The sequence below is a fragment of the Nocardia sp. alder85J genome, from assembly GCF_020176955.2.
In the GTDB taxonomy this organism is placed as follows: domain Bacteria; phylum Actinomycetota; class Actinomycetes; order Mycobacteriales; family Mycobacteriaceae; genus Nocardia.
Genome location: NZ_JAIUCZ020000005.1, coordinates 57672 through 114846, shown reverse-complemented (window position 1 = coordinate 114846; position 57175 = coordinate 57672). Strand labels below are relative to the sequence as shown.

Genomic DNA, 57175 nt, shown 5'->3' with positions numbered 1-57175 from the left:
TTGCCGTTGGCGCGATGGTCGGCAACGATCTTCTGGACGTGGGTGTGCAGGTGGCGCAGCAGGACTTCCTGGTCGTTGAGCGGGAACTCCTTGATGGCCCGGGTCTCGAGCATCTTCTGGGTGGCCTCCAGGGTGTTGGCGTCCTGCAACGCGTACTCCTTGAAGGTGACCGCTGCGAGCTCCTGGCCCAGCCGCTGCCGCGCGTTCTTGGCCGGCACGAAGTACAGGCTGGCCTCGAAGGTGTGGCTGCTCACCGAGGTCGGCCAGTAGTGGTAGGTCAGGAACCAGCCCGGCGCCCAGAACAGCAGCGACATGTTCGGGAAGATCTCGAACTCGTCGATGCCCCAGGCCCGGTGGCGGGCCGGGTTGAGGCCCTCGGGCAGCTCGTCCAGGCCGTCGATGTCGGGGCGGTCCCACGGGCCGAACAGGCCCGAGCGCAGCTCCCGCTCGATCGGCTTGACCATGCTGGGATCCTTCGGCGGGGCCATGCCGCCCCAGGAGGACACCATGGAGTGCGGCGCGGCGACCTCGTAGTGCAGCGCCTCGAAACCGGTGCCGATCAGCTTGTCGGCCTCGTCCTTGACCGCCTGCTTCTGGTGCAGCACCGGTGCGTGGTAGAACTCGGCGAACGCGTCGATGAACAGCTTCCAGTTGGCGCCGATCTCGGCCTTGTAGCTGTAGACCTCGGTCATCTCGTGGAAGGGGTAGCCCTCCACACCCTTCAGGAAGGGGCCGAGGTACTCCTCGAGCGGCTTCGCGTTGTCGTCGAGGTTGACGAAGATGAAGCCCTGCCACACCTCGCAGCGCAGGCCCTTGAGGCCGTACTGCCCCTTGTCGAGGTCGAAGAACTCCTTCTCCTGCTGGACGAAGGTCAGCTCACCCTCGAGGCTGTAGCGCCAGGCGTGGTACTTGCAGGTGAACTGGCGGCAGACGCCCTGCACTTCCTCGTTGGGGTAGTCGTTCCACACCAGCTTGTTGCCGCGGTGCCGGCAGATGTTGTAGAACGCCCGCACCTCCTTCTCGGAATCGCGGACGATCACGATCGAGGTGTTGAGGAACGGCAGTTCCTTGGTGAAGTAGCTGCCCACCCGCGGGAGCTTGTTGACCCGGCCGACGTTGAGCCACGACTTGCGGAAGATCGCGGCCTTCTCGTCCTCGTAGAAGGCGGGATCGATCGAGTCGGTGAAATCGACGGGCCCGGTACCCAATTCGGGGTAGTTCGTGGTCCAGCTACCCGTAGCCGGCTTGGTGAAGTGTGCCATTACAGGGGATTCCCTCTCAGTGTTCGCTGGATACGCCGAAGGTGTTCAAGGCGATCGACAGCGTGATGTACCCGCCGACCGTGAAAACCAGGTCCATGCGTTGTTTTTCGTCGAGCCGCTCGCTGAGCGCGGCCCACGTCTCGTCGGAGAGTGTGGACTTCTCGTCGAGTTCGTCGACGGAGTCGAGGATCAGTTGCTCGAACGCGTCGGCGGCCTTGCCGTCGGCGACACCGGCGATGTCCTCCGCGGACAGGCCTGCCTCCGTACCGAACTGGCTGTGGTGGATCCATTCGTATGCGCAGTCGCGCCGGTGCGCGACCCGTAGGATCACCAGCTCCCGGATCCGCGGTGGCAGCGTCGACGTGAACAGCAGATGGACGCTGAAGCCGAGGAACTTCTCGGTCAGGTCCGGGTGCCACGCCAAGGGCGCCATCGCGGGCCCCGCGCCCTCGGGGTTACGGCGCGCTCGGGGCAGCAGGGCCTTGAACGCGTCGCGGGTCCGGTCGTCCCAGCGTTCGGCTGGCAGCGGTGGCAGGCGCATCCTTGTCCTCCTCTCGTGAGAATCGCATTCTCAAAAACTGATCTCTAGATTTCCATGGTCCTGCGTGTTAGTCAACAGAGCACCCCAGCGGGCCCGGATATCAGCGGCGCATCTTGCCGAAATCCCAGCTCACGACCCGGTCCGGGACCAGCCGCAGCCAGGCGTGCCGGCCGTCGTACTGGAAGCCGCGCCCGGGGGCGTACTTCGCCGCGAACAACTGCTCGGGCGTCTCGAGCTGCGGATTCGGCTCGCCGGTCCGTGGCGTCTCGCCGACGATCTCGGCGCTGCCGCGCAGCTCCACCCCGCGCAGCACCAGGAAGTCGGTGCCACCGTCGTCGACGATCGCCGACAGTCGCGGATCCCGGCCGAGATCGGTCCAGCGCTGGCTGCGGACCAGCGAATTCAGCCACAGCGCGGTCCCGTCCCAGACGAACCACAGGGCGCTGGTGTGCGGGTGGCCGCCGGGTCCGAGGGTGGCGATCCGCACCAGCGGCGCCGCGCCGAGGAACTCGTCCCGTTCCTCGGCGGTCATCGCGAGGGCCTGGCCCCGTCGCTGTCCGGTCATTTGATCTCCCGAAAGCCAACATGTTGATTCTCCATTTCTGAGAAGATAGTTTTCTGACAGCGAGAGCACCATGGCTCGCGCTGCTCGAAACAGGGCAGTGGAGACCGGAGACGGTCCCCTTCGAGGAGGAAACTGGTGAAACCGAGTCGCATACTCGTCGCGCTGACGGCGGTGGCATTGCTCGCGGCAGCGGGCTGTAGCCGTAGTGGCAGCAGTGGTGAGGAGAGTTCGGCCAGCGGCGGCGGCAACAGCAGCAGCTCCGCGTCGGCCGACTTCGGTGACCTCGAGAGCGTCTGCCACAGCGGCAAGGCGTCCAGCGCCCCCGCCCAGGGGGTGACCGCAGGAGAGATCAAGGTCGGTGTGTTCACCGATATGGGATTCACCAAGAATCCCGAGCTGGTCGACGCCGCCAAGGTGTTCACCTCGTGGTGCAACGACAACGGCGGTATCAACGGCCGCAAGATCACCTACAACATGCGCGACGCGAAGCTCATGGAGGTCCGGCAGCGCATGCTGGAGTCCTGCCGTGACGATTTCGCCCTCGTCGGCGGCAGCGCCGCTCTCGACGGGCTCGGCGTCAAGGACCGGCTGTCGTGCCTGCTGCCCGATTTCCCGGCGCAGGTCGACCAGATCGCCAACGCCGGATCCGACCTCCAGGTCGGCGGCGGCGTCACCGCGGGCGGCAAGTACGACCCCTACACCGGCTTCCACCAGTGGCTGTTCAAGGACGCCTACCCGGCCTCGGCCGCGGCGATCGGCCTGATCAACGGTGACTCCCCGGTCACCAAGGTGATGGGCACCGCCTACGAGGAGGCGCTGCCCGCGCAGGGCGCCACCATCGTCTACGACGACCTGTACCCGGCCGCCGGCGTGTCCGACTGGACCCCGTACGCGCAGTCCATCAAGAGCAAGGGCGTCAAGGGCCTGATCTTCCTGGGCGACTTCCGCAGCCTGGCCAAGCTCGAGGACGTGCTCACCGGCATGGACTACAAGCTGGACTGGATCGACACCAACTCCAACGCGTACAACTCCCAGTTCATCCAGCTGGCGGGCAGTTCGCTTGCCGCGCAGCACAACTACGCGGACATCAGCGGCACCGCGCCGCTGGAGTCGAACCTGCCCGCGATGAAGCAGCTCAAGGATCTGTTCGCCAAATACGCACCGGGCGAGGACATGACCTACCCCGCGGTGCGCGCCTTCGGCCAGTGGCTGCTGTTCGCCAAGTCCGCCGCGAGCTGTGGAGACTCGCTGACCCGCAAGTGCCTGTACGACGCCGGCAAGGGCGAAACCGCCTGGACCGCGGGCGGTCTGGAGGCCCCGACGAACCTGTCGGACGCCAACTTCATCCAGAAGTGCTTCAACGCCGAGCAGGCCACCCCGCAGGGCTGGACCACCCCGGACTTCAAGCCGGACAACGGGCCGTACCGCTGCAATGTCGATCCGTACGTCTACAAGACGCCCGGCGGCAAGCCGTTGACCCTGGCCGATGCCGGCAAGAGTCTGAGCGATCTGAAATAAATGGACAAGTTCCTCGCCTTCGGGATCGTCGGGCTCAGTACCGCGGCGATCTATGCGGTCATCGGTAGTGGCCTGGTGGTCACCTACACGACGACCGGCGTGTTCAATTTCGCGCACGGGGCGGCGGGCATGATGTCGGCATTCGTGTACTGGCAGCTCACCATCGGGTGGGGCGTGCCGGTACCGGTGGCCGTGGTGCTGGTGCTCGTGGTGTTCGCACCCCTTTTCGGGTTGCTGTTCGCCCGGGCACTGGCGCCGACCCAGGGATTGGGTGACGCGGAGAAATTAGTGATGACGGTGGCCCTGTTGTCGGGGCTCATCATCGTCGCCCGCTGGATCTGGAATCCGAACGTGTCCCGGACGCTGCCGAAGTTCTTCGCCGGCGAGCGTCCGATCCACCTCGGTCCGGTCACCATCACCTGGCATCAGGCCCTCACCATGCTGGTCGCGGTCGCGGTCGCGGCCGGCCTGCGAATCCTGCTGTACCGCACCAGAACCGGTGCGGAGATGCGCGCCACCGTGGACGACCGGGCGCTGGTGGGACTCACCGGCGCCGATCCGCAGCGCGCCAACAAGGTCGCGTGGATCCTCGGCATCGAGCTGGCCTCCCTCGGCGGCATCCTGATCGCGCCCACGGTCGCGCTGGACGCCTCGCAACTGTCGCTGCTGATCGTCAGCGCCTACACCGCGGCGATCTTCGGCCGGTTGTCCAACCTGCCGATGACCTTCCTCGGTGCGATCGTGGTCGGCTGCCTGGAGAGTTACCTCGCCGGCTATCTGCCGCAGAACGAGTATCTGCCCGGACTGCGGCTGGCCGCACCCGCGCTGCTGCTGTTCCTGGCGTTGCTGCTGTTCCCGCACGGCCGCCTGCGCGGCCGGGACCGGAAGCTCAGCCCGGTGCCGTTGCCGACCATCACCGGCTCTACGGTGTTCGGCGTGATCGTCGTGCTGGTCGGCGTCATGCTGGCCACCATGCTCGGCGAAGCGAATCTGATCACCTACGGGCAGATGTTCGCCTTCGCGATCATCGCGCTGTCGTACATCCCACTGGCCGGGTTCGCCGGCCAGATCTCGTTGTGCCAGTTGAGTATCGCGGGTATCGGCGCCATCGCCTACGCACACCTCGCCGGGCACGGGCAGTGGTGGGGTGTGTTCGCGGCGATGGCGGTCTCCGGCATCGTGGGCGCGCTGATCGCGATTCCGGCGCTGCGGCTGTCCGGGGTGTATCTGGCCTTGGCGACAACGGCTTTCGCCGTCGTGCTGGACCGCTGGATCTTCACGCTGCCGGAATTCCACCTGTTCGGGCTGAAGATCACGCTGTTCGATCAGGGCTCGGTGGAACTGGCCGGGCCGCACCTGTTCGGCCTGCATCTGGACAGCACCGCGCAGATCACCGTGTTCGCCTCGATCTGCCTGGCACTGGCCACCTTCGCGGTGGCGATGCTGCGGCGCAGCCGGTTCGGCCGGCGGCTGATCGCGTTGCGCGACAGCGAATCCGCCTACGCCACCCTCGGCGGTAATCTGCTGCTGGCGAAGGTGGCGGTGTTCGCGCTGTCGGCGGCCATCGCCGGGCTCGGCGGCGCGCTGTACGGGATGCAACTGCGGTCGGTGACCGCGGATCAGTTCAATCTCGTTGCGGGACTGCCGATCTTCCTGATCGTGGTGATCGGCGGCCTGGGCGCGGTGGGCAGCGGATTCTTCACCGGCGTCACCTTCGCCGGTCCGCTGAACGTGATCCCGGTGCTGTGGCCGTCGCTGACCAACCTGGCACAGGTGCTGCCCTCGGCCGGTGGCGCCTTCTTCGCCGGCGGCGCCCTCGGCGAGGGCGCGGTGGCCGGCATGCGCCAGAGTTTCGTGCCGGTGCTGCGGGACCGGTTCGCCGGTCCGCTGCTGATCATCGGCCCGATCGTGCTGTGGGTCCTGCGGTTGAACGACATCATCAACGGCTGGCTGTTCACCCTCGGCGCGGTGATCGTCGCCGTGGCCGCCCGGCTCTGGACGCGGGCGCGGCAGCCGAAACCCGAAGCGGAGCCGGAGGTTCCGGTCGAATGGTGGGGTATCCGCCGTCCGTGGCGGGCCGAGGACGAGGAGGTGCTCGACCGTGCCGTCACTGCTCGAAGTTGAGAACGTCACCGTCACCTTCGGTGGTCACAAGGCGCTCGACAGTGCCGGGCTGCGTGCCGAACGCGGCCACGTCACCGGCCTGATCGGTCCCAACGGGGCCGGCAAGAGCACCCTGTTCGACGTGATCTCCGGCCTGCGCCGGCCCACCGCGGGGCGGGTCGCCATCGACGGCCGCGACGTCACCCGGCTGGGACCCGCGCGCCGGGCCCGGCACGGGCTGGCCCGCACCTTCCAGCGACTGGAACTGTTCGGGCGCTTGAGCGTTCGCGACAACCTCCTGGTCGCCGCGGAGCTCGGGCCGCATCGGCGGCACGCGCACCGCACCGTCGGCGAGATCATCGACAAGCTCGGCCTGCATCACGTCGCGGACTCGTCGGCGGACGCGCTGCCGACGGGCACCGGCCGGCTGGTCGAGGTGGCGCGGGCGATGGCCGTGCGGCCGTCGCTGGTGCTGCTGGACGAACCCGCCGCGGGCCAGGACCACACCGAGACCGAGAAGTTCGCGGCGCTGCTGCGGTCACTGGCCGAGGACGGCGCCGCGGTGCTGCTCGTCGAACACGACATGGGACTGGTGATGAACGTCTGCGATCAGGTGTTCGTGCTGGATCTGGGCAAGATCATCGCCTCGGGCCCGCCCGAGGTGATCCGCCGCGATCAAGCCGTGCTGTCGGCCTATCTGGGGGACGCATGACACTGTTCCAAACCAACGGATTCCCCACCGAGCGGTTGCCCGTGGTGACGGCACCGGCCGCACCCGCGCTGCTGGAACTGCACGAGGTACGCGCCGCCTACGACGCGATCACCGTGCTGCACGGCGTCGACCTCTCGGTCGCCGCCGGGCAGGTGGTGGCGTTGCTCGGCCCCAACGGCGCGGGCAAGACCACCACCTTGCAGGTGGCCGCGGGCGTCCATCCGGTGAGCGGCGGCCGGCTGTCGCTGGGCGGCCGGGACATCACCGGCGCCGACCCGAAGGATCTCGCGCGCGCCGGCGTGTGCCTGATCCCCGAGGGCCGCGGGGTGTTCCCGAACCTCAGCGTCCGGGACAACCTGCTGATGATGACCTTCACCGGTCGCTCCAAGGCCGAGATCGAGGACATCGCGTTCACCCGCTTCCCGATCCTCGGCAAACGCGCCCACCAGCTCGCCGGCACCATGTCGGGCGGCGAGCAGCAGATGCTGGCGCTCGCGCGCGGGCTGGCCACCGATCCGGCCGTGCTCATGCTGGACGAACTGTCCATGGGCCTGGCCCCGCTGATCGTGGGTCAGCTCTACGAACAGGTCGCCGAGATCGCCCGCCAGGGCGTCGCGGTGCTGGTCGTGGAGCAGTTCGCCGCCGCGGTGCTCGACATCGCCGACCACGCTGCCGTGCTGGTGCGCGGCCGCATCGAGAAGCAGGGTCACCCCGACAGCCTGCGCCACGAACTCGCCGCCCTCTATCTAGGAAGCTCGAAATGACCGAAGCACGCGCGGACCGTTTCGTCCGTGAACTCGCGGAGCTGAAGATCGCCGACCCCGCCGCGGGCCGGTCGCAGCTGTGGCTGCGGCTGGGCACCGTCCTGCTGGTGCTGGGCCCGGTGCTGGCCGTGGCCGCCTACCTCATGTCGCACAGCACCCGCGATCCGCTGGTGCAGCGCGACGCCATCACCCTGGTCGGCGGCGCGATCGTGCTGGCCGTGGTGGGAGCGGCGCTGTTCCTGCGCTATTCCCTGACCGGATTCCTGCGCTTCTGGCTGGCACGGCAGTCCTTCGATCTCGCGATGTTCGCGGATCATCTCAACCACAAGGAGGTTGACAATGACGGCAGTTTCACTGCGTCCCGGTGAGCAACTGGCGAGCACAGTGTGCACCACCCGCGTGGTGGTCGTGCGCGCGCCCGCCGGCGCCGCGCTCGACATCAGTTGCGGCGGAGCGCCGATGGAGTCCGCGGCCGGAAAGCCCGCGCCCGCCAAGGTCGGTGCGGCCGAGGCGGTCACGCTGGTCGGCAAGCGGTACGTCGACGCCGACGAGACCGTCGAGTTGCTGTGCACCAACTCCGGCACCGGCGAACTCGCCCTCGGCGGAGTGGCGTTGACGCTGAAGGCCGCGAAGGCGTTGCCCGCGTCCGACTGACGGACGGGGCGACACGGGTACCACCGCGGGTGCGGTGCATGCAGATCGCCGGTGCGGGCGTCCGGGACCGCGCCCGCACCGGCGATCGGCCCGACGACAGTGACCGCCGCGAGGGCGGCCGCGAATACAGAGGTTGGTGAATGTGGCCGAAGGCATGAATTTCGAGCTGAGTGAGGATCAGCAGCTCATCCGGAAATCCGTCGCCGAATTGTGCAAGCGGTTCGACGACCAGTACTGGATGGAAAAGGACCTCGCGCACGAGTTCCCGACCGAATTCTACGAGGCGATGGCCAAGGGCGGCTGGCTGGGCATCGCCATTCCGGAGGAATACGGCGGGCACGGGCTGGGCATCACGGAGGCGACGATCCTGGCCGAGGAGGTGGCGCGCTCCGGCGGCGGCATGAACGCCGCGACGGCGATCCACCTGTCGATCTTCGGCCTGCATCCGGTGGTGGTGCACGGTTCCGAGGAGCTCAAGCGGCGGGTGCTGCCGCGGGTGGCCGCCGGTGACCTGCACGTCTGCTTCGGCGTCACCGAACCCGGTGCGGGCCTGGACACCTCGCGGATCAGCACCTTCGCCCGCCGCGAAGGCGACGAGTACGTGGTCAACGGCCGCAAGGTGTGGATCTCCAAGGCGCAGGAGTCGGAGAAGATCCTGCTGCTGACCCGCACCCAGAGCTACGACTCGGTCGAGAAGAAGACCGACGGCATGACCCTGTTCCTCACCGATCTGGATCGCGACAAGGTCGACATCCGCCCGATCAAGAAGATGGGCCGCAACGCCGTCACCTCGAACGAGCTGTTCATCGACGGGTTGCGCATCCCGGTCGAGGACCGCGTCGGCGAGGAGGGCAAGGGCTTCAAATACATTCTCGACGGCCTCAATCCGGAACGGATGATGATCGCCGCGGAAGCGCTCGGCATCGGCCGGGTGGCGCTGGATCGCGCCGTGCGTTACGCGAACGAACGCGTCGTCTTCGACCGTCCGATCGGCATGAATCAGGCTATCCAATTCCCCCTGGCGGATTCGCTGGCGCGATTGGACGCGGCCGAGCTGATTCTGCGGAAGGCGACATGGCTCTACGATAACGGAAAGCCCAGTGGCCGTGAGGCGAATACGGCGAAATATCTGTGCGCGGATGCCGGATTCACCGCCGCCGACCGGGCGCTGCAAACCCACGGCGGTATGGGTTATGCCGAGGAGTACAACGTGGCCCGGTATTTCCGGGAGGTCCGGGTGATGAAGATCGCGCCGGTCAGCCAGGAGATGATCCTGAACTATCTGGGTTCGCACGTACTGGGGATGCCCCGCAGTTACTGAACCCGGCCGGGCGGCGCGCCGCCGCCGCCCGGATGAGCCACGAGGAAGCAGGAGTACAGGTATGGGCCGCAACGACTCTCGCGCCGGTCGGGTGCCACGATGACCGCCGCGTCGCCGCAGGGCGGCGGGCTGCTGGCGGGTATCACCGTGGTGGCGCTGGAACAGGCGGTCTCCGCGCCGATGTGCACCCGGGTGCTGGGCGATTTCGGCGCCCGGGTGATCAAGGTGGAGAACCCGTCCGGTGGTGACTTCGCCCGCTGGTACGACGACGTCGTCGCCGGGCAGGCCGCGCACTTCGTGTGGTGCAACCGCGGCAAGGAGTCGGTCACCCTCGACCTGAAATCGCCTGCGGGCGTGCAACTCCTGCACAAGCTGCTGGACCGGGCCGACGTGCTGGTGTCGAATCTGGCGCCCGGTGCGACGGCCCGGCTCGGCGTGGCCGCGCACCAGCTGGCGGACAGTCATCCCGATCTGATCGCCGTCGAGATCGACGGTTTCGGCGCCGGCGGCCCGCTGTCGCACAAGCGCGCCTACGACCTGCTGGTGCAGGCCGAATCCGGCGTGTGCTCGGTGACCGGTTTCCCGGGCGAGCCCGCCAAACCGGGGCCGCCGATGGCCGACGTCACCACGGGTCTGCATGCGGCGCTGTCGATCCTGGCGCTGCTGACCGCCCGTGAGCGCGGCCGCCCCGGCGGCGCGCAGGTCTCGCTGAGCCTGTTCGACACCATGGCCGACATGATGGGGTACCACCTCACCTACACCCGGCACTCCGGTATCGAGCAGCAGCCGCTGGGCATGAGCTCCCCGGCCGTGGCCCCCTACGGCGCGTACCCCACCGCCGACGGGCAGACGGTGGTGCTCGGCACCACCAACGACCGGGAATGGCAGCGGCTGGCCCGCGAGATCCTGGGCCGCCCCGACCTCGCCGACGACGAGCGCTTCCGGACCAACCCCGACCGTTGCCGGCACCGTGAGGCGCTCGACGCCGAGATCGGATCCTGGTGCGCGCGGCACGATCTCGCGCACATCCAGAAGACCGCCGACGACGCGGGCATCGGCAACTCCCGCTACAACACCCCCGCCGAGGTGATCGCGCACCCGCAGTTGTCCGAGCGCGACCGCTGGCACGAGATCGACAGCCCCGGCGGCGCGATCCCGTCCCTGCTGCCCCCGCCGGTCATCGCGGGCTACACCCCGCCGATGGGCGCGGTCCCCGGGCTGGGCGAGCACACCGATGCCGTTCTCGCCGAATTCGGCCTGGACGCGGCACAAGTGGCCGACCTGCGGGAGCAGGGCGCGATCGGGCGGGAGTACCGGGCGTGACCGGGTCGGCCCTGCTGATCACCGATCGCGACGGCGTGCGGACGCTGACGCTGAACCGACCGGCCCGCAAGAACGCGATCGACCGGCCGCTGTGGCTGACGTTGCGCGACACGCTCACCGAGACCGGCACCGATCCGTCGATCCGCGCGCTGGTGGTCACCGGCGCCGGGGGCGCGTTCTGCTCCGGCTCGGATCTGGCCGCCGGGGACGACACGCACCCGATGTACAAGGTGCGCTTGATGAACGAGGTGGCGCTGCTGCTGCACGAGCTGCCACTGCCGACCGTCGCGAAGGTGACCGGGGTGGCCGTCGGTGCGGGCTGGAATCTGGCGCTCGGCTGCGATCTGGTCGTCGCGACCCCGGAATCCAGCTTCTCCCAGATCTTCGCCAAGCGCGGCCTGTCGCTGGATTTCGGCGGCTCCTGGCTGCTGCCCAAGCTGATCGGCCTGCAACAGGCGAAACGCCTTGCGCTGCTGGCGGAGACGATCGACGCCGCCGAGGCGCACGCGCTGAACCTGGTGACCTGGGTGGTGCCGCAGCCCGAGATCGACGGCTTCGTCGACGATCTCACCGACCGGCTGGCCGCCGGTCCGCCGATCGCGCTGGCGCAGACCAAGGCCCTGCTCAACGAGGGCGGCGACCGCACCCTGCGCGAGGCGCTGGCCGGCGAACAGCGTGCGCAGGCCATGAATTTCGGCACCGCCGACGCGACCGAGGCGTACGCGGCATTCGCCGCGAAGCGCACGCCGACCTACACGGGCCGCTGGGCCGCCCCGCGGCCTTCGGTGAACAAGTGAACCCGGGCAGCCGGTGCACCGCGGCGGGCCGCGAGTGGGGCACCGCGGCGGGCCGCGAGTGGGGCACCGCGGCGGGCCGCGAGTGGAGCACCGCGGCGGGCCGCGAGTGGGGCACCGCGGCGGTACAGACAGTTCCGGTCGCGAGGGCGATCCGGCGAAACACACGGCAGAGTGAGGGAAGTACATGCGGGAAGTAGTGATAGTCGAGGCCGTGCGCACCCCCGTCGGCAAGCGCAACGGCGGCCTGTCCTCGGTGCATCCGGCGGATCTGTCCGCGATCGTGCTGAACGCGCTGGTCGAGCGGACCGGGATCGATCCGGTGATCGTGGACGACGTGATCTGGGGCTGTGTCTCGGGTGTCGGTGACCAGTCCAGCAATATCGGCCGCTACTCGGTGCTGGCCGCGGGCTGGCCGGAGAGCGTGCCCGCCACCACGGTCAACCGCGCCTGCGGATCCAGCCAGCAGGCGCTGGATTTCGCGGTGCAGGCGGTGATGTCCGGCCAGCAGGACGTGGTGGTCGCCGGCGGTGTCGAGTCGATGAGCCGGGTGCCGCTGGGCGCGGCCCGGGGCACCGGCATGCCCTACGGCCCGAAAGCGTTGGCCCGCTACAACACTGTCGAATTCAACCAGGGCATCGGCGCGGAGCTGATCGCGCAGAAGTGGGGCTTCGACCGCGCGGCAGTCGACGAATACTCGGTGCGCTCACACGAACTGGCCGCCGCCGCCCAGGACGCGGGCGCCTTCGAAGCCCAGATCGTCCCGGTACCCACCGAATCCGGCGTGATCACCGCCGACGAGGGCATCCGCCGCGGCACCACCGCCGAGAAGCTCGCCAACCTGAAGCCCTCCTTCCGCGAGGACGGCGTCCTGCACGCGGGCAACTCCTCGCAGATCTCCGACGGCGCGGCCGCCCTGCTGGTCACCACCCCGGAACTCGCCCAGACCCTGGGCCTGGCCCCGATCGTCCGCTACCGCGGCGGCGCGGTGGCCGGTTCCGACCCGGTCATGATGCTCACCGGCCCGATCCCCGCGACCGAGAAGGTGCTGCGCAAGACCGGCCTGTCCATCGACGAGATCGGCGCCTTCGAGGTGAACGAGGCGTTCGCGCCGGTGCCGCTGGCCTGGCTGGCCGAGACCGGCGCCGATCCGGCGCGCACCAACCCGCTCGGCGGCGCCATCGCCCTGGGCCACCCGCTCGGCGGCTCGGGTGCGGTGCTGATGACCCGCCTGATCAACCACCTGCGGGACAACGACATTCGCTACGGCTTGCAGACCATGTGCGAGGGCGGCGGCACCGCCAACGCCACCATCGTCGAACTCGTTGCCTAGGAGGTATTTTCGTGCGCCGCGATATTTTCACCGAAGACCACGACGCCTTCCGCCAACTGGCGCGGGAGTTCATCGAGAAGGAGGTCGTCCCGCACTATCCGGAGTGGGAGAAGGCCGGCCGGATGCCCCGTGAGGTGTTCGAGAAGCTCGGCGCGCTGGGCCTGCTCGGCACCGCCATCCCCGAGCAGTACGGCGGCGCCGGTGACCGGGACTACCGCTACAACATGGTGTTGCAGGAGGAGGCGTACCGCGCTCAGGTCACGCTGAGCACCGTCCGCACCCAGATCGACGTCATCCTGCCGTATTTCCTGGAATACGCGAATGCCGAACAGCGCGACCGCTGGTTCCCCGGCCTGGCCGACGGCACCCTGCTCACCGCGATCGGCATGACCGAACCGGGCACCGGCTCGGATCTGGCCGGGATGCGCACCACCGCGGTCCGCGACGGCGACGAGTACGTCATCAACGGCGGTAAGACCTTCATCACCGGTGGTCTGCTCGCCGATCTGGTGATCGTCGCCGCCCGCACCTCCACCGATCCGGACAACCGCCGCGCGGGCCTCACCCTGATCGTGGTCGAGAGCGGCCGCCCCGGTTTCACCAAGGGCCGCATCCTCGACAAGATGGGCTGCAAGGTCCAGGACACCGTCGAACTGCACTTCGACAACGTCCGGGTCCCGGTCACCAACCGCCTCGGCGAGGAGGGCGCCGCCTTCTCCTACCTCGGCCACAATCTGGCCCAGGAACGCATCACCGTGGCAACGGGTTCGGTCGCGCAGGCGCACGCCGCCATCGCCGCGACCATCGATTACGTCAAGGAACGCAAGGTGTTCGGCCAAGCCGTCGCCGGGTTCCAGAACACGAAGTTCGAACTGGCCGCCATGTCCGCGGAAGTCGAAGCGGCGCAGGCGATGCTGGATCGCGCGGTGCTGGAACTGGTGGAGAACCGGCTGTCGGCCCCCGACGCGGCGCGCACCAAACTGTTCTGCACCGAGGTGCAGGCCCGGGTGGTCGACCGCTGCCTGCAACTGTTCGGCGGCTACGGCTACATGATGGAATACCCCATCGCCCGCCTCTACACCGACGCCCGGGTGGCCCGCATCTACGCCGGGACCAGCGAGGTGATGAAGACCATCATCGCCAAGGATCTCGGCCTGCGCTGACGAGAGGCTGTTTCCCGCTTCGGGAAACAGCCTCCGGTCACGGCCTCGAATCAGGGCTTCCGCCGACACCCTGCAGCCGCAGGCACGAATCCGATTCCACGGTCGACGGCGCCAGGATCAGTTCCTCGAGTTGCCGCACGATGGCTCGCGGAGATACGGGCAACGGCCGGGTGAACACGCTCAGCAGCGTGTCCACCGACTGTCCGACGGTGAATTCCAGCCCGGCGGCACGCCGGAACGCGTCGGGCAGGGGACCGCTGTCGATCGCCGCACGGATACCCCAGGCCAGTGCCTCGGCATTGTCCGGTGCAATGAGAACCACTCCGCCGCAGTCTGTTTCCGGCAGCCCGCCGTCGTCGGAGGCGACCACCCGGCAACCCGAATGCTGGGCCTCGATCGAGACGATGCCGAAGGTTTCGTGCCAGTATTGGCTGTTGGAAGGCATCACCACGATATCGTGCGCGGTCATCAGGCCCGCCATGCTCTCCGCGGTCTTCCGTGTCGGGACGACCGAGATCGCCGGATGCTCGGCCAGCAATCGTTCGATGATCTTTCCCTGCGGCTTGTCCACGCCTGCCGTGGTAGCCGTGAACGTGAGTTCCGGATCCTGCTCGATGATGTCGATGTGCAGGGTCTCCAACAGCGTGTAGACGCCCTTCTCCGGGCTCAGCCTGCCCGCGAACAACACGCGGGTCCTGCCGGTGTCGTTGGTCTCCCGCACCTGCGTCGCGAAACATGGCTCGGCGAACGGGTAGACGACACTGATGGTGGAGATGTCGACGTCCAGATAGGCCGACCACAGCTGCGCGGCGTACCGGCTGGTGACTATCAGCGCCCGATCCCTGGTTCCGTCGACTGCGAACGCTCGGTGCCGTTCCCGGATGGGCGGCGGGTTGTGCAGGATGAGAAAGGCCGGTTGCCTCGTCGCGACATCATGCGGTTCGTTGACGAAAACGACGGTGCCGTCCAGCTCGGCGACTTCGGTGAGCGCCGACAGCGCGCGGAACGGGACATCGGGGAACTCGTGCCTGCCATCCTCGATCCCGAGGCCGACTGTGACCACCTGTGCGGGTTCACCGCGCCGATTCAGTTCCCGGACGTGTCCGACGGTGTAGTTTTCCGAGCCGCCGGTGCCTGCGGGCAGCGGATTCCCCGGAGACCAGATGAACGATATCAAGTTCTGCAGCCTTACTTTTGTCGCGACGATCGGGTCCAGCGGTGGTGATTCGGTGATCGGATGGGCCTGCCCGGAATAGAGGTGGGTTATCACTGTATGCCTACAGTGTAGATCTTCGATGTTGACACTGCGGAGCGGGGCCGGTGAGGCACAAACGTCGTCCCCGGTCCGGGTCCCGCGTCCCGTTCGTCGCAGGTGACGATCCGAACCGGCTTCTCGCGGCGTCGTATGTGCAACACTGCATTCCACTGGCAACAGGTGAGACGACAGCGGCGGGGCGATGGCGGACGACAAGAGTGCACGGGCAGGCGGGCGGGTCATCCCGCTGCGTCGCAGCGGGCGGCCGCCGACCTCGAGGCTGGTCCGGGATGTGAAGGTGGCCTCCGTGCCGGTCGCCTATTCCGCCCGGCGGCTGGCCGGGGTCGGTCGCCGGCTGGCCGGGCGGTCGCGGGAGGAGATCGGCCGGGACATCCGGTTGCGCACGGCCGAGCATCTGGTGGCGGTGCTGGGGGAGTTGAAGGGGTGCGCCGCCAAGGTCGGCCAGCTGGCCGGAATCTATTGCACGGCACTGCCGTTCGGGTGGGGTTCGATCGTCGGCGCGGAGTTCGCGGAACTGGGCGCCGCGATGCTGGCCCGGTTGCAGGATTCGGTGCCGCCGATGCTGCCAGGCCTGGTGCATCAGGTGCTGGCCGCGAACCTGGGGCCGGACTGGCGCGACAGCTTCCGGGACTTCGAGGATCGGCCCGCGGCCGCGGCCTCGCTGGGTCAGGTGCACCGGGCGGTCTGGCACGACGGCCGCCCGGTCGCGGTGAAGATCATGTACCCGGGGATCCGGGCGGCGGTGCACGCGGATCTCCAGCGGCTGCGCAGCCTGTCCGGCGTACTCTCGGCGGTACTGCCCGGCGCCGATGTCGCGGCCGTGATCGAGACCGTATCTACTTGTGTGCGTGAGGAACTGGACTATCGTCAGGAGGCCGCCAATCAGCAGGCCTGCGCCACGGCGTTCGCGGGCGATCCGGATTTCGTGGTGCCCGCGGTGCTGACCTGCACCGACGACGTGATCGTCGGGGACTGGGTGGACGGCACCCCGATCACCCGGTGGCAGGCCACCGTGGATCCGGGCGAGTACGGCCGGGTCGGCTTCCTGGTGCTGCGGTTCGTCACGGCCGCGCATCGCCGAACCGGCTTGCTGTACAGCGATATTCATCCCGGGAACCTGCTGGTCCTGCCGGACGGGCGGCTGGGTGTGGTCGATTTCGGTGCGTGCGGGGCCTTTCCGCCCGGATTCGCGCAACTGCTCGGTGACATCGCCGACGCACTGCTGAACGAGCCGCCCGCAGATCTGGAGACGGTATTGCTGAGGCACGGATTCCTCGCTCCGGCAGCCGATTTCGATGCCGACGGCTTGGCGGCGGTCGCTGCGCCGTTCCTGGAGGTGCTGGGGTACGACGAATTCCGGCTGTCGCCGCACTGGCTGCGCGAGCAGGTGGACGCGATCACCGCCGTGCGGGTCTCGAACGTGTTCCGGCAGATGACATTACCGCCGGACCTGACCGTGGTGGCCCGGGCGGTGCTCACGGCGATGGGCACGATGTGCCGGCTGGGTGCGACCGGTCCGATCCGTGGTGAATTCCTGTCCTGGTGGCCGGATCTGGCACAGGCGGTGCACCGGCACGAACAGCGGCCGCGGGCGGCGGCCGAGCATGCCGACTTGGTGGAGGGGTGAAATCGTAGTGCGAGACGAGACGATCGTGGCTCGGATCGTGGATGTGCTGGCGCGGCGGGTGGTGGCCGGGACCTATTCTCCCGGCCGGCCCATGCCCTCGATCCGGCGGATCGCCGAGGAGTTCGAGGTCAATCGCGCGACCGCGCAACTGGTGCTGGGCCGGCTGGCGGCCGACGGGTTCGCCGACGCGCATCCCCGCCGCGGATTCATCGTGCGCGATGTGCGCGCCGAGGGCGGCATGGAGACCTATCGGCGGCTGTTCCGGCTGTCGATGGACGATCCGGACACGGTGACGGCGATGTTCACCGACCTCGTCGCCGAGGAGCAGGTGATCGTCCAGTACGCCCTGCTGTCCTACACCGACAGTCCCGGCCTGGTCGATGCCGCCGAACTCACCGCCGCGGTCGACGAACTGGAATCGCTGGCCCGCGGGGAGAATCCGGATCCGGTGGCGCTGCTGACCGCCGAACTGGGCCTGGTCCGGCGCTTGCTGACCGCGCTCGGCTACGGCATTCAGCGCGCCGTGCTCAACTCGATCGCGGACATGGTCCTCGGCGTGCCCGCGGCGGTGACGGCTTTCTACGCCGTCTCACCCGATGTGCACGTGCTGATCTGGCGGGCCCTGATCGCCGTGTGGGAGTCCGGATCCCAGCCCGGCGAATCGCAGGTGGCGCTGTTCACCGATCTACTCGGGATGTACCACGAACGGGTCGTTGTCCGGTTTGCCCAACTGCTCGGAACTGACTCAGACAGTTCACTCGGAAAGCGTGGTGCTGACGCGTCATCTGTTGCATGATGGCGCAGCAGGGATTTCGCGCCGGATGTCGAGGGAGTGAAATGGACAACCCAGTCTTCCACCAATGGCCCGGCCATCTGCTGACACCGACCCAGATGCACGCGGAGCTGAACAAGCGCCACGCGGACTGCACCCTCGAGCGGTGCGAGATGAAGCGCTACTGCTGGACGCTGCTGATCGATCTGGGCCACCCCGAGCCCACCTCCCGCGCCGCCGACTGCCTCGCCTGCCGGGCGATAGCGGCGTAATCTCCCGTGCGGCTACGGGTGCGGTCGTAGGCCGTCGACGAACATCCCCAGCAGCCGTTCGCGTTGCTCGCCGGATCCGGCGGTGACGGCGATGCCGCCCGCGACGGTCAGGATATCGGCGGCGTCGATGTCCGGGCGGACCGTGCCGGACTCCTGCGCGCGCCGCAACAGGCGCGCAGCCACCGTCCGGACCGAATCGCGCCACTGCGCGACGAGCGCGGAGGCGCTCCTGCCGTCGTCGCCGTCGAGGGCCTTGCTCAATTCCTGTTTGCTCGCGACATGGTCGGCGTACCGCAGCAGCCACTGCCGCAATCCGGCCAGTGGCGACCGATCCCGGGCCGACTCCTCGCCCGACCGCAGCAACTCGTCGATCTCGTCGGCGAACACCGCGACCAGCAGGTCGGTCCGGGTGGGGAAGTGCCGGTAGAGCGTGGCATTGGCGACGCCGGCGCGGCGCGCTATCCCGTCCAGGGACGCGCCGGGGCCCTGCTCCTCGAAGCTGGTGCGCGCCACGGCCACCAGGCGCTCGTAGGTGCGCCTGCCGTCGGCGCGCGGCCGTCGGCCGGTTCCCCGGCGCGATGCCTCGCGCCCGGGCTCGGGGTGCTGCGGCGGCTCCGGCCGCCTTGATTCCGGGGACATCCCCGCTTACGCTAGCAGAGGCATCAAGCGGGGATATCCCCGGATATTTTTCGGAGGCGCATCATGACGGATACGGACGTGACGACCAGCGATGACCGGGCTGACGAGAGCGCGCTGCGACGACTGGCGATCGGCTACGCGATCGGGGTGGACCAGCGCGATCGCGAGGGCCTGCTCGCGCTGTTCCACCCCGATGCCCGGCTGGAGATCCGGCGCGGATCGGCCGCCGGGGAGGTCGTGTCCGAGTTGCGGGGCCACGGGCAACTCGGCCTGATCCCGGATGCGATGGCGCAGTACCGCAGCACCTTCCATCTCGTCGGGAACACCAGCTACCGGATCACCGGGACGACGGCCGAGGGCGAGGTCTACTGCATCGCCCATCATCTGGTCGACGGGCCGGACGGCACGTCCGATCTCGCGCTCTACCTCCGATATCTCGACCACTACCGCCGGGATGCGGCCGGCGGCTGGCTCATCGAATCCCGGCAGGGCATCGTGCAGTGGTCCGAGCGACGTCCGGCGCAGCCGTGACCCGCACTCGGACCGACGGTCGTCGCCGCGCGGCCGATCACCCGTCGGCTGCGGTCCGGTGCAGGCCGACCTCGTTCAGCACCGCCGCCCAGTAGTCGGCTCGCACGGTGTCCCAGAGGTCGGCGTGCTCGGGATACCGCTCCCGCGCCGTCGCCAGGTCCGTGCCGTTCACCTGGAGGAATTGCGGGGCCGTGACATGCGGGTCGCGCGACGGCGCGATCGCCGCTTCGATGTACGGCTCGTTGCCACGCAGCAGCCACAGCGCGACTTTGCGGGAGCCAGCGGTGCGGCTGAGGCGGATATCGTTGTGCAGCAACGTTTCTATCGTCGCGCTGGTCGCGGGCGACGGCTGTTCGCTGGGCTCCCACTCGCGAAGCGCCCGCAGTACCGCCAGGCACAATTGCGTGGTCGGTGGCTCCGATTCCGGTGTCGTCTTCGTAAGCTGCCGGGAGAGAAAGGATGTCGTCCTGCGCGGCAGAGTCATGCTGCTTCCCAACCTGTTTCGGGCCGATGTGGGTGACGGGCGAAGTGCGGCCGGAGCGCCACGATGCGGTCGGTCCACAGCCGGTTCCGTTGGTGGATGCGGACCGGGCCCGGCGCCGTCGGCTGGCGGCGGGGTCCGATATCCATGGCATGCAGCGGCATTCGTTCCCGGCGGCGGTCGTCCCGAGGTCGGTGGCCGTCGGTGGTACGGCGGCCGCGGACGTCGGTGGCAATCGTGGCCGCAGCGGTGAGCGCGCTCATCTGATCCCCCATCGGTTGTTCGGCATTGTGATTCTTACTCTCGCGCCGCTGTGTTACGAGGGTTAGCGGCGCAGTGTTCACAAATGTTCACCATGGGGAAGGGTGGTTTGTTGGGAAGAATTGTCCTATTCATGGACCGACTGGACGGTATTCGCGCGTGGCGCAGCGATTCTCGCGAGCGCCGATGATCCGCGCCGACGGCCGGCGAGGGATTCCGGAAAGGCGGTGACGAGAACATAATTCGACCCGCATCAGCGCCGATATCGGATGGGGCAACCCGGTGGATATCGGATTGCTACCGAATTACCTTGTCAGGCAGCGGTATCCGGCCGACTCCCGGCGGTCCCGAGCACGACTGCGATGGTGCCGTCCGGTTCCCGGGTCGCGCGGTGGGAGCAGGCGGGCGGCCCGCCGGTGGTGTCGGCCCCGGTGCCGAGGTCGAAGCTGTGCCCGTGCAGGGGGCAGACCACCACGCCGGCGTCGAGCAGCCCGTCGGCCAGCGGCCCGCCGCGGTGCGGGCAGGCGGCGTCCAGCGCGCGCAGGCCGCCGTCCCGCAGCCGGAACACCGCGATCTGCCGTCCCTCGACCACGTAGGCCCGGCCCTCGCCCGGCGGGATGTCGTCGTGACTGCCGATGATGTGCTTGGTCATCGCATCGGCACCCGGGGGAGCGGGATCAGCGGCAGCGCGGGCCGGAACCGGGCCGCGGTGTGCTCGGCGGACGGGTCGCCCGGATGGGTCCACGGGTCGCGGTAGCCGTCCACCGACTTCTGCATCGCCGCATCCAGATCGGCGGCGATACCGTCCCGGTCGTCCACCACGACGGCGCGCACGGTCTCGATGCCGACCCGCGGCACCCAGCTGTAGGTGCGTTCCAGCCAGTTGGCGTTCTCGCGGTAGTACTGGAGGAATCGTCCGGCCAGCGTCACGACCTCGGCGGCGGTGCCGACGGTGGCCAGCAGGTCGCCCTTGCGGATGTGCGCCCCGGCGGCGCCGCCGACGTAGATCTCCCAGCGCCCGCCGTCGATGGCGACCACGCCGAGGTCCTTGCACAACGCCTCCGCGCAGTTGCGCGGGCAGCCGGTGACGGCGAGCTTCATCTTGGCCGGACTCGGGATGCCCTGGAAGCGCTGCTCCAGCGCGATCCCCAGCGCGGTGGAATCGCCGAGCCCGTACCGGCAGAAGTCGCTGCCGACACAGGTTTTCACCGTGCGGAAGCTCTTGCCGTAGGCGTAGCCGGAGGGCATGCCCAGATCCGCCCAGACCGCCGGCAGATCCTCCTTGCGGATGCCGAGCAGGTCGATGCGCTGCCCGCCGGTCAGTTTGATCATCGGGACCTGGTAGCGGTCGGCCACCTCGGCGATCCGGCGCAACTGGTCGGCGGTGGTGACGCCGCCCTGGATCTGCGGGACGACCGAGAAGGTGCCGTCGCGTTGGATATTGGCGTGCACGCGATCGTTGATGAACCGGGCGTCGGGCTCGTCCACGAAGTCCGCGCCCCACATCATGTGCAGCAGCGACGCCAGGCCCATCTTGGAATGCGCGTCCTCCTGCCCGTCCGGGGCCAGCGCGGCGAACACCGACGACACCGCATGCAGCCGCAGTTCCCGGATCAGCCGCATCAGTTCGGGTTTCGGATACGGGATGCCCGGCACGTACCACGACGCGGCCGGATCCTCCTCGACGGCGCCACCGGCGGCCCATTCGACGATCTGGGCGACCAGGGTCTTGCACGAACCACAGCCCTTACCGGCGCGGGTCGCGGCCATCACCCCGGCCACCGACTTCTCGCCGGCCCGCACACAGGCGGTGAGCGCCGCCTTGCTGACGCCGTTGCAATTGCACACCTGCGCGTCGTCGGCCAGCTCCGCGGCGCCGACCGCGGCCGCCGGGGTGCCGAGATCGAACAGCAGCGACATCCGTTCCGGCGGCAGCGGCAGGCCCCGATCGAAGGCCTGCATCAGGAAGGCGACCTTGCTGGTGTCGCCGAGCAGGGTGGCGCCGACGAGTTTGCCGTCCCGGATGACCACGGTCTTGTAGACGCCGTGGCGGGGCTCGCTGAACTGGACGAACTCGTCGTCCTCGCGCTCGGGGGACTTCAGGCCCATCGCGGCGACGTCGACGCCGGCCACCTTCAGCTTGGTGGCCGTCCGCGAACCGTGGTACCGCGCAGCGGTATTCGTGCCGGTGAGATGGTCCGCCAGCACGGTCGCCTGCTCCCACAGCGGGGCCACCAGGCCGTACACCCGGCCGCGGTGCTCCGCGCACTCGCCGACGACGTAGACCGCGTCGTCGTCCACCGACCGCATGTGGTCGTCCACCACGATCGCGCGCTGCACGGTCATCCCCGCACCGCGCGCGAGCCCGACGTTCGGGCGGATGCCGGCCGCGACCACGAGCATGTCGCAGTCCAGGCCGGTGCCGTCGGCGAATCGCACCCCGGCCACGGCGCCGTCGCGGGAGAGTACGGCGCTGGTGGATTTCCCGGTGTGCACCGTGATGCCGAGATCCTCGACGGAGCGGCGCAGAATGGCCCCGGCCGAACCGTCGAGCTGCGCGTTCATCAGGGTCGCCGAGGTGTGCACCAGATCGACGGCCAGTCCCCGATGTTGCAGTCCGCGTGCGGCTTCCAGCCCGAGCAGGCCGCCGCCGATCACCACCGCGCGGGTGCGCCCGGTGGCGCCGTCGATCATCGACAGGCAGTCGTCGAGCGTGCGGAAGCCGAAGATCCCGTCCAGCAGCGTGCGATCGTCGGCCCACATCCCCTCGATCGGGGGGAAGAAGGAGCGGCTGCCGGTGGCGATGATCAACCGGTCGTAGCGGGTGGCGCTGCCGTCGTCGGCGTGCAGCACCCGCGCGTACCGGTCCAGCCGGACCACCCGGACGCCGCGGCGCAGGTCGATATCGTTGTCGGCGTACCAGTTCAGGGGGTTGAGATAGATCTCGCTGGTGTCGTCGGAGCCCGCGAGCACGTTCGACAGCAGGATCCGGTTGTAGTTACCGTAGGGTTCGTCGCCGAACACGGTGATGTCGAACAGATTCGCGCCGCCGCGGGTGAGGATCTCCTCCACCGCCCGCGCGCCGGCCATCCCGTTGCCGACGACCACCAGCCGTTTCTTGTCCATGGCCCGCCCCGCCGTTCAGATCTCGATGAGCCCGAGATCGATGACGACGGTGCCCGCCGCCTCGGCCGGGGCCAGCAGCAGCACCTCCAGGACGGTGTCCCCGAGCAGATCCTCCAGCACGCGCAGGGACACGTGGGTCGCGCCCTTCGCCGCTATCGGGAAGTACCGCATGGGAACTCCGTCGCGATGCAGGACGACGGTGATCATCTCGTCGGTGGAGTTGCCGCCCCGGAAGTACACCGGCTGGGTGGTGGCTCCCGGCGGTACGACATACCGCAGCGCGTCATCGAGAGCGACGGGGTCGCCGAATCCCTTGCCCCGGAACTCGAAGGCTCCCTGGAGGAATCGGGGTGTGCTGCTGTCGGACATCATGCTGCCGTCCTTTCGGCCGACGACCGGGTCACCTCACCGTAGGCAGCACGTGTTTCGGCGACGTTGCCCCGGCGCATCCGGCATGAAGCCGAATGCTCGCGGGGCTACGACGTCCGCTCGCTGGGGTTACGACGTCCGGAACCGGATGGTTCGGCCCCGGGGCGAACCCGGTGCCGACCTGCCCGGCGCCCGGCGCGGGCGATCCGGTTCCGGCGCCGGGCGCGGGACGGGACCGGCCGCGGTGCGGGGCACGGGCGGGGGCCCGAAGGCCGGCGGGGGTCCCGACGGCGGCGGTGATCGGTCCACAGGGGGCGGCGGCGGGTCGTGGTCGTCGCTGAGCCCCACGGTGATGAACAGCAGCATGGTGATGGCACTGACCCCGATCATCAACGGGAGCAGCAGTTGCACCGCGTCGGCGCCCGACGGCGTGGACGGCACCGCCGGCCGCTGGGCATGGATGGCGGCCATGCCGGTGTAGTGCATACCGGTGACCGCGACGCCCATGATGATGGCGGCGCCGAGGGACGCCGCCAGTCCGCGCACGTGCAGGGTGAACCACAGTGCGGCGGTGGAGGCGACCACCGCGATCACCACCGAGATGATCACGATCGTGGTCGAATAGTGCAGCAGTGCATCGGATTTCATCGCGTACATGCCCGAGTAGTGCATGGCCGTGACACCCAGACCGGTCACCGCGCCGCCGGTCGGCAGCGCCCAGGAAGCGTCGTTCCACCGTGTCACGATCGTCAGCCCGAGCCAGACCACGAGGATCGCGATGACGGCACTGGCCAGCGTGAGCGGGATGTTGTACCGGATCTGTGCGGCCGTGATCGAGAATCCGAGCATGGCGACGAAGTGCATGACCCAGATACCCGTGCCGCCGATGGCGACGGAGGCCGCGATGAGCCAGCCCTCCGGGTACTCGACGGATCGGGCCCGGCGGGCGCATTGCAGGCCCAGCAGTGAACCGATCACCGACATGGCGTAGGCGATGACCGGGGTCACCAGCCCGAACGTGAAATGGTGGACTTCCATCTCGGCGTAGTGGTCGTCAGGCGTGGTGCCCGACGGGGCACCCGTGTGCGAGCGGTCCGAGCAGCTTGTTGTTGTCGTAGAAGTGCTCGAGTTCCACGATGCGCAGATCGTCGTCGACCTTGGCGATCGTCATGCCGAACAACTCGACCAGCTCGCCGGTGGGCGCATGGCCCTTGTATTCCCCCTCGTAACGGCCCCAGTGCCGCCACTTGAATGTCACGACCGGCGGGCCGGTCAGCACCTCGAGCACCTCCCAGAAGAAGCCGCCGGGCAGAGCCTGGTGGAAGATGTGGTGCGAGGATTCGAAGGTCTCGGTGGAGGCCTCGTAGTAGGGGTTGTCGCCGATCAGGATGTTGTAGCTCCCGATGCGGGCGAACTCCTCGGCGTCCTGCCAGGGGCCGCCGTTGACCCGGCCGCGGTAACGCTCGGCCACCACCGACACCCAGGTGGCGGGGTCCTTCTTGTGCGAGACCTCCATCTCGAAGACCTGCACCAACTCCTCGACGATCGCCTCCAGCGAGCCGGCCGCGTGACCGGTGGTGCGCTCGCCCGGCATGACGGTCTCGGAGAGGTGGTAGTCCGGCGTTTCCTCACGCCAGTGCGCGGGCGCCGCCGCGGCCACCACCGCGTTCCGCCCTTGCAGATGCAAGGGAACCTCGGCGGGGGCGGAGTCCGTTGTCTCGACAGTCATTCAAAATCTCCTGGTTCCAGTCCAATTGCAGGCCAACGCCTTCGGAGGCGCGTTGAAGGTATCAGCGCGAAGGTTCGATGTCGCGGTGGGCAATTGGTCTGGACCTGAAATATGCTGCTGCGCATGGCTTATACGGGACACCGGGCCGGGTGTACCGAGCTGGGGAAGCTCCGAATTTAGAGGAGTGTGGTTGTGTCCGTTCGGATCATCCGAAGTGACCTGGCGCATTTGAGCAAGCGGCCGGAAGGAGGGTAGACAGGTGAATCTGTGAACCACGTTGCCACGTGGTTCGTTTCGAACCTTGCAGCGGAGCGCCGACGTGATGCCGCGAACGCCGGGCGCACCGTCTCCTTGCGATGCGGCACGGGGTGACGCCGGGACGGATCCGGTCGCCGGCAAGCACTCGGCCAGTGCGACCCGGTCGGCGCCACCCCGGGATTCAGACCAGTTTGGCGTCGATGAGCAGTGTCCAGATCTCGCCCTGGTCGACCACCTCGACACCGAGCTTCTCGGCCTTGGTCAGCTTGCTCGCACCGACGCCCGCACCGGTGATCAGTAGATCGGTGCCGGCCGAGACCGAGGAGGCCGCCGTCGCGCCGGCCTTCTCGCACAGCCGCTGGAAGGCCGGCCGGGCGACCTTCTCGCCGGAGCGCGGATCGGTGAGGGCGCCGGTGATCACCACCGTCTTGCCGGTCAGCGGCGCACCGGCCGCGACCACCGGTGGCAGATCCTCCGCGCGCACGTCCAGGGATACGCCCAACTCGCGCAGCCGCTCCAGCTCCGGCCGCAGCCGGGTGAGGTGCTCGATCAGCGAGGCGGCGACCTTCGCGCCGATGTCGTCCACCGCCACCAGCCGCGCCTCGTCCGCGTCGGCGACCTCCTCCAGAGACGCGAATCCGGAGCGGGCCAGGCGGGCGGCGGTGCCGTCGGAGGCCATCGGGATCGCCAGGCCGATCAGCGCGCGGCGCAGGCCGACCCCGCGGCTGGCGTCGATCGACTCGATCATCCGGGTGGCGGAAACCTCACCGATGCGGTCGAATTCGAGCAGGCGCTCGGTGGTCAGCGTGTAGAAGTCCGACGGCCGCTCCAGGATGCCGGCCTCGGCCAGACGCTCGATCCACACCGGCCCGACGGCATCGATGTCGGCCGCCGCGCGCGAGGCCCAGTGGATCAATCGCCGCACCGTCTGCGCGGGGCAGGAAGCGTTGGTGCAGAACAACTCCCGGCTGTTGCCCTGCTCGGTCACCGGCTGCCCGCAGGAGGGGCAGGCGGTGGGCGGCACGATCTCGCGTTCGGCGCCGGTGCGTTTGGACGCGTCGAGCACGCCCGCCACGAACGGGATCACGTCACCGGCGCGGCGCACCAGCACGGTATCGCCGACCTTGATGTCGCGGGCGCGGATCACCTCCTGATTGGCCAGCGTCGCCTTCGTGACGGTGGTGCCGCCGACGAACACCGGCTCCAGCCACGCCACCGGGACGATCTTGCCCGTCTTGCCGACATCCCAGACCACATCGGCCAGCAGGGTGGTCTTCTCCTCGGCGGCGAACTTGAACGCCAGTGCGCCACGCGGACTGTTCGAGCGAGTTCCCGCCGCCGCGTAGGCATTTCGGTCGGCCAGCCGCAGCACCGCGCCGTCGAGATCGTAGTCCAGTTCGTTGCGGCCCTGCTCGATCGCGGTGATCGCGGCCTGAGCCTGTTCGGCGTCGGCGCAGACCCGCATCGCCGCGCCCGCGACCCCCAGCGTCCGCAACCCCTCGCCGAGATCGACCGCGGCGCCCCCGGCGGAGGTGTCCAGGTCGAAACCGTAGAACTGCAAGCGCCGCTCGGCGACCGTGGCCGGATCCTTCGCCCGCAGGGTGCCCGCCGCGGCATTGCGCGGATTGATCAGTGGTTTGTCCGGGTGCGCGGTGTTGTAGGCGGTGAAGGTCGACCGCAGCATGACCGCCTCGCCGCGCACCTCCACCCGCCCCGGCACGTCGATGCGCTCCGGGACGCCGTCGACCAGGGCGCGGACCAGGATGGTCACGTCGTCACCGGTGGTGCCGTCGCCCCGGGTCACCGCGCGTGCCAGCCGCCCGTCCTCGTAGACCAGGGCCAGCGACAACCCGTCGAGCTTCGGCATCACCACCACCGACTGCCCGGGGAAGCGCTCGAAGAACGCCACGACCTGCTCCGGTGTGGTCGCCTTCTCGAGCGACAGCATCGGCCGGGAGTGCCGGATCGGCGCGTGCAGCACCCCCGGCGCGCCGACCTGCTCCAGCGGATTCGGATCGGGCGCCAGCGCGGGATGCGCCGCGATCAGCGCCCGCAGCTCGTCCTCGGTGGTGTCGTACTCGGCGTCGGCCACCAGCGGCGCGCCCTGATAGTAGGCCTCACGCAGCACCACGATGCGGTCCGCGAGCTCTCGGATTCGTTCCCCAGTTTCCACAGCACAGACGGTAACCGCAGCCACCGACACCGTGACGCACCGCGATCCGCGGCGGTGTCCGCCGATCAGGCGCTCCGGGCGGACCGGTCACCGCCGGACCGCGCGGCGAACACCCAGCGGTTGCTCGCCAGGGCGTCGTGCGGCTCGGGCCACAGCCGGCATCGGTGCCGGGCGGCGAAGTCGAACGGGGTATGGGTCTCGACGGACCAGCCGCGATGGGCCAGATAGCCGGCGGAGTCCGGGCGCGGGTCGTGGTCGAACAGCGCGGGCAGGTCGATGTGCAGCTGCCGCCTGGTCTCCGCGTAGATGGCGCTGTCGCGGACCTCCGGCGGTTCCAGGCCGGGCTTGATCTCGAAGGCGACGTGGCTGCCCTCGGCGCTGAGCCGATCCAGCGTGTCGAACAGGTGCCGCTCGGCCGCCGCGGACAGGTAGAACAGCACCCCCTCGATCAGCCAGGCGGCCGGCGCGATCGGGTCGAAACCGGCCCGCAGCAGCGGTTGCGCCCAGTCCTCGGCGAGATCGGCGGCGATCGGCCGCCTGGCGGTGCCCGGACCGGCGGCGACCGCGCCGAGCACGTCGTGTTTGAAGTCCAGCACCTCGGCCCGGTCGATCTCGTAGACCACCCGGCCCGCGGGCCATTCGAGCCGGTAGGCGCGGGTGTCGAGCCCGGCGCCGAGCAGCACGATCTGCCGTACGCCCGAGGAAGCCTCCTGCATCAGGAAATCGTCGAAAACCCTGGTGCGCAAACCGAAATAGCGAGCGAACCTGCCCCACAGGGGATTCGCGTCGCCATCGGGTACCTGTGCCGGACGGGTCGGCCACGCCGCCGAAACCCGTGCGGCGCGGACGAAGTGCTCGGCGTAGATGTCGCCGGCCAGGCAGTCGGTGCGATGGGTCTCGATCGCCCGGGCGGCGGCGACCAACAGGGCCGTGCGTCCGACGCCGCCGCCGATGCCGGAATCCGGGGTCTGGTGCATGACAGCTCCTTCTGTTCGATCGGGCAGGAAAGCCTTTGTCCGGCTGCGGGTCACCGGCCGGCGTGCGGCGGCAGCAGGACGGGTTTGACCACCCGCCCGGCGAGGCAGTCGCGTTCGGCGTCGTTGATCGCCGCCAGGGGATAGGTGGTGATCAACTGGTCGAAGGGGAACGAACCGCGCTGCCACAGTGCGATCAGGCGCGGAATCAGGATGCGCGGCACGGCGTCTCCCTCGCAGAGGTGCACCAGGCGGCGGCCGCGGTCGAGCAGTCCGGGCGCGAGGGTCAGCGGTGCGCGGTGCCGGCTGATCACCGCCAGCGTGCCCCGGGGCAGCAGGGCCGACAGCGCGTGATTGATCAGCTCGCCGGATCCGGTGGTGTCGAGCGCGAATCGGACCCCGCCGCGGCCGTGCCGCCGCAGTTCGCCGCCGAGGTCGGGGGTGTCCGCGGGAATCGCTGTGGCGCCGAACCTTTCGGCGAGCGCGAGCCGCTCGCGGTGCCGGTCCACGGCCAGTACCGTCGCCGCCGTGGCCCGCGCGGCCATGACGGCGGCCAGCCCCACGGCCCCGGCGCCGAGCACCGCCAGTGTGTCCCCGGCGGACATCCGGAATGCGGACAGCACCGAACCCGCCCCGGTGAGGAAGCCGCAGCCGAGCGGGCCGAGCAGTTCGATCGGCAGCGCGCGATCCACCGCGACGGCGTTGCGGGCCCGCGCCACCGCGTATTGTGCGAAGGCCGACTGCCCGAACCAGCGGGGCGCCAGCTGCCGGCCCTCGCGATCGGTGAATCTGCCCGCGTCGTCCGGGCGCGCGCCGAAAAGATTCAGGGCGGCGAAGGATTCGCAATAGGACGGCGTGCCCCGCAGGCAGTGCTCGCACCGCCCGCACGAATCGAAGCTCAGCAGCACGTGGTCGCCGACCCCGATATCGGTCACACCCGCGCCGACGGCCGTCACGACGCCCGCCCCCTCGTGGCCGAGGATCGCGGGCAGCGGTGACTGCCCGGCCGAGCCGCGCACGGCCAGATCGGTGTGGCACAACCCGCACCCGGCGATCCGGACCAGGATCTCGCCGGTGTCGAGGCGAGCGCGCAGATCGATGTCCTCGAGGGTGAACGGTGTGCCGTGGTCGCGCAATACCGCAGCGGTGACCCGCATGACGAAACCCCTTATCCGTCCGCCGATTCCGGCCGGTGGACGACCATCGGCCGGAGATTGCCGTACATGCCCCACTCCCCGCCGGCGACGCCGACGCCGCTGTCCTTCATACCGGTGAACGGTTGTGCCAGTGACAGTTCCGCGTGATGGTTGATCCAGACCGTGCCGCACTCCAGCCGGTCGGCGACCGCGGCGGCCCGGTCCAGATCGGTGCCCCAGACCGAGCCGCCCAGTCCGAAGCGGGTGGCATTGGCCGCCCGCACGGCGGTGTCGAGATTCGAATAGCGGATCACCGGCAATACCGGGCCGAATTGTTCCTCGGTCACCACCGCGGCGTCACCGGGCACGTCGGCGAGAATTGTCGGGGCGAAGAAATATCCGGGGCGGTCCGGCCGGTGACCGCCCGCCGCGACGCGCGCGCCCGCGGCCCGGCTCGCCGCGACCAGCAGTTCGACCCGCTCCAATTGGGGCACATTGTTGACCGGGCCGATCCGGGTCGCCTCGGCCAGCCCGTCGCCGACGATCGCCCGCCGCGCGCGGAATGCGAGCGCGGCGACCACATCGTCGTACAGGCGATCGGGCGCGTACACCCGTTTGACCGCCATACAGACCTGCCCGCAATTGCGGAACGCCGACCAGAACAATGCGTCGGCGATCTGTGCGACATCCGCGTCGTCGAGAATTATCGCGGCATCGTTACCGCCCAGTTCCAGGGTCACGCGTTTGAGCCCGCGGGCCGCCTGTACCGCGACCTTCCGGCCCGTGGCGATCGAGCCGGTGAAGGTCACGTGGGCGATGTCCGGATGCCCGGCGAGCAGCGATCCCAGCGGTTCGCGCCCGGTGACGACGCCGAACACTCCGGGCGGCAGCACCGCGCCCAGCACCGATTCCAGCAGTGCCGTCGCCAGCGGCGTGTACGGCGACGGTTTGAGTACGACGGTGCTGCCGGCGGCGAACGCGGGTGCGATCTTGGCCGAAGCCAATTGGAGCGGAAAATTCCACGGCGTGATGGCGGCGACCGGGCCGAGCGACCGCCATCGCAGTTCACTGCGCATCGCCCGGCCGTCGCGGAGCAATTCGGTCCGCGGCGTCAGCCCGGAGAAATGCCGCAGCCGGGTCGCCACCCGCGCTATCTCGGCCCGCGATTCCGCCAGCGGCTTGCCCTGTTCCCGGGTCAGCAACGTCGCCAATTCCGGGCCCGAATGCTCCACGGCGGCCGCCGCTTCGATCATCGCCGCCCGCCGCCCCGCGGCATCCGCGCGCCAGGCCGGCCATGCCGTGCATGCCCGCGCGACAGCGGCATCCAGATCGGCCGGTGAATGTTGCGGCGCCTGGGCGAAAACCTCCCCGGTCGCCGGATTCACCACGTCGAAAACCGTGCCCCGATGGGCATCCGCGCGCGTCACGGTCATCGGATCAGCCCACCGTGACCCCGTGCCGATCCATTTCCGCCCGGAACACGGCGATCAATTGCGGCCGGATCCGGCCGCGATTGCGATCACCACCCTCGCACACCGCGCCGCGCACCCCGACGATGTCGGTCCCGATCGCGGTGAGCGCGGCGAGGTGCTCGATCTTCACGCTTCCCGCCAGCGCGGCGAGCAATTCCGCCTCGTGGGCGAGTTCCACGAACCGCGCGCACACGTCGACGGGCAGATGATCGAACAAACTCCTGCCGTCCTTGATCGCCGTATCGAGCATCGCCACATCCGATCCGGATTGTTCCGCGATATAGGGAACGGCCAGCGGGCTGATACAACCGACACGATGCGCGTCGGCATATCCGGAGGCCACCACCAGCGCGTCCGGGTTGTATTCCTTCACCGCCCGCCGCACCCCGCGCATGACCTCGATGCCCTGATCGGTGGTCACACATCCCATCAGGCCGACCTTGATGTACGTGGCCCCGGCCACCGCGGCGCCGAGCGCCGCCTGCGCGACCGTACCCGGCTTGTACGGCACATCGCCGAGCGTGGCCGACACCGGTTTGTCCTCGGGCACGACGCCCCGGATCTCACGGATGACCCAGGGATAATTCGCGCCGAGCGACCCTTCGTCGGGTTTCTTGACGTCGACGATATCCAGGAATTCGGCCGCCGCCGCACACACGACCGCCTCGTCGACATTATCGGGAGATATCAACAGGCGCATGACCGCCACCTTCCCCTGCGCTTGTATCTGAATTTCAGAAGTACGACAAACAGGTGCGGTAAGCCCGCACCGCTGCGGGCCTGCCACCGGATGATCGGCTCGATGTATTGCGTACCGTCAGCAGAAAGCGATGTCCAGCAACGGGAGAAGTCTCGAAATGTGCTGTCACGCAATGGTCGCAAGAGAAATGTATCACCCATGTCCGAACCAGGACAAGGACCGGACCCGCCGTTGTCCGCTCTTGTCCGCTACGTCCCGATGCGAACCTCGTCCCGAAACACACTGGCGTGCACCGATTGTCGACCTCCAGCACCAGAATCATTGCCAGGGACGAATTTCCGGGCAACTCGACGTCCTCGCCACATCCGCGGCGGTGAGCGGCGACTCCGGCAGCCAGGGGCCGGCGGAGGACTCCCGGCGGCGGCCGGGGACCCGCGGCCGGGTGAGAGAGGGCCTGTCGGGTGGTCGGCGGCACGCCGTTCGCCCGCGCGCCGTGGGCGTTCGGCGACCGGATCCGGTGAATATCGCCGTCCACTGGGTATCTCCGCGACGATGGCGGGTCGCGGACATCGGTGTCCGCGATCCACAGCATGATGGTGAGATGACCGGACGGGTGAGCGCATGCGCGCAATACTGATACTGATCGTCGCGCTGGCGATCGCCCTGGTCGCCGGGGACCGGGTCGCGGTCATGGTGGCGCAGCAGGAGATCGGGCGGCGGATCGCCGCCGGCTACGACCTGCCGCAGCGGCCGGGTGTGGACATCACCGGCTTCCCGTTCCTGACCCAGGCCGTCGACGGTCACTACCACGACATCGGCATCCGGGTCGGTGACTGGAGCGGGCAGAACATCACCGTCCACGACCTGGATGTCACGCTGCTCGACGTGGCCGCCCCGCTGACGGACCTCGTGCACGACCGCACCTCGAACCTGGTCGCCACCACCGCCACGGCGAAGGCGGTCGTCCCCTACGACACCGTGCGAAGTTTCGCCCCCTCGGGTGTGGAGTCGATCGCCGACAGCCCGGAGGGCCTCCGCGTCACCGGAACATTCCAGGTGGAGGGCGTCCCGGTGCCCGCGACGGTCTTCGTCACCGTCGCGCCCACCGCCGGCGGCATCGAGGTCACCCCGGTCGCGGTCCAGGCCGCCGCCGGTGGCCCCACGGTCTCGGTGGCCGCGCTCCGCGACATGCTCGCCTTCGTGGTGCCCCTCGACAAACTGCCCCTCGGCGCCCAGTTGACGGCCATCGCTCCTGCCGCCGACGGCCTCCACGTCACCGCCGTCGCCCACGACATGCACCTCTCCGACCTGCCCTGAATCCGGTTCCGGCAGCGACCGGACGATTCTCGGTGGACCGGCGGGGACGACTCGGCGAGGATCGGCGGGGGAGTTGGAACGGGCCGCGCGACAACAGGATCGGCCGGCGGCAGCCGAATTGCTCCGGCTGCCGGTCGATCCCGATCTCGGCGGACCGCCTGCGCACGCATCCTCGGCCACGCGTGTGCCGGAACGACTATCGCCCCGATACCGAACAGCGGGCGAAGAACTGGCGGATGTCGGCCACCAGCAGGTCCGGTACCTGGCGGGCGGCGTAATGGCCGCCGCGGTCGTACACGTTCCAGGACAGGATGCGAGCATGCGCGCGCTCGGCCAGGGCACGATCGGACGGCCAGTCGGCGGCGAACTGTGCGACACCGAGAGGCACGTCCAAGCCGGGCGGGATCGTCGTCGGACCGCTCGGGGGTTGCTGCCTGTCCTCCTCGGCATAGATACGCAAGGCCGATCCGGCGGTGCCGGTCAGCCAGTGGATCGTCACGTGGGTGAGCAGCGCGTCCGGGTCGAGGCCGGGCATGCACTGGCTGTTCCACGCCAGCAGGCCCACCGGTGAATCGGTCAGGGCAGGAGCGAGGGTCTGTGGGATCTCGGCATGGACATGGCCGTAGGGCGCTGCGTGGATCTCCCCCGGACCGGCGGGAAAAACCTGGGTCACGTGCACGCCGACGACGTCCTCCGGTGCGGCCCGGCCGATCTCGGGTGCGATGAACGAACCCCAGTCGTTGCCGGCCGCACCGTAACGCCGGTAACCCAGCCGGTGCATCAGCACCACCCAGGATCGGGCGATACGGCGCGGACCCCAGCCCACCTCCGGTGTCGGCCCCGACCACGCGAATCCGGGCAGGGACGGAATCACCAGGTCGAAGGCGACAGCAGGGTCCAGCCCGTGCCCGCGAGGGTCGCTCAAAGGCCCGATCACGTCCAGATATTCGGTGACCGAACCGGGCCACCCGTGGCCGAGCACCAGCGGCAGGGCGTCCGGCTCGGGCGAGCGGATGTGCAGAAAGTGCACACCGGTCCCGTCGATCGTCGTGACGAACTGCGGATACGTGTTGAGGCGGGCCTCCCACTCCCGCCAGTCGTAACGTTCGCGCCAATGCTCCACCAGTTGCCGCACGAACTCGCCGGAGACGCCGTACCCTCGCTCGCCGCCGCGCGGCTGCGCGGGCCACCGAATCCGGTCCAGTCGCTGCCGGAGATCGGCCAATTCGCGGTCCGGCACGGTGATTCGGAACGGTACGAGCGCTTCTGCCGGCATTTGGTTCCTTCCGCCTCGAACGACGCTGTGGCGCAGACGCTACCGCCGGTCACCGACAGACCCGCGGCCGGATCGGTCCGCGGCGGTGTCGGTCAGCCGCTGGGCGACGAGGTGCTGGAACAGCGCGGTCACCTGATCCCACTGCGGGGCCAGGGCGGTCGCGTCCGAACCCGGTGAGCGACGGCCGGCCTGAAGTTTCGCCAGGATCGGGAGATCTTGTTCGTTGATGTGGAACAGGCTGTCGCACAGCTGATTCCGGGCATCGGCGAATTCCGGTCCGGCGGCGGCGCGGTCCACGAAGACCGCCATGTGTTCGACGGTCCGGGTCGGTGAGACGGGCTGGAAGCCGATCACCTGCAACCAGTCGCCCTCCAGGATCAGCAGGGTGTTGGGGAAGACGCAGAACAGGTCCTGGCCGCGGGCTCGTTGCGCCGGGATTCCCGCGAAGAAGGGCAGCGGGGCGGCGGTCTTCGCGGCCTTTCCCACAGCGCCGCAGGGGTATTCGGCGCCGAGGATGGTCTCGCCGAGTACCAGATCGTCGACGTCGAGTGCGGCTGTGACGGGGCCGACCTGCGGGTGGATGAACGGCAGGTGATAGAAGTCGAGGAAGTTCTCCACGACCAGTTTCCAATTCGCGCCGACGTCGAAGCGGCGTTCACCCGCGAGGTGCAGGCGGGCGAAATCGACAGGGGCCCAGCGGCGCAGCAGCGGCCCGAGGTCGTCCTCGAACGGGCGGGCCCGATCGGCCAGGTCGACGAAAATCATGCCCGCCCAGCACCGGGACGGCACTTCGAGCAGTCCGAGCCGGCGCCGGTCCGCCTCGTCGACGCGGCCGTCGCGCCCCCGCCGATACAGCGGCGCGGTCGCCAGCGCGCCGTCGAGATCGTATGTCCAGCAGTGGTAGTCGCAGCGCAGCCGTCCGGTGACCGTGATCGGCTGGTCCACCACGAGGGCCATCCCGCGGTGCCGGCAGGCGTTGTGGAACACCCTGATCCGGTCGTCGTGCCCGCGGATCAGCAACAGCGGCCTGCCCGCGACCTCAACCGGGTGCACGGTCCCGGGCTCGGTCAGCCAGTGCTCGAAACCGGACCACACCCAGCCGCGCTCGAACACACGGCGCTGCTCGGCGGTGAAGAGGCCGGCATCGGTGTAGTGCGCACCGCTGAGGATCGCCGTGCCGGCCGGATGTTCCGGCAGTGGTCCGGACAGGATCCGGGTGGTCCGCGTCACGTTGGTCACGGCGCTACTCCCGGTCGATCATCGGCCGGTATTCCCCGGCGTCGATCCGGTCCTGGACGTAGGCGGCGATCTCGCACAGCGGCGCCAGCCAGATCTCGTCGTCGTCGCGCAACTCCCGCACCAGGTCTTCGATCGCGTCCAGCCGCGCCGGCCGGGCGCTCAGGAAGGGATGCCACACCCCGATCCACAGTCCGCCGAGGCGTGTCGCGGCCGCGATCTCGGCGCGGTACACCGCCATCGCGCCGGCCGGGGGTTTGATCGGCATGTGGTATTCGAACTCGAAACTCTGCGCGTACTGCGGCCAGTCGTCGTTGGTCCAGTCGACGGGCAGTTCGAGCAGTGTGGCATCGCCGGAGCGGGTCAGATAGGGGAGGTGATGTCCCATGAGTGTCGAGTCGTATCGGATGCCTTGTGCGACGAGCAGTGTCGTGGTGTGCGCGCTGTATCCGTAGTTCGGGCCGCGCCAGCCCGCCGACGACCGGCCCAGCACTCGGTCGAGCACCGCGCAGGCCCGCTGGATGTCCTCGGCCTCCTCGCCGGGGGTCAGGTCGTGCGCGGCGATGTGCCGGTGGCCGTGCAGGGCCAGCTCGTGACCGGCGGCCACGATGGCCTCGGCCAGCCAGGGATAGCGCTCGATGACCCAGCCGGGCTGGAACGACTCGACCGATTGATCGCCGCCGTACATGTCGGCGGTGTCGATGACATTGCCGCCGAGCTCCCGGTAGCGGTCCAGCACCCGCATCGACTCGACGCCGGACAGCGTCCAGCCGAACTGCATCGTGCCGAGCACGATCGGGCAGATCTCCAGGCCCGTGGCGCCGAATCCGCGCCGCCGGGCCGTCATGAGGCCACTGTGATCACGCACCACCGAACTCCTGTCCGCCGTTCACGGCGATGGTCTGTCCCGATACGTATCCGGCTGCCTCCGAGGCGAGGAAGGCGACGACGGCGGAGATCTCGTCGGCGACTCCCCAGCGTCCCAGCGGGATGGTCTCGCAGTCCTCGGCGATGTCCTCGGGCCCGTAGTCCGAGGCCATCCTGGTCGGTACGCTACCCGGCGCCACGGCGTTCACGCAGACACCGGCGGGTCCCAGTTCGACGGCCAGGTTGCGGGTGAACGCGATCAGCGCGCCCTTCGCCGCCGCGTAGGCGTGCCCGAATCCGGGCCCGCGCTGCGCCCACAGCGACGAGGTGAGCACGATGCGCGGGTGGTCGGCCGCCAGCAGCAGCGGGACGGCCGCCCGCACGACATTGCGGCTGCCGCCGACGTGCACGGCGAAGACGCGGTCCCACTCGTCGTCGTCGGTATCGAGAATTCCGGTGCGCGCGTGCATGATTCCGGCATTGGAGATCACGGCGTTCAGCCCGCCCAGCTCTCGTCCGGCGGCCGCGACCGCCGCGTCGACGGCGGCGCGGTCGCACACGTCCACCACGGCGCTCCACACCCGCCCGCCCCTCGCCTCGGCGGCCGCCACGGTGCCGGCGAGCGCCGCCTCCTCGATGTCGAGCATGGCCACCGCGGCGCCCGCGCCGACCAGACGCAGCACATGCGATCGGCCGAGACCGTTACCGGCGCCGGTGACCAGCACCACTCGTGATGTGCTCATCGAGCGGCCTCCACGTTCGCGACGGCCGGATCCGGGTTCGGTGTGATTCTGTTCGCACGCAGGGGAACTCGCGGCCCCTGCGGTCCGTACACCGTCGCGGGCTCGGGGAATGCGACCAGCAGGACCGTGTAGATCACCGCGCCGATCAGCCCGGCGCTGACGAAGCTCAGGTCGATACCGCCCGCGACACCGGCCCACGGCCCGGTCAGCAGCGGCGGTGCCGCGGAGAACAGCATGCCGACCACCACGGCCGGGAACCACGCCGCCAGCGCGCGGAGATCGAATCCCGCGGTGAACCAATAGATTCCGCCGCGCCGATGCCGGGTGAACACTTGCAGATCGTCCGGCGAGTACCAGCCGCGGCGCCACGTAGTGCGAAATATCCAGCGCCAGTGGGACATCCACGGTCGCCGCGAGTTGTGCGGTGAAGGCGAGGTCGTTGGTCAGCGTGTAGCGGTGGGTCTCCAGATGCATCGCGATACCGGCGCGGCGGCTCTGCTCCCGCCAGTCCGCCACCAGGTCGGCGGCCTCGCCGACCGAGCCGGGAAACACCTCACCGCACACCACCATCAATTCCGCGCCGAGTTCGCTCGCGTAGGACAGTCCTTCGGACAGGGGTCGCTGCTCGGTGACGAAAACGGTGACCGAGGACCGCAGTCCGGCGGCGTCGAGCAGCCGGGCCATCGTGGCGGCGGGCGGGTTCTTCCCCGGCGTATAGGTATCGATGCCGACCCCGTCGAAGCCGGCCGCGGCGACCCTCTCGACCCGTTGCGGCACGGTCCACGCCGGCCCGTGCAGTGGCTGGTTCTCCATCGCCCACATGGACTGGAACACCGACAGGCTCATGCGATCGCCTCCGGTACACCCGCGGCCATCAGGCAGATCAGTTCGTAGAGCAGGCCCGCGGCGGCGATCCCGGTGAGCTGCGCGTGATCGTAGGCCGGCGACACCTCCACCACATCGGCCCCGACGATCCGGTACCCGGTCAGCTCGCGCAGGAACATCAGCAACTCGCGACTGGTGAGGCCGCCGATCTCGGGGGTTCCGGTACCGGGCGCGTGGGCGGGATCCAGGACATCGATATCGATCGAGACGTAGATCGGCCGCCCGCCGAGCCGGGCGTGCATGCGGTCCAGCGCCGCGCGCGGGCCGTCGGCCTGGATCTGCGGGCAGGTGATCCGCGCGAAGCCCAGCACCGAGTCGTCGACCAGATCCTCGGCGCTGTACAGCGAACCGCGGATGCCGACGTGCAGCGACGATTCCCGGTCGATCAGGCCCTCCTCGGCGGCCCGCCGGAACGGGGTTCAGTGCGTGTAGGCGGCGCCGAAGTACGAATCCCAGGTGTCCAGGTGAGCGTCGAAGTGCAGCACCGTGATCGGCCCGTGCCTGCGGTGCAGCGCGCGCAGCATCGGCAGGGCGCAGGTGTGGTCACCGCCGATGACCGCGGTGCGCATCCCGGCGCCGATCAGTTCGTCGGCCCGGTATTCGATCGCGGTGATCGCCGCGGCGATGTCGAAGGGTGTGCAGGCCACGTCGCCCGCGTCGGCCACCTGGATCGTCGCGAACGGGAAGATGTCGAGGTCGGGGTTGTAGGGCTTGATCAGGCGGGAGGCCTCTCGCACATGGGCGGGCCCGAACCGGGCGCCCGGACGGTAGGTGACCGAGCTGTCGAACGGGATGCCCACAACGGCGATCCGGGCCGCCTCGACATCCTCCAGCCGCGGCAGCCGCCCGTAGGTGGCGAAGCCCGCGTAGCGAGGGATCGCCGTGGGATCCAGCGGCCCCCGCGGTGGTGGCACCTTCAACGGTAGATCGTCATTCACACTGCAATTAAGTCATGGAGTTCGCTATTTTACTTACTAACTTGCTGTCAATTTACATGATGGCCGCATATTTTACCTGGTCGAAACCGCTCCGGTGGCGGCCGGCGCGCGCCGATCGGTTGCGGTGTGGTCCCGTCCGGACCCGCGGCTACGATGGGCATCCTGGCAGGGTCGTCAGCGATGGGCGGGCGCGGGCGCGCCGACGTCGGTATCGAAGGTGAGAGAGGCGTCGCCCCAGCGATGAACGAGATGTCCGTGGACGCCGTGGATCGGCAGTTGGTCGCCGCATTGCAGCGCGACGGCCGCGCCACACACGAGGCGCTGGCACAGGCGGTCGGCTTGTCCCGGGTCGCGGCCAGGACCAGGTTGCTGCGCCTGCTCGACAGCGGATCGGTCACCGTGCTGGGGATCGTCCATCCCTCGGTGTTCGGCCTGCACTCCTGCGGCCACATCGGGGTCCGGGTGGCGGGGGCGGCGGCGCCGGTGGCCGCGCACATCGCCGGATTCGACCACGCGGCCTTCGTCTCCGTGGTGTCGGGCGCCTATTCGCTGGTGGTGCAGCTGCACTGCCCCGACGACGCGACCCTCGCGGCGGAGGTCAACCGGATCGCGACACTACCGGCGGTGATCGGCACCGAAACCGCAGTCTACACCGAGATTCTCAAGGACAATCACGTGGCTCCGCGTCGGAGCACGCAGACCCTCGACGAGGTCGATCTGGGTCTGCTCCGGCGGCTCCAGGCCGACGGCCGCGTCTCCTACGCCGAACTCGCCGCCGAGATCGACATGTCCATCAGCGCGGTACGGACGCGGGTGCTGCGGCTGATCGAGACCGGAACGATCCACATCGGCGCCCGAATCCAACCGGGCTTCTTCGGCTCGAATCATCTCTGCGGTCTGGGCATCACCTTCGACGAGGGACGCGGCGCCGCGCTGGCCACCCTGGCGGAGCTACCGAGTGTCGACTATCTCGCGGCAACGCTGGGCCGCTGTGACGCGATCTGCACCCTGAACAGCCGATCCGTCGACGAGGCGCTGCACGACCTGGAGACCGTCCGCGGCGTGCCCGGCGTCCGCTCGGTCGAGGCCTTCAATCATCTGCGAGTGGTCAAGAGCCTGACCAGCAAGTCCTACTCGTCCGCCGCGCAGGACGCGCCGGCCGGGCTCGGCTGAACGGTCCGGTGGGCCGCGGTACTCGCCGACCGGCCTCGGACCGATCATGCGGTGGCACAACCGGATCGGTTGCGCCACCACTGTCGGAACTCAGCCGAGCAGCCCGTCGACGTCGTGCTGGATCTCCTCCGGCGTGGCGGTGGACTCGTAGCGCCGGATGACCTCGCCGTCGCGGCCGACCAGGAACTTGGTGAAGTTCCACTTCACCTCGTCGGTACCGAGGGTGTCGGGGCGGTTCTTGGCGATGTGCTCGTAGAGGAAGCCGATCTCCGGGCCGAACTCGCCGGGCGCGGCGGACCGCAGGTAGGTGTAGAGCGGGTCGGCGTCCGGGCCGTTGACGTCGATCTTCGCGAAGACCGGGAAGGTGACGCCGTATTCGGTGGAGCAGAAGTCCTGGATCTCGGCATCGGTGCCGGGTTCCTGGTCGCCGAACTGGTTGCAGGGGAAGCCCAGGATGTCCAGACCGCGATCCTGGGTGGCCTGGTGCAGTGCCTCGAGGCCGGCGTACTGCGGGGTGAAGCCGCACTTGCTGGCGACGTTGACGATCAACACGACGCGATCCCGGTAGTCACCGAGGGACTTGGTCGCCCCGTCCGCGGTTGTGACGCTGAACCCGTAAATACTCATGGCCTCGACCATAGTCCCGGCCCGGACGGGTCCGGCGCGGAGATCAGTGCGGGCTCACCTCAGTTCGGACAGATCGAGCCCGAGCATCGCGAGCAGTCGCGAGCATTCGTCGGCGTCGACGGAGTGGTCCGCGACGGTCTTCGCGGCCATGGCATTCCGCCGGAGGGACTCCTCCCGCTCTGCCGCACGAACGTTGGCGAAGGTGCTCTCCTCGTCGATGAGACGGACGCTTCGGGCCGAGGTCATGAAGACTCCTTGCAGATCGTCCTCGAATGAGCGCCTGATGCGTCCACCCGGGGGACCGGGTGACGACCGGTTCACGGCATTTCGCCGATCGATGGGTCGCTGCCGGTGACCCCGACGCTACCCGCTGGCTCCGCGCGGCATGCGATCAACGGCCGAAGAACGCGGATCGGGCCTGCGCCGCGGCGGGTGTCGCCTGTAGACAGGCGACACATTCAATGCTTACTATCCTTGCAAGCATTGAACGAACAGGGACGTTCGAGAGAGGCAGGCGATCGTCGTGTCCGCCAGCACAGTCATCTCCGGGAGCGCCGCGTGACCGGCACGAATCCCGAAATACTCGGTTTCCTCGGCCTCGGCGTGATGGGTTCCGCCGAATGCCACAATCTGCTCCGCAAGTCCGGCCACCCGGTCGTGGTGTTCGATCCGAAACCGGACAACCTCGGCCCGCTGGTCGCGGCGGGGGCGACCGCGGCCGGATCGGCCGGCGAGGTGGCCGCCGCCGCGGACATCGTCTTCCTGTCCCTGCCCGGCGGCCCGGAGGTGTCGTCGGTGCTCTACGACACGGGCGGGATCCTCGACAGCGCCCGGCCCGGCACGCTGGTGGTCGATCTGTCCACCACGCCGGTCGGCATCGCGCGGGCCGCGCACGAGCGACTTGCCCAGCGGCAGTGCGGATTTCTGGACGCGCCGGTGGCCCGCACCCGCAAGGCGGCGATCGCGGGCACGCTCGCGATCATGGCCGGTGGCACGGCCGCGGATTTCGCGCGGGCCGAACCGCTGCTGCGCACGATGGGCACCGATGTCACGCACTGCGGCCCGGCCGGCGCCGGCGCACTGCTGAAACTGGTCAACAACACCGTGGTCTTCGAGACCGTGGTGGCCCTCGCCGAGGCGGTCACCCTGGCCCGGCGCAGTGGGCTGGTCGCCGACGAGGTGCTGTTCGACGTGCTCGGCGGCGGTTCGGCGGGCAGCTTCGCACTGGAGAACCACGGCCGGTCCGCGCTGCTGCCGGATGTGCACCCGACCGGCATCTTCCCGGCCGCCTACATGCGCAAGGACATCGGCTACACCCTCGACGTCGCCGCCGAACTCGGTGTGGAGCTGCCCGCCGCCACGCTCGCGCACTCCCTGCTGGACCGGCTGTGCGACGAGGGCTTCGCCGACAACTATCACACCGCCGTGGTGCGGTTGCTCGACAAGGCCGGAAGCTAGTGTCCGGCAGTGAGATTCCCGCGGTGCTGATGCGCGGCGGCACCAGCAAGGGCGTCTTCCTGCACGCCCGGGACCTGCCGCCGGCCGGGCCGGAGCGGGACGCGCTGGTGCTCGACCTGATGGGCAGCCCGGATCCGATGCAGATCGACGGTCTCGGCGGAACCTATTCCAGCACCAGCAAGGTCATGGTCGTCGACCGCGAATCCGATGGCACGGTGGTGTATTGGTTCGGCCAGGTCGGCATCGACACGCCGACCGTCGACTGGAAGGGCAACTGCGGCAACCTCACCACCGCGGTCGCCGCCTTCGCCGTGGACGAGGGCCTGACGCCCGCGGTCGAACCCGTGACGCGGGTGCGAATGATCAACGGCAACACCGGTGTCCGGATCGAGGCCGACGTACCGGTGCGCGACGGCCGGGCCCGCTCCGACGGCGACCAGCGCGTCGCGGGGGTGCCCCGGCCCGGCGCGCCCATCGCCACACACTATCTGCGTCCCGGCGGGGCGGTCACCGGCCGGTTGCTGCCGACCGGCCGCGCCCGGGACACGGTCGAACTGCCGGACGGGCCGGTGCAGGTGTCGCTGGTGGACGTGACCACCGCCTACGTCTTCGCCCGCGCCGCGGATTTCGGGGTGGTCCCGCACGCGCGCACGGTGGCCGAATGGAATGCCGACCGCGCGCTGTGCGATCGCCTCGAACAGGCCCGTGGCGAGGCCGCGCGCCTGCTCGGCGTCGTCGAGAATGCTTCGGACGCAAGGGAACTGTCGCCGGTGATCCCGCGCATCGTGCTGGTCGCCCCGGGTACGGAGGAGACCGGCGTGGAGGTGGTCGCGGTGTCGATGGGCGCGATCCACCGCGCGGTGCCGATGACCGCGGCCCTGTGCCTGGCGGCGGCGGTCCGGCTGCCGGGCACGCTGCCACACGAATACGCCTGCGGCACAGCCGCTTCCGGCCGCGATCCCGCCGGTTCGGCCGGCGTCACCGCGGATTCCGGCCGCGATCCCGCCGAATCGGATTGCGGTGCCGTCGAGTTCGCTCGTGAGACCGGCGAACCGTTGCGGATCGGGCATCCGCTGGGCACGGTGGACGTGCTCGCCACGGTCGGTGCCGATGCCGGGGGCGCGCCGGTGGTCGAATCGGTCGGTGTGGTGCGCACCGCGCGCCGCTTGATGAGCGGCACCGCGTATCTCGCGGGCGACCATCCGGTCCGGCCGCACGCCGCCGCGGGAGTCCGCCGATGACCGGGGAGCGGCAATCCGGCTGTCCGCTGGGGGATTTCGACAGTTCGGTGTTCCGGCCGCGCCGTCTCGCCGACGAGGTGACGCCGATCCTGCGCCAGTCGATCCTGTCCGGAACCTTCGCTCCCGGTGAGCGATTGAACGAGGTCGAGCTCGCCGCGCAGCTGAACATCAGCCGGCCCCCGATCCGGGAGGCGTTGCAGGCGTTGATCGGTGAGGGGCTGGTGCGCACGGTCGCGGGCCGGGGCACCTTCGTGGCGAGCTTCGACCTGGAGACCGTCGGGCATCTCGCCGAGGTCCGCCAGGCGCTGGAATGCGCCGCCGCCCGGCTGGCGGCGGTTCGCGCCGACGACGCGGCGCTCGACGAGCTGGAGAAATTCCTGGTCCGCACCGGCGAAGCGCTCGGTGATCCGGACCGCCCGTACCCGCGCGACCTGGACTTCCACCAGCAGATCCTGGAGATGAGCGGCAACCCCAGGCTGGTCGACACCGCGCGCGGGGTGACCACCCAGCTGCGACTGGCTCGCGCTCGATCCGGCGGGGTCCCCGACCGCGCCCGCGCGGCCTATACCGAGCACCACCGGATCTACCGGGCGCTGCGCGAGCGCGATCCCGAGGCGGCGGCTGCCGCGATGGCCGACCATCTGGACGCCGCGCAGGCGCACGTCCGGCAGCTGCTGCCCGACCGAGACAGCGAGGAGACGAGATGAAACACGCGGCGATGATCATCGACGGCAAACCCGTCGAGGGGTCGGCCACCCGGGACGCGGTCAACCCGTACACCGGCCGGGTGTGGGCCACCATCCCCGACGCCTCCGCCGCCGAGGTGGGCACGGCGGTCGCGGCCGCGCACCGCACCTTCCACGAAACCTGGCGGCGCACACCGGGAGTCGAGCGCGCCCGGCTGATGCACGCGCTGGCCGACGCCCTGCAGGCCGAGGCCGAGCCGATGGCCCGGATGGAATCCACCGACAACGGCAAGATCATCCGGGAGACCGGCAGCCAGATGGTGTTCGCCGCCCGGAATCTGCGCTTCTTCGCCGGATACGCCGACAAGCTCTACGGCCGCACCATCCCGCTGGACAACCCCAGCCTGTTCGACTACACCCGCCGCCGCCCGTTCGGCGTGGCCGCGCTGATCACCGCCTGGAATTCGCCGATCGGGTTGCTGGCCAACAAACTTCCACCCGCGCTGGCCACCGGCAACGCCGTGGTGATCAAACCCTCCGAGCACGCCTCGGTGACCACCTGCGAGCTGGCCCGGCTGGCCTGCGAGGTCGGCTTCCCGCCGGGGGTGATCAACGTGATCACCGGCGGCCCGGCGGCGGGGGAGGCGCTGATCACCGATCCGGCGGTCGCCAAGATCAGCTTCACCGGCGGCAGCGCCACCGGCACCCACATCGCGGAAACCGCGGCGCGACGGCTGGTTCCGGTCACCCTGGAACTGGGCGGCAAATCACCGAACATCGTCTTCGACGACGCCGACCTGGACCGCGCGATCGTCGGCGCGGTCTCCGGGATCTTCGCCGCCGCCGGGCAGACCTGTGTGGCCGGTTCCCGGCTGCTGGTGCACCGGCCGGTCTACGACCGGGTGGTGACCGCCATCGCCGAACGCGCGGCGGCGATCCGGCTCGGCGACCCGCTGGACCTGGCCACCGAGATGGGCCCGGTCGCCAACGAGCTGCAGTACCAGCGGATCCTGCGCCTGATCGAGGCCGCGAAGGCCGAGGGCGCCACCCTCGTCGCCGGCGGTGGCCGCGCCGAGGGGCCGGGCCTCGGCGACGGATTGTTCGTCGCCCCCACGGTTTTCGCGGATGTGCGGCCGGACATGCGGATCGCCGCCGAGGAGGTGTTCGGCCCGGTGCTGTCGGTGATCCCGTTCGACGACGAGGACGAGGCGGTGCGCATCGCCAACGGCGTGGAATACGGTCTGGCGGCGGCGGTCTGGAGCCGCGACATCGATCGCGTGCACCGCGTGGTGGACCAGCTCGAGGTGGGCTCGGTCTGGGTCAACACCTATCGCAGCACCGCCGCCCAGGCTCCCTTCGGCGGCATCAAACGCAGCGGCTACGGCCGCGAACGCGGCGAGGACGCACTCGCCGAATACACCTACACCCAGAACGTGATGATGGACTATTCCGGCGCCGCCCGGGATCCGTTCGTGATCCGGACCTGAGAGGGAATTCGCTTTGTCTGCAACAGAATACGATGTGATCGTGGCCGGCGCCGGAAATGCCGGTCTGGTGGCGGCGCTCGCCGCGCGCGAGGCCGGGGCCCGGGTCCTGGTGCTGGAGGCCGCGAGTCACGCCGAACGCGGCGGCAACAGCCGGTTCTCCGGCTCGATCTTCCGGGCGGTCCACGACGGACTGGATTCGATCCGGCCGATTCTCGCCGATCCGGACGGGCAAGTGCTGGACCGGGTCTCGGTCGCCGCCTACGGCCGCGAGGACTACATCGGCGACTGGATGAGCACCTCGCAGGGCCATCCGCCCCGGGAACTGGTCGAGACGGTCGTGGACCGCTCCTTCGACACCCTGCGCTGGATGCGCGGCTACGGGGTCGAATGGGAACTGACCGCCAACAAGCTGTTCGACCTCGACAACCTCGACAAGGTGTACGCGCTCACCCCGGGCGGGGCGATCCGCGTCCGGCACGAGGGCGTCGGCCTGGTGGCTGCGCTGTTCGCGGCGGCGGAGAACGCGGGCATCGACATCTGGTACGACGCTCCCGCCCACGATCTGATCACCCGCGGCGCCACCGTCGACGGCGTCGTGGTGCGCCGCGCCGACCGGTACGAACAGGTGCGCGGCGCGGTGGTGCTGGCCAGCGGCGGCTTCGAGGCCAATCCGGAGATGCGGATGCGCTACCTCGGCCCCGGCTGGGATCTGGTGAAGGTGCGCGGCACCCGGTTCAACATGGGCACGATGCTGGTGAAGGCGCTGGCCGCCGGTGCGCAGCCGGCCGGGCACTGGGGTGGCTGCCACGCCAGCCCGCAGGACGCCGCCCATCCGCCCGTCGGTGATCTGCGCCTGACCGACAAGTTGGCCCGCTACTCGTATCCGTATGCGCTGCTGGTCAATTCGGATGGCCTGCGGTTCGTGGACGAGGGTGAGGACCAGGTCTTCCTCACCTACGCCAAGACCGGCGGCGCGATCCTGCGGCAGAAGGGCGCGGTGGCGTACCAGATCTTCGACCGCCGGGCCGCGCACCTGCTGGAACCGCGGTACCGCACCGGCACCCCGGTCGAAGCCGACACTCTGGCGGAACTCGCTGCGCTGCTGCACATTCCGGCGGACACGCTGCTGGCGACGGTGGCCGGTTTCAACAAGGCGGTGGCCGACGACGCCGATCTGCGCTTCGACCCGATCACCCTGGACGGGGTGGCCGCCCATCCGGAAGGTCAACCGCCCAAATCGAATTGGGCCGTCACGCTGGACCGCGGCCCGTTCGTCGCCTATCCGGTGACCTGTGGCATCACCTTCACCTACGGTGGCCTGAAGATCGACACCGAGGCCCGGGTGCTGGACGTGACCGGGCAGCCGATGCCCGGTCTCTACGCCACCGGCGAGATCGCCGGTGACTTCTTCCACCACAACTACGCCGCCGGTGCGGGTCTGATGCGCGGTGCGGTGTTCGGCCGGATCGCCGGTGTCAACGCGGCGGCCGCCTCGTGAGCCGGCTGCGCGACCTGCTGGATTCGGGACGGCTGACGGTCGTCCCGGGCGCTGCGAATGCGCTGACCGCCCGCGTGATCGAGGACTGCGGCTTCGCCTGCCTCTACGTGACCGGAGCCGGGGTGGCCAACACCCATCTGGGCGTGCCGGATATCGGCCTGCTCGGCTTCGGCGAACTGGTGACCCACGTGTCCGCGATCCGGTCCGCGGTGGACCTGCCGCTGATCGTGGACGCCGACACCGGATTCGGCAATCCGCTGAACGTGCGGCGCACCGTGCGGGAGTTGGAGCGCGCGGGCGCCGACGCGATCCAGCTGGAGGATCAGACCTTTCCGAAGCGCTGCGGCCACTTCGCGGGCAAGGCCGTGATTCCGGCCGCGGAGATGGTGACCAAGATCCGGGCCGCGGTGGAGGCCCGGCGCAGTCCGGACACCCTGATCGTGGCCCGCACCGACGCCCGCGCGATCACCGGCCTCGACGACGCCTGCGCGCGCGCGAACCGCTATCACGCGGCGGGCGCGGACATCCTGTTCGTCGAAGCGCCGGTGTCCGAGGCCGAGATCGAGACGATCGCCGCGAAGGTCGCCGGCCCGAAGATCATCAACCTGGTGGTCGGCGGCGCCACCCCGATGCTGCCCGAACAGCGCCTGGCCGATCTGGGCTTCTCGATCGCGCTGCACGCCAACCTGCCGCTGCTGGCCGGCCTGCGCGGCATGCAGGATGCCCTGAACCTGTTGCGCGACACCGGATCCGTCGCCGAGGACCGCATCGCCACCTGGACCGAACGGCAACGCCTGGTGCGCCGCACGGAATTCGACGCCCTGGACGCGCGCTACAGCGTCACCGTGGACGAGGAGGCCCGGCCGTGACCCGGTCCCAGCCCGCGCACGAGGTGTACGCGATCAAATTCGGCGAACACCCCGGCGGCACTCGCGGCGAATACTTCCACGGCTGCGCCGCCGATCCGCGCGATCAGCAGATGCCACTGGACTACTACGTCTGGCTCGTCCGCACCCCGGACGCCGATATCGTGGTCGACGCGGGTTTCACCGCCGCGATGGCGGAACGCCGCCACCGCACCCACTTCCGCGCCCCCTCGGCAGCCCTGGCCCTGCTCGGCGTCGACTGCGCCACGGTCCCGACGGTCGTCCTCTCCCACTTCCACTACGACCACGTCGGTGACCTGGACGCGTTCCCGAACGCCCGCTTCGTCGTCCAGTCCCGCGAAATGGCCTTCTGGACCGGCCGTTTCGCCTCCCGCAAGGAATTCCACCGCCTCATCGAGACCGAGGACATCACCCGCCTGGTCGAATTCGGCCTGGCGGGCCGCCTCGACTACGTCGACGGCGACCGGGAACTGGTCCCCGGCGTCCGGGTCCACCTGGTCGGTGGCCATACCGCGGGCATGCAGATCGTCAGCATCGCCACCGCCGCCGGCACCGTGGTCCTCGCCGCCGACTCCTCCCACTTCTACGGAAACGTCTGCGGCGACGCCCCTTTCGCCGTCCACACCGACCTGCCCGGCATGTATCACGCCTTCGACCTCATGCACGAACTGGCCACCTCCGAGGACCTGATCATCCCCGGCCACGACCCGGAGGTCCTGCACCGCTTCCCCCCGGTCGAGGGCACCGCGGGCACCGCCGTGCGAATCGCCTGACCGGCGGTTGCGTCACCCGGCCCCGCCCCCGCGGGTTCCGGCCACCCGATGGTCGTCGAGTGGTTCGGTGTCCGCCGCCTCGGCGGGCGCCGGTGGGGCTTGGGGGCGGCGGCGTACGAAGTGGTTCATGATCGGCTGGTCCAGGCAGTGGTACAGGGCTGCGGCGGCGAGGACGGACAGGGCGAAGGTGGCTGCGGTGTAGGCGGCCCAGCCTGTGACGCCGTAGCGGTGGCCGCCGATCAGCAGGCGGGTCAGGATCACCATGACGGGGAACTGGATCAGGTAGAAGGCGTAGGAGATGTTGCCGAGCCAGCGCAGGGGACCGGTGGTGTTGATGCCCGATATCCCGGCTCGGTCGCGGGCGGCGAGGGTGGCGACGACCGCGGTCATCGGGGCCACGACCAGTACCGACATCTTGAAGTTGACCGGTACCCACCAGGTGGCGGTGTAGGCGAGAGCCGTTGCGGCCAGGGGTGGCCCGAGGCGGAGATTGCGCCACAGTCCCTCGGCGACCAGGCGGGCTGCCAGGACGCCCAGGTAGAACTCGGGCAGCCGGACGAGGGGAAAGGTGTAGCCGAGCCAGTACGACGGGGCGATCGGGATGTCGGGCTGGGCGAACCACTGTGGTGAGGCGTGGATTTCGAAGCGAGGGGAGTCGTCGCCGCGTAACAGCCTGGGGGCGAAGGTGTTCGCGATGCCTTTCGGGCCGTCCACCCAGAGGTGGAGGCCGATGTGCAACGCGACCATCGCCAGGAGCAGGACTGCCACGGCCCGCGGCAGTCGCGCTCGCGGTATCCGGCGGATCAGCGGCAGCATTGCCGGAAAGCTCAGGTAGAACAGCAATTCCGAGCACAGTGACCACGACGGGACGTTGAGCCCGCCGACGGTCGTCCACTTCGGCACCCACGCCTGGATCAGCAGGGTGTCGGGCAGCCAGGTCACCGGTCTCGACATCGGCACGGGCGCGGCGACGACGAAGACGGCCACGGCCGCCAGATGGGTGGGGTAGATCTTCAGCGCCCGGCGCCGGTAGAACGTCCACACGGTCGTGCCGGGCCGGAACGACCAGGCGATCACGAAGCCGGACAGTACGAAGAAGAAGGCGACCCCGGCGGCGCCGAGTTGCATCGGGAACAGGCCGTGCAGCGTGCGGAACAGGGCCGATTTCTGGAAGGGATAGACCGGCAGGAAGACCAGGGCGTGCAGGACGAACACCGCGAAGGCGGCCCACCAGCGGGCTCCGGTGAGGGCGGGCAGTGCCTCGCCGGTCCGGGGCGCGCTCACGATGTCACAGACCCAGCGATTGCTCGACGGCGACGGCCACGGCCGCGTTGCCCGCGGCGTTCGGGTGGACCGGTGCGCCCGCGAACGGTGAGTCGGCAGCGGTCAGCCCGCTGATCCATGATTCGGCGGTGCAACTGCCGTGTCCCGCGGTGATCGCCCGGACATCGAGGAATCGGATACCCAGCAGCCCGGCCGCGTCGTGCCCCGCCTGTTGCAGGCGATCGAGATAGGTGAGATACCCCTCGGCCCGCGGCTGGACCACACGGCCGGCAGCGAGATCCATGCACGCCGCCGATTGCCCGGGGGAGAACACCTCCGGATATCCCACCAGCACCACCGCGGCGGCCGGTGCGTAGTAGCGGACGTAATCGACCACCTCGCGGATGCGATCCGCGTACACCGCGCCGGTCACCGCCCGGTAGTCGGGTAGCCGATTCTCGTCGGCCGCCTCGAGGCCACAGCCGCGGACGATGTCGAGCAGGCAGTCCACCGAGGGGAACGCCCGCCCGGTGGAGGCGCCCCAGGTGTCGTTCATGCCGAGTTGGATCAGCACGGCCCGGGTGGCCGGTCCGAACGATGCCGTGGCGGCCGCTTTCCGTGCCTGGTGCAGCAGGGTCCAGCCGTCCCCGGTGTCGATCGTGCCACCGTTGCAGGAGGTGTCCAGAATCGCTGCGGTGCTGCGACTTCCGAGGTTCGCGGCGAGCTGGTTCGGCCAGGAGGTGGTCGAGCGCATGCAGCCGTCGTCGGCCTGCCCGAGCAGCGGCGCGGTCGCCGTATACGAATCACCCATGACGACAACGGTTTTCCCGGCATCGTCGGCGGCCTCCGCGGTCGCCGGCAGCGCCACGATGCACACGGCCGCGAGAAGGGCGGCGGTGAGTGATCTCAATGTTCTCGAACCTCCCGATCGGCCGGCTCGGTGCGCGCACCGGGCACAGGGGAGATCAGTATCGGCCGGTGACGGCGGCCCGCACTATCGTCCGAACGGACGACAGCTGTGCAGCTGTCTGCGCAATAGCCTGTTACCGTGCGCGGAAGGAATTTTCGGCCGAGGGCCGTCGTCGCAACGGTCGTGGGGGTGGTTGCGGCGGTCACGCTGGCCGGGCTTCCGGCGGGTTGTGCGCGCAGTCACGAATCGGCGCCGATCGGCTCGACCACGGTGACCACCGTACTGCCGCAGCCGGTTCCGGTCGCTCGCGAGACACCGCCGCCGGAGACCGGCGATCCGGCGCCGGAACCGGCGACGGACGCACCGCAGAGCGGGCCGGCGGAGCAACCGGCGCCGCCGCGGGCCACGGTGGCGGCGCCGATCGAACGACCTCCGGTCGAACCGACGCCGGTCGCGAAAGCGCCGCCCACCCTGAGTGATCCGGGGTTCGAGCCCCGGGCCGGCTATTGATCCGGCCCCACCGATCGTCCAACCACCCGCAATCGCCGGAAGGTGACCAGTGATCCCATGAGCGAACCACTCGGAACTGTCCTGCCCGTGTACTTCGTCGCCGACGAGTCCGGCTCCATGTACCCGTACATCGGTGAGCTGAATCAGGGGCTGACCAGCTTGCTGGACGCCTTGCAGAGCGAGTCGATGGCGGCCGCCAAAGTGCGTTTCTGCGTGCTGGGTTTCGCCGACACCGCGGTGTGCTACCTGGAGCCGGTCGATCTGCGCGGGATCGAGCGGATGCCCGCGCTGTCGGCGCGGGGCTCCACCTCCTTCGCGACGGTGTTCGACGCGCTGACCGGCCGCATCCCGCGAGATATCCAGGCGCTCAAGAACGATGGTTACCTGGTGAATCGACCCGCGGTGTTCTTCCTGACCGACGGCGTACCCAATCGTGGTGACGGATGGGAGCAGGCGCACGCCCGGCTCACCGGATTCGCCGCCCGCCCCAACATTCTCGCCTTCGGCATCGGGGAGGCGGATGCCGACGTGATCCGGCAGGTGGCGACCGATTCGCGATACGCGTTCATCACCGCGGCCGGGACCGATACCGGTGTGGCGATATCGAAGTTCATCACGGCGCTGACCCAGTCGGTGATCAACTCCGGCCAGGCGCTGGCGACCGGGCAGTCGAGCCTGCAAGTCGAGAAGCCCGACGGCTTCGTCTCGCTCGCGGTGGACACCGTCTGATGCGCATCTTCCCCAAGAGCGGCAGGCCGCAGACCGCCGATCTCGACGGCGCCCCGCAACAACCCGGGCCGGCCGATCCGGGCGATCTGAAAGTAGCTGTCGTGGAGCAGGATTCGAGGCCGTCCGCGTGGCCGGTGGTGGTCGGCCGGGCGACGCCACTGTTCGAACCGGTGGCGGTGACCGAGGAGTTCCGGCGGATTCCGTATCGACCGGACACGGTGCTCGACGGCTGGTCCGTCGGGCCGTTCACCATCCGGGCGGGCTCGATGCGCGGGCACCTGCACCGGCACAACGGCGCACCGCGCCAGGACGATCTCGCGATCACGCACGTGCTCGATCGCAGACTGAACGTGGCTGTCGCGGACGGGGTTTCCGGTGCCCGGCAGTCGCATATCGGTGCGAGTACCGCTGTTCGCTACGCCAGCCAATGGCTCGCCGACCATGTCGCGGACATCGGTGCCGACACGAGCACCGCGATCGACTGGCACACGCTGTTCCGGTATGCGGCGTGGGCGCTGATCGAGCAGTCGGTGGCGGTACTCGGCGTGCCCGAAGCGGATGCGGCGCAGGCCGAACAGCACCTGGCCACCACCCTCGTCGCCGCGGTCTGCGACCCGCTGCCCGACGGCACTCTCTCGGCGCGGCTCGCCGGTGTCGGCGATTCGGTGGCCTGGCTGCTGACCGGCGGCCGGTTCGTTCCGGTGCTCGGCGGTAAACAGATCTCGGAATCCGGATTGTCGTCCTCGGCTGTGAGCGGGTTGCCGCGGGTGCCCGCCGAGGTCGAGTCGGCCCGGGTGATCGTCGGCGTGGACGACGTGCTGCTGATCGGCACCGACGGACTCGGCGATCCACTGGGCGCGGGCACCGGCGAGGTGGGCGCGTTGTTCCGCACGATGCTGGAACGACGGGTGCCGTCGCTCATCGAATTCGGCCATGTTCTCGACTTCTCCCGGGAGACCTTCGACGACGACCGCACCCTCGTCGCGATCTGGCCCCGGCCGCGATGACCCGACGAGAGGGTGGCGCACATGCCGTTACCGCGCCTGAAGCTGTCGGCGCTGGGTAAGCGGGTCAAGATCGCGACGGGGGGACAGGGATCCGTGTCGACCGCGCCCAACGCGCACATGCAGTTCGCGAAAACCCTGGTGTACAAGGAATACAAGCCCGACAAGCTCGTCGACGTGGACGTCGCGGTGCTGGAATCCATGCCGGCCCATCTCGAGTCGCTCCCGTTCGGTGCGGGTACGGAGTTGCTGTCGCTCGTCGCGTGGCCGTGCCGGTTGGTGGAGGACGACGCCACCGGGGCGGTGCTGGGCTTCGTGATGCCGTCGATTCCGGATCGGTTCTTCGTCGACATGATGAAGTCGTCCGGGCCCGCCCGGGTGCTCGGCGAATTCCAGCATCTGCTCAACGACGACTCGTTCATCGCCCGGCGTGGCATTCCGCTCACCGATCGGCATCGATACGAATTGCTCGGGGAGACAGCGCGAGCACTGACCGTGCTGCATCGCCACGGCGTGGTCGTCGGCGATCTGTCGCCGAAGAACATGCTGTTCTCGCTGTCCCCCACCCGCGCGGTGTATTTCATCGACTGTGATGCCATGCGCCTGCATGGCAGATCCGCACTGCCGCAACTGGAGACACCGGGCTGGGAGGTGCGCGTCGTCGACCCAGCCGAGGAACTCGCCACCGTGGCGTCGGACAGCTACAAGTTCGGCCTGCTGGCCCTGCGACTGCTGACCGGCGATCAGACCACTCGCGATCCGGCGCGACTGCCCCCGACCGTGCCGGCGCCGGTACGTGACCTGGTGCGGTCCGCGCTGGTCAAGGATCCGGCGGCGCGGCCCGTGGCGGCGGATTGGGTTCGGCAGCTCGCGCAGGCGGCCGCGGCCGCCTCCACCCGGCCGGTGGGTCCGACGGCGGCCGCGACCCCGGCGACCGGGCAGCGCACCGGTTCGGCCCCGCTGTTCTCGCCCGTGCACGGCACCGGTACGCCGCCGCAGTCCGGGGGCGGCACAGGCTCGCTGCCGCAGTTCGGCACGGCGCCGGGCGGCTACTCGGCCTCCCGCGCCGCGCGCCGCTCCTGGTGGGGTTCGATGCCCATCGCCGTCAAGAGCGTGGGCGGTGGCGTGCTGGCCTTCCTGGCGCTGGTGTGGATCCTGCATTCGGTGTCCGGTGGTGGCGGCGATCGGGCCACCCCGGGCGGGAACGCGTTGGCGCCGAACAACTCCGCCGCCGGCGAGCTGCGGGTCATCGGCACCGACCGGGTCGGGCACAGCCCGTGGGGTGTGGTCGTCGACGCGGACAACCGAACCGCGTTCGTCACCGATGCCGACGACGACACCATCACGGCGATCGATACCGGCACCGGTGCGCAGAGCACGCTGCCCGCGGCGGCCAAGCCGACCGCGATCACGCTGGACCAGGCGCGGCACCTCGCCTACGTCACGAATGCCGTCGCCCGCTCGGTATCGGTGATCGACACGCGCACGAGACAATTCGTGGCGAACATCGCGGTCGGCGCCGCACCCTACGGCATCGCCCTCGACGCCGGTGGCCGGACCGCCTACGTCAGCAATTTCGACGACGACACGGTCTCGATCATCGATACGAACAACCGGTTCGTCACCGCGACAGTGCATGTGGGCGCGCATCCGTACGGGATCGCGGTCGATCGGAGCACCGGCAGCGTCTATGTCGCTGCGGCACGGGACAATACCGTATCGGTGATCGACCCCACCAGCGCGACGGTGGCCACCGTCATCCCGGTCGGGCAGGAGCCCTGGGGCGTCGCCGTCGACTCCGGCACCGCCTACGTGACGAATCATCAATCGGGCACGGTATCGGTGATCGATACGGCGAAACGTGTTGTCGCCACCACGATCTCGGTAGGCTCCGGACCGGTCGGGGTGGCGTTCGCGCCGGGCGGCCACACGGTGTACGTCACCGATCACAGCGTCGACACGGTGTCGATCATCGACACCGCCGCCCGCCGGGTCACCGATACCGTTCGGGTGGGCGACAATCCGCACGGCGTCGGTTTCGATCGTGCCACCGGCGCCGCCTACATCACCGATTTCACCGTCGGCACCGTCTCGATCATCGGCCGGTGACCGATGCGGCACCCGGGCGCCATCGGATCGGGCGCCGCCGGTACGAACATCCGCGGCATCGTCGTCGGAGTGCTGTGCGGTGTCATGGTTTTCACCTCGGCCGACGCCGGTCCCGGCCGAATCCGCCGGGACCCGGCCGTCACGGCCCCGGCCGCCGCCTCGGGCCTGGACGCACGTGTCATCCCGATCGTCGACGCCGTGATGCAGTCGATGGCGGTACCCGCTGCCGTGGTGCAGGTGCGGACGGCTACGTCGACCTGGTCGCACGCCTTCGGGAGCCGGGAGCTCGGTGGTGCGGATCCGATCGGCGTGGGCGACTTCTTCCGGGTCGGCTCGGTGACCAAGACGATGGTGGGCACGGTACTGCTGCAATTGGTCGACGAGGGCAGGCTGCGGCTCGACGATCCGGTGTCCCGGTTCCGGGACGACGTGCCGGACGGCGACACGATCACGATCGCGCAGTTGCTGAACATGCGCAGCGGCCTGTTCAGTTACAACGAGGATCCGGCGTTCGCGCGGACGCTCGACCGTGATCCCGGACGAGTATGGCAGCCCGAGGAACTGCTGCGGATCGCCTGGCGGGGGACTCCGTATGCGGAGCCGGACAGCGGATTCCGCTATTCGAACACGAACACGATCCTGGCGGCGCTGATCATCGAGCAGGTCACCGGCAACAGCATCGCCACCGAACTGTCGCAACGGGTCTTCCGGCCACTGGGCCTGACCCGGACATCGTTCCCCGCACCCGGCGACGCCACGATCCCGGCACCCTCGCCGCACGGTTATCTGTACGGCAGCAACGTTTCCGCGCTGGCCTCGCCACGGCTACCGGAGGACCAATTGCGCGCGGTGCGTGACGGCACGCTGCTGCCCGCCGATGTCACCGGACTGAATCCCACCTGGATCTGGGCCGCCGGCGCGGTGATCTCCACCGCGGCGGATCTGGCGACCTACGTCCGCGCGCTGGTCGGCGGGACGACCCTGCTCGACGCCCGGTTGCAGCAGGCCCGGCTGGACAGTGCCGCGCCCCTCGATCCGCTGGATCCGACCGCCAATCGCTATGGGCTGGCACTCGAATCGTTCGGTCCGATGCTCGGTCACGACGGGGCGATTCCGGGGTTCCAGACGTTCATGGGCTACGACCCGGTCCGGGACGTGACGATCGTGGTGCTGTGCACGGTCCGCGACGGTCCGGCCGGTGGCCGGCCCGCGAACGAGATCGCCTACGGGATCGTCCGGGCCCTGTACCACCTCCGGTGACACGATCCCGGCGAGAAGCGGCGCCGGAATCCATCGTTACCGGTCGGATATCAACTGTTCTCGCATTTGCGCAGAATGCGATCGGAAATTGTGTTTGAATTTCCCTGTGCCGCATCCCGGATGACGATACCGGATGTGGCGCGAACCACAGGGAGGGATTTTCGTATTGTTTCCGATAGTTGACAACAAGAGCGGGGTCGCGGAATCCGAGCGGCCCGTCCAGCATTGCGGTTGCGGCCGGTCCGGGCTGTGCCCCCACGCCGCGCGTGTATCCCGTATCACCCGTCCGCCGCTGTCGCGCCGGGAGCGGGAAGTGCTGGTGGAGTGGATAAAGCGCGATACCAAGGCCGATGCCTGCGCACACCTCTTCGTTACGGCAAGTACATTGAACACCCATCTCGCGCGGATTCGGAAGAAATATGCGGAGGCGGGTCGGCCGGCGCCCACAA

55 protein-coding genes and 1 pseudogene (2 of these 56 only partly in view) are annotated in these 57175 nt (G+C 69.2%); 30 read left to right on the top strand and 26 right to left on the bottom strand.

All coding sequences use genetic code 11. From position 1 onward, the window contains the following. From LBW94_RS20235 to LBW94_RS20225, 3 genes are all read right to left on the bottom strand, one after another. Positions 1-1262, bottom strand: partial view of an aromatic ring-hydroxylating oxygenase subunit alpha gene (locus LBW94_RS20235; RefSeq protein WP_225059159.1) — the 5' portion only. The gene continues 16 nt to the left of window position 1, outside the view; only the first 1262 of its 1278 coding nucleotides appear in the window; its start codon is at positions 1260-1262; its stop codon lies beyond the left edge, outside the window. A gap of 16 nt (positions 1263-1278) precedes the next feature. Then, the gene (locus tag LBW94_RS20230; protein ID WP_225059160.1) at positions 1279-1803 is read right to left on the bottom strand and encodes a carboxymuconolactone decarboxylase family protein; all 525 of its coding nucleotides are present in this window, start codon (positions 1801-1803) and stop codon (positions 1279-1281) included. A gap of 100 nt (positions 1804-1903) precedes the next feature. Continuing rightward, the gene (locus LBW94_RS20225; RefSeq protein WP_225059161.1) at positions 1904-2368 is read right to left on the bottom strand and encodes a pyridoxamine 5'-phosphate oxidase family protein; all 465 of its coding nucleotides are present in this window, start codon (positions 2366-2368) and stop codon (positions 1904-1906) included. Positions 2369-2500: 132 nt separating this feature from the next. On the opposite strand from LBW94_RS20225, the gene LBW94_RS20220 reads away from it, so the two are divergent. From LBW94_RS20220 to LBW94_RS20170, 11 genes are all read left to right on the top strand, one after another. Then, positions 2501-3886: an ABC transporter substrate-binding protein gene (locus LBW94_RS20220; protein ID WP_225059254.1), complete on the top strand. Its 1386-nt coding sequence runs from the start codon at positions 2501-2503 to the stop codon at positions 3884-3886. Then, positions 3887-6010 carry an ABC transporter permease subunit gene (locus LBW94_RS20215; protein ID WP_225059162.1) on the top strand — a complete coding sequence of 708 codons (2124 nt, stop codon included), beginning with the start codon at positions 3887-3889 and terminating at the stop codon, positions 6008-6010. After that, positions 5988-6701 carry an ABC transporter ATP-binding protein gene (locus LBW94_RS20210; RefSeq protein ID WP_225059163.1) on the top strand — a complete coding sequence of 238 codons (714 nt, stop codon included), beginning with the start codon at positions 5988-5990 and terminating at the stop codon, positions 6699-6701. The genes LBW94_RS20215 and LBW94_RS20210 overlap by 23 nt, the downstream gene beginning before the upstream one ends. Continuing rightward, positions 6698-7465 (top strand): ABC transporter ATP-binding protein, encoded by a 768-nt coding sequence (locus LBW94_RS20205; RefSeq protein WP_225059164.1) that lies wholly within the window; start codon positions 6698-6700, stop codon positions 7463-7465. Before LBW94_RS20210 ends, LBW94_RS20205 begins: the two co-directional genes overlap by 4 nt. After that, the gene (locus LBW94_RS20200; RefSeq protein ID WP_225059165.1) at positions 7462-7833 is read left to right on the top strand and encodes a hypothetical protein; all 372 of its coding nucleotides are present in this window, start codon (positions 7462-7464) and stop codon (positions 7831-7833) included. The genes LBW94_RS20205 and LBW94_RS20200 overlap by 4 nt, the downstream gene beginning before the upstream one ends. Next, positions 7805-8119 carry a hypothetical protein gene (locus LBW94_RS20195; RefSeq protein ID WP_225059166.1) on the top strand — a complete coding sequence of 105 codons (315 nt, stop codon included), beginning with the start codon at positions 7805-7807 and terminating at the stop codon, positions 8117-8119. Before LBW94_RS20200 ends, LBW94_RS20195 begins: the two co-directional genes overlap by 29 nt. Positions 8120-8273: 154 nt before the next feature. Next, complete coding sequence (locus LBW94_RS20190; protein WP_225059167.1) at positions 8274-9440, top strand: acyl-CoA dehydrogenase family protein; 1167 nt, start codon at positions 8274-8276, stop codon at positions 9438-9440. Between the two features lie 99 nt (positions 9441-9539). Beyond that, a complete protein-coding gene (locus LBW94_RS20185) occupies positions 9540-10763 on the top strand; it encodes a CaiB/BaiF CoA transferase family protein (RefSeq protein ID WP_225059168.1) in 1224 nt (407 codons plus the stop codon). Continuing rightward, the gene (locus LBW94_RS20180; protein ID WP_225059169.1) at positions 10760-11560 is read left to right on the top strand and encodes an enoyl-CoA hydratase/isomerase family protein; all 801 of its coding nucleotides are present in this window, start codon (positions 10760-10762) and stop codon (positions 11558-11560) included. The genes LBW94_RS20185 and LBW94_RS20180 overlap by 4 nt, the downstream gene beginning before the upstream one ends. A 184-nt stretch (positions 11561-11744) precedes the next feature. Further along, positions 11745-12890 carry a thiolase family protein gene (locus LBW94_RS20175; RefSeq protein ID WP_225059170.1) on the top strand — a complete coding sequence of 382 codons (1146 nt, stop codon included), beginning with the start codon at positions 11745-11747 and terminating at the stop codon, positions 12888-12890. An 11-nt stretch (positions 12891-12901) separates the two neighbouring features. After that, positions 12902-14053 (top strand): acyl-CoA dehydrogenase family protein, encoded by a 1152-nt coding sequence (locus LBW94_RS20170; RefSeq protein WP_225059171.1) that lies wholly within the window; start codon positions 12902-12904, stop codon positions 14051-14053. A gap of 37 nt (positions 14054-14090) precedes the next feature. On the opposite strand, the gene LBW94_RS20165 is transcribed toward LBW94_RS20170, so the two are convergent. Continuing rightward, on the bottom strand, positions 14091-15323 hold the full coding sequence (locus LBW94_RS20165) for a glycosyltransferase family 4 protein (RefSeq protein WP_266271647.1): 1233 nt from the start codon (positions 15321-15323) through the stop codon (positions 14091-14093). A 187-nt stretch (positions 15324-15510) separates the two neighbouring features. Between LBW94_RS20165 and LBW94_RS20160 the strand changes: the two genes are divergently transcribed. The 3 genes from LBW94_RS20160 to LBW94_RS20150 are packed head-to-tail and all read left to right on the top strand — an operon-like array spanning position 15511 to position 18000. Further along, a complete protein-coding gene (locus tag LBW94_RS20160; protein ID WP_225059173.1) occupies positions 15511-16956 on the top strand; it encodes an ABC1 kinase family protein in 1446 nt (481 codons plus the stop codon). 7 nt (positions 16957-16963) lie between these two features. Further along, positions 16964-17752 (top strand): GntR family transcriptional regulator, encoded by a 789-nt coding sequence (locus LBW94_RS20155; RefSeq protein ID WP_225059174.1) that lies wholly within the window; start codon positions 16964-16966, stop codon positions 17750-17752. A 41-nt stretch (positions 17753-17793) separates the two neighbouring features. After that, positions 17794-18000 carry a hypothetical protein gene (locus LBW94_RS20150; protein WP_225059175.1) on the top strand — a complete coding sequence of 69 codons (207 nt, stop codon included), beginning with the start codon at positions 17794-17796 and terminating at the stop codon, positions 17998-18000. Positions 18001-18012: 12 nt separating this feature from the next. Here the strand turns inward: LBW94_RS20150 and LBW94_RS20145 are convergent, their stop codons facing one another. Next, positions 18013-18639, bottom strand: a complete 627-nt coding sequence (locus LBW94_RS20145) for a TetR/AcrR family transcriptional regulator (protein WP_225059176.1) — start codon at positions 18637-18639, stop codon at positions 18013-18015. A gap of 63 nt (positions 18640-18702) precedes the next feature. Between LBW94_RS20145 and LBW94_RS20140 the strand changes: the two genes are divergently transcribed. Beyond that, positions 18703-19170, top strand: coding sequence for a nuclear transport factor 2 family protein (locus LBW94_RS20140; RefSeq protein WP_225059177.1), 468 nt, complete (start codon positions 18703-18705; stop codon positions 19168-19170). Positions 19171-19207: 37 nt separating this feature from the next. On the opposite strand, the gene LBW94_RS20135 is transcribed toward LBW94_RS20140, so the two are convergent. The 11 genes from LBW94_RS20135 to LBW94_RS20085 all read right to left on the bottom strand — a co-directional run bounded on the left by LBW94_RS20135 (position 19208) and on the right by LBW94_RS20085 (position 31849). Beyond that, on the bottom strand, positions 19208-19654 hold the full coding sequence (locus tag LBW94_RS20135) for a hypothetical protein (RefSeq protein WP_225059178.1): 447 nt from the start codon (positions 19652-19654) through the stop codon (positions 19208-19210). 571 nt (positions 19655-20225) lie between these two features. Beyond that, the gene (locus tag LBW94_RS20130; RefSeq protein ID WP_225059179.1) at positions 20226-20564 is read right to left on the bottom strand and encodes a Rieske (2Fe-2S) protein; all 339 of its coding nucleotides are present in this window, start codon (positions 20562-20564) and stop codon (positions 20226-20228) included. After that, positions 20561-23038: a nitrite reductase large subunit NirB gene (nirB, locus tag LBW94_RS20125; RefSeq protein ID WP_225059180.1), complete on the bottom strand. Its 2478-nt coding sequence runs from the start codon at positions 23036-23038 to the stop codon at positions 20561-20563. Before nirB ends, LBW94_RS20130 begins: the two co-directional genes overlap by 4 nt. 15 nt (positions 23039-23053) lie before the next feature. Next, the gene (locus LBW94_RS20120) at positions 23054-23407 is read right to left on the bottom strand and encodes a molybdopterin oxidoreductase (protein ID WP_225059255.1); all 354 of its coding nucleotides are present in this window, start codon (positions 23405-23407) and stop codon (positions 23054-23056) included. A gap of 129 nt (positions 23408-23536) precedes the next feature. Then, positions 23537-24445 (bottom strand): MHYT domain-containing protein, encoded by a 909-nt coding sequence (locus LBW94_RS20115; protein ID WP_225059181.1) that lies wholly within the window; start codon positions 24443-24445, stop codon positions 23537-23539. Between the two features lie 16 nt (positions 24446-24461). Further along, positions 24462-25136 carry a SnoaL-like polyketide cyclase gene (locus LBW94_RS20110; RefSeq protein WP_225059182.1) on the bottom strand — a complete coding sequence of 225 codons (675 nt, stop codon included), beginning with the start codon at positions 25134-25136 and terminating at the stop codon, positions 24462-24464. Positions 25137-25575: 439 nt separating this feature from the next. Next, the gene (ligA, locus tag LBW94_RS20105; protein ID WP_225059183.1) at positions 25576-27567 is read right to left on the bottom strand and encodes an NAD-dependent DNA ligase LigA; all 1992 of its coding nucleotides are present in this window, start codon (positions 27565-27567) and stop codon (positions 25576-25578) included. A gap of 65 nt (positions 27568-27632) precedes the next feature. Next, positions 27633-28544, bottom strand: coding sequence for an SAM-dependent methyltransferase (locus LBW94_RS20100; protein ID WP_225059184.1), 912 nt, complete (start codon positions 28542-28544; stop codon positions 27633-27635). A 50-nt stretch (positions 28545-28594) separates the two neighbouring features. Beyond that, positions 28595-29698 carry an NAD(P)-dependent alcohol dehydrogenase gene (locus LBW94_RS20095; RefSeq protein ID WP_225059185.1) on the bottom strand — a complete coding sequence of 368 codons (1104 nt, stop codon included), beginning with the start codon at positions 29696-29698 and terminating at the stop codon, positions 28595-28597. Positions 29699-29709: 11 nt separating this feature from the next. Beyond that, on the bottom strand, positions 29710-31110 hold the full coding sequence (locus LBW94_RS20090) for an aldehyde dehydrogenase family protein (RefSeq protein ID WP_225059186.1): 1401 nt from the start codon (positions 31108-31110) through the stop codon (positions 29710-29712). A 4-nt stretch (positions 31111-31114) separates the two neighbouring features. Further along, the gene (locus tag LBW94_RS20085; protein ID WP_225059187.1) at positions 31115-31849 is read right to left on the bottom strand and encodes a (5-formylfuran-3-yl)methyl phosphate synthase; all 735 of its coding nucleotides are present in this window, start codon (positions 31847-31849) and stop codon (positions 31115-31117) included. 621 nt (positions 31850-32470) lie between these two features. Here LBW94_RS20085 and LBW94_RS20080 point away from each other — a divergent pair. Continuing rightward, a complete protein-coding gene (locus LBW94_RS20080) occupies positions 32471-33166 on the top strand; it encodes a DUF2993 domain-containing protein (protein WP_225059188.1) in 696 nt (231 codons plus the stop codon). A gap of 196 nt (positions 33167-33362) precedes the next feature. On the opposite strand, the gene LBW94_RS20075 is transcribed toward LBW94_RS20080, so the two are convergent. From LBW94_RS20075 to speB, 6 genes and pseudogenes are all read right to left on the bottom strand, one after another. Then, positions 33363-34442, bottom strand: a complete 1080-nt coding sequence (locus tag LBW94_RS20075) for an epoxide hydrolase family protein (protein WP_225059189.1) — start codon at positions 34440-34442, stop codon at positions 33363-33365. Positions 34443-34481: 39 nt separating this feature from the next. Beyond that, the gene (locus tag LBW94_RS20070; protein WP_225059190.1) at positions 34482-35681 is read right to left on the bottom strand and encodes an aromatic ring-hydroxylating oxygenase subunit alpha; all 1200 of its coding nucleotides are present in this window, start codon (positions 35679-35681) and stop codon (positions 34482-34484) included. A 4-nt stretch (positions 35682-35685) separates the two neighbouring features. After that, positions 35686-36525: an aldo/keto reductase gene (locus tag LBW94_RS20065; RefSeq protein ID WP_225059191.1), complete on the bottom strand. Its 840-nt coding sequence runs from the start codon at positions 36523-36525 to the stop codon at positions 35686-35688. Between the two features lie 13 nt (positions 36526-36538). Then, a complete protein-coding gene (locus LBW94_RS20060) occupies positions 36539-37288 on the bottom strand; it encodes an SDR family NAD(P)-dependent oxidoreductase (protein ID WP_225059192.1) in 750 nt (249 codons plus the stop codon). Beyond that, complete coding sequence (locus LBW94_RS20055; RefSeq protein WP_225059193.1) at positions 37285-37620, bottom strand: hypothetical protein; 336 nt, start codon at positions 37618-37620, stop codon at positions 37285-37287. Before LBW94_RS20055 ends, LBW94_RS20060 begins: the two co-directional genes overlap by 4 nt. 510 nt (positions 37621-38130) lie before the next feature. Then, positions 38131-39111: pseudogene (speB, locus tag LBW94_RS20050) on the bottom strand (agmatinase). Positions 39112-39351: 240 nt separating this feature from the next. Between speB and LBW94_RS20045 the strand changes: the two are divergent. Next, positions 39352-40284 carry an Lrp/AsnC family transcriptional regulator gene (locus LBW94_RS20045; RefSeq protein ID WP_225059194.1) on the top strand — a complete coding sequence of 311 codons (933 nt, stop codon included), beginning with the start codon at positions 39352-39354 and terminating at the stop codon, positions 40282-40284. 90 nt (positions 40285-40374) lie between these two features. Here LBW94_RS20045 and LBW94_RS20040 read toward each other — a convergent pair whose 3' ends face one another. Both LBW94_RS20040 and LBW94_RS20035 read right to left on the bottom strand, forming a co-directional pair. Then, positions 40375-40911: a glutathione peroxidase gene (locus LBW94_RS20040; RefSeq protein WP_225059195.1), complete on the bottom strand. Its 537-nt coding sequence runs from the start codon at positions 40909-40911 to the stop codon at positions 40375-40377. A 54-nt stretch (positions 40912-40965) separates the two neighbouring features. After that, entirely contained in the window at positions 40966-41157 is a 192-nt protein-coding gene (locus tag LBW94_RS20035; protein WP_225059196.1) for a hypothetical protein, read from the bottom strand. Between the two features lie 312 nt (positions 41158-41469). Here LBW94_RS20035 and LBW94_RS20030 point away from each other — a divergent pair, with 312 nt between their 5' ends. Genes LBW94_RS20030 through LBW94_RS20000 form a run of 7 tightly spaced genes read left to right on the top strand, consistent with a single transcriptional unit; the run spans position 41470 to position 48941 of the window. Continuing rightward, entirely contained in the window at positions 41470-42369 is a 900-nt protein-coding gene (locus tag LBW94_RS20030; protein ID WP_225059197.1) for an NAD(P)-dependent oxidoreductase, read from the top strand. Beyond that, positions 42369-43610 carry a PrpF domain-containing protein gene (locus tag LBW94_RS20025; RefSeq protein WP_225059198.1) on the top strand — a complete coding sequence of 414 codons (1242 nt, stop codon included), beginning with the start codon at positions 42369-42371 and terminating at the stop codon, positions 43608-43610. Before LBW94_RS20030 ends, LBW94_RS20025 begins: the two co-directional genes overlap by 1 nt. Beyond that, the gene (locus LBW94_RS20020) at positions 43607-44317 is read left to right on the top strand and encodes a GntR family transcriptional regulator (RefSeq protein ID WP_225059199.1); all 711 of its coding nucleotides are present in this window, start codon (positions 43607-43609) and stop codon (positions 44315-44317) included. The genes LBW94_RS20025 and LBW94_RS20020 overlap by 4 nt, the downstream gene beginning before the upstream one ends. Then, positions 44314-45783, top strand: a complete 1470-nt coding sequence (locus tag LBW94_RS20015) for an aldehyde dehydrogenase (RefSeq protein WP_225059200.1) — start codon at positions 44314-44316, stop codon at positions 45781-45783. The genes LBW94_RS20020 and LBW94_RS20015 overlap by 4 nt, the downstream gene beginning before the upstream one ends. Positions 45784-45796: 13 nt before the next feature. After that, positions 45797-47281: an FAD-dependent tricarballylate dehydrogenase TcuA gene (gene tcuA / locus LBW94_RS20010; protein WP_225059201.1), complete on the top strand. Its 1485-nt coding sequence runs from the start codon at positions 45797-45799 to the stop codon at positions 47279-47281. Then, on the top strand, positions 47278-48150 hold the full coding sequence (locus tag LBW94_RS20005) for an isocitrate lyase/PEP mutase family protein (RefSeq protein WP_225059202.1): 873 nt from the start codon (positions 47278-47280) through the stop codon (positions 48148-48150). The genes tcuA and LBW94_RS20005 overlap by 4 nt, the downstream gene beginning before the upstream one ends. Further along, positions 48147-48941, top strand: a complete 795-nt coding sequence (locus tag LBW94_RS20000) for an N-acyl homoserine lactonase family protein (RefSeq protein ID WP_225059203.1) — start codon at positions 48147-48149, stop codon at positions 48939-48941. Before LBW94_RS20005 ends, LBW94_RS20000 begins: the two co-directional genes overlap by 4 nt. Positions 48942-48953: 12 nt before the next feature. Here LBW94_RS20000 and LBW94_RS19995 read toward each other — a convergent pair whose 3' ends face one another. Then, a complete protein-coding gene (locus tag LBW94_RS19995) occupies positions 48954-50225 on the bottom strand; it encodes an acyltransferase family protein (protein ID WP_225059204.1) in 1272 nt (423 codons plus the stop codon). Positions 50226-50229: 4 nt separating this feature from the next. Next, positions 50230-51114, bottom strand: a complete 885-nt coding sequence (locus LBW94_RS19990; RefSeq protein ID WP_225059205.1) for an SGNH/GDSL hydrolase family protein — start codon at positions 51112-51114, stop codon at positions 50230-50232. Between the two features lie 189 nt (positions 51115-51303). On the opposite strand from LBW94_RS19990, the gene LBW94_RS19985 reads away from it, so the two are divergent. From LBW94_RS19985 to LBW94_RS19960, 6 genes are all read left to right on the top strand, one after another. Next, positions 51304-51624: a hypothetical protein gene (locus tag LBW94_RS19985; RefSeq protein WP_225059206.1), complete on the top strand. Its 321-nt coding sequence runs from the start codon at positions 51304-51306 to the stop codon at positions 51622-51624. Positions 51625-51681: 57 nt separating this feature from the next. Then, a complete protein-coding gene (locus LBW94_RS19980; RefSeq protein WP_225059207.1) occupies positions 51682-52353 on the top strand; it encodes a vWA domain-containing protein in 672 nt (223 codons plus the stop codon). Beyond that, on the top strand, positions 52353-53360 hold the full coding sequence (locus LBW94_RS19975) for a protein phosphatase 2C domain-containing protein (RefSeq protein ID WP_225059208.1): 1008 nt from the start codon (positions 52353-52355) through the stop codon (positions 53358-53360). Before LBW94_RS19980 ends, LBW94_RS19975 begins: the two co-directional genes overlap by 1 nt. Positions 53361-53381: 21 nt before the next feature. Then, on the top strand, positions 53382-55466 hold the full coding sequence (locus LBW94_RS19970; RefSeq protein WP_225059209.1) for a hypothetical protein: 2085 nt from the start codon (positions 53382-53384) through the stop codon (positions 55464-55466). A gap of 3 nt (positions 55467-55469) precedes the next feature. Beyond that, positions 55470-56726, top strand: coding sequence for a serine hydrolase domain-containing protein (locus tag LBW94_RS19965; protein WP_225059210.1), 1257 nt, complete (start codon positions 55470-55472; stop codon positions 56724-56726). Positions 56727-56973: 247 nt separating this feature from the next. Beyond that, a protein-coding gene (locus tag LBW94_RS19960) for a LuxR C-terminal-related transcriptional regulator (protein WP_416276934.1) crosses the window boundary here: on the top strand, positions 56974-57175 show its 5' portion. It continues 59 nt past the right edge of the window; the window shows 202 of its 261 coding nt (coding positions 1-202); its start codon is at positions 56974-56976; its stop codon lies off the right edge, out of view.

Coding starts and splice junctions, on each gene's coding strand:
- LBW94_RS20185 (WP_225059168.1), top strand. CDS start 9,540: ATGACCGCCGCGTCGCCGCAGGGCGGCGGGCTGCTGGCGGGTATCACC.
- LBW94_RS20160 (WP_225059173.1), top strand. CDS start 15,511: ATGGCGGACGACAAGAGTGCACGGGCAGGCGGGCGGGTCATCCCGCTG.
- LBW94_RS20115 (WP_225059181.1), bottom strand. CDS start 24,445: ATGGAAGTCCACCATTTCACGTTCGGGCTGGTGACCCCGGTCATCGCC.
- LBW94_RS20145 (WP_225059176.1), bottom strand. CDS start 18,639: ATGTCCCCGGAATCAAGGCGGCCGGAGCCGCCGCAGCACCCCGAGCCC.
- LBW94_RS20020 (WP_225059199.1), top strand. CDS start 43,607: ATGACCGGGGAGCGGCAATCCGGCTGTCCGCTGGGGGATTTCGACAGT.
- LBW94_RS20135 (WP_225059178.1), bottom strand. CDS start 19,654: ATGACTCTGCCGCGCAGGACGACATCCTTTCTCTCCCGGCAGCTTACG.
- LBW94_RS20100 (WP_225059184.1), bottom strand. CDS start 28,544: ATGCACCAGACCCCGGATTCCGGCATCGGCGGCGGCGTCGGACGCACG.
- LBW94_RS20120 (WP_225059255.1), bottom strand. CDS start 23,407: ATGTCCGACAGCAGCACACCCCGATTCCTCCAGGGAGCCTTCGAGTTC.
- LBW94_RS19965 (WP_225059210.1), top strand. CDS start 55,470: ATGCGGCACCCGGGCGCCATCGGATCGGGCGCCGCCGGTACGAACATC.
- LBW94_RS20035 (WP_225059196.1), bottom strand. CDS start 41,157: ATGACCTCGGCCCGAAGCGTCCGTCTCATCGACGAGGAGAGCACCTTC.
- LBW94_RS20110 (WP_225059182.1), bottom strand. CDS start 25,136: ATGACTGTCGAGACAACGGACTCCGCCCCCGCCGAGGTTCCCTTGCAT.
- LBW94_RS20190 (WP_225059167.1), top strand. CDS start 8,274: ATGAATTTCGAGCTGAGTGAGGATCAGCAGCTCATCCGGAAATCCGTC.
- LBW94_RS20090 (WP_225059186.1), bottom strand. CDS start 31,110: ATGACCGTGACGCGCGCGGATGCCCATCGGGGCACGGTTTTCGACGTG.
- LBW94_RS20065 (WP_225059191.1), bottom strand. CDS start 36,525: ATGACGGCCCGGCGGCGCGGATTCGGCGCCACGGGCCTGGAGATCTGC.
- LBW94_RS19970 (WP_225059209.1), top strand. CDS start 53,382: ATGCCGTTACCGCGCCTGAAGCTGTCGGCGCTGGGTAAGCGGGTCAAG.
- LBW94_RS20225 (WP_225059161.1), bottom strand. CDS start 2,368: ATGACCGGACAGCGACGGGGCCAGGCCCTCGCGATGACCGCCGAGGAA.
- LBW94_RS20095 (WP_225059185.1), bottom strand. CDS start 29,698: ATGCGGGTCACCGCTGCGGTATTGCGCGACCACGGCACACCGTTCACC.
- LBW94_RS20140 (WP_225059177.1), top strand. CDS start 18,703: ATGACGGATACGGACGTGACGACCAGCGATGACCGGGCTGACGAGAGC.
- LBW94_RS20230 (WP_225059160.1), bottom strand. CDS start 1,803: ATGCGCCTGCCACCGCTGCCAGCCGAACGCTGGGACGACCGGACCCGC.
- LBW94_RS19980 (WP_225059207.1), top strand. CDS start 51,682: ATGAGCGAACCACTCGGAACTGTCCTGCCCGTGTACTTCGTCGCCGAC.
- LBW94_RS20045 (WP_225059194.1), top strand. CDS start 39,352: ATGAACGAGATGTCCGTGGACGCCGTGGATCGGCAGTTGGTCGCCGCA.
- LBW94_RS20205 (WP_225059164.1), top strand. CDS start 6,698: ATGACACTGTTCCAAACCAACGGATTCCCCACCGAGCGGTTGCCCGTG.
- LBW94_RS20085 (WP_225059187.1), bottom strand. CDS start 31,849: ATGCGCCTGTTGATATCTCCCGATAATGTCGACGAGGCGGTCGTGTGT.
- LBW94_RS20075 (WP_225059189.1), bottom strand. CDS start 34,442: ATGCCGGCAGAAGCGCTCGTACCGTTCCGAATCACCGTGCCGGACCGC.
- LBW94_RS20175 (WP_225059170.1), top strand. CDS start 11,745: ATGCGGGAAGTAGTGATAGTCGAGGCCGTGCGCACCCCCGTCGGCAAG.
- LBW94_RS20015 (WP_225059200.1), top strand. CDS start 44,314: ATGAAACACGCGGCGATGATCATCGACGGCAAACCCGTCGAGGGGTCG.
- LBW94_RS20060 (WP_225059192.1), bottom strand. CDS start 37,288: ATGAGCACATCACGAGTGGTGCTGGTCACCGGCGCCGGTAACGGTCTC.
- LBW94_RS20080 (WP_225059188.1), top strand. CDS start 32,471: ATGCGCGCAATACTGATACTGATCGTCGCGCTGGCGATCGCCCTGGTC.
- LBW94_RS20195 (WP_225059166.1), top strand. CDS start 7,805: ATGACGGCAGTTTCACTGCGTCCCGGTGAGCAACTGGCGAGCACAGTG.
- nirB (WP_225059180.1), bottom strand. CDS start 23,038: ATGGACAAGAAACGGCTGGTGGTCGTCGGCAACGGGATGGCCGGCGCG.
- LBW94_RS19975 (WP_225059208.1), top strand. CDS start 52,353: ATGCGCATCTTCCCCAAGAGCGGCAGGCCGCAGACCGCCGATCTCGAC.
- LBW94_RS20200 (WP_225059165.1), top strand. CDS start 7,462: ATGACCGAAGCACGCGCGGACCGTTTCGTCCGTGAACTCGCGGAGCTG.
- LBW94_RS20040 (WP_225059195.1), bottom strand. CDS start 40,911: ATGAGTATTTACGGGTTCAGCGTCACAACCGCGGACGGGGCGACCAAG.
- LBW94_RS20215 (WP_225059162.1), top strand. CDS start 3,887: ATGGACAAGTTCCTCGCCTTCGGGATCGTCGGGCTCAGTACCGCGGCG.
- LBW94_RS20130 (WP_225059179.1), bottom strand. CDS start 20,564: ATGACCAAGCACATCATCGGCAGTCACGACGACATCCCGCCGGGCGAG.
- LBW94_RS20150 (WP_225059175.1), top strand. CDS start 17,794: ATGGACAACCCAGTCTTCCACCAATGGCCCGGCCATCTGCTGACACCG.